Source organism: Candidatus Kaelpia imicola (genome assembly GCA_030765505.1).
GTDB classification, from domain to species: domain Bacteria; phylum Omnitrophota; class Gorgyraeia; order Kaelpiales; family Kaelpiaceae; genus Kaelpia; species Kaelpia imicola.
Genome location: JAVCCL010000008.1, coordinates 1 through 57428 on the forward strand (window position 1 = coordinate 1; position 57428 = coordinate 57428).

Genomic DNA, 57428 nt, shown 5'->3' on the forward strand with positions numbered 1-57428 from the left:
ACCGAAACGACATATCTTTCTCCGGGAAATCTTTCGTCTTGGGTTGTTTTCTCAAGTTTTAAAGTAAAAACAACTCCATCATCAGCTTCAATAGTAGCTTCACCATTTTGAATTAATTGTCGAGATATTAAATCAGTTTTTACTCTTCTTGCCAAAGCGGAAGAAGATAGTAAAAACACTCCAATAAATACAGATAAAACAACACCTTTAAAATATTTCATATCTATATTAATTTAAGCCCCTATGACTATAAATATACCAGATAATAAGGCGAGATACAAATTAAGCGTTATACGCCTATAAACTGCAGCTCAACTGTCCTTTGACGAGACTTGTTATCGCATTCTACAAATACAATCTGCTGCCAGGTTCCAAGAGTCAATTTTCCGCCTCTAAACGGCACAGAGAGTGATGGACCTATTAATGAAGCCCTGAGGTGGGAAAATCCGTTTCCATCCCCCCAAGTGGCATTATGGGAGTATTTTCCCTCTTTTGGAACCAATTTCTGGAGTAATTGAGGCAGATCATGGACCAAGCCGGATTCATACTCTATAACGGTCAAAAGAGCGGTAGAGCCCGGTATAAAACATGTCACTACACCCTTTTTCATCTTTAATTTAGATAGAGCCGCTTGAACATCTCCTGTTATATCAATTATGTCTCCATCTCCAGTTGTAGAGAGATTCAACTGCTCTTCTTCAATTCTAATACTATTATCTGCCATGGCGATCTAACCTCCCCTCTTTTTTAGCTATTTTCTTGGAAATAGCCCTCTTTTTGCCTTTAAAGTTTAACTGTGCCGTCTTATTCTGCCTGTTTTTCATCTCTCTCATAAAAGATTATCCCGGAGGCCAGGAAAACTTCCTGCCGCCCAAGAGGTGTAAATGGATATGAAATACGTCTTGGCCGGCATCTTTATTGTTATTAAAAACAAGCCTAAAACCTGATTCAGTTACACCCTCATCCTGAGCAAGTTTTTTAGCAACAAGAACCATCTTCCCAGCTAGATTTGAGTCTTCTTCATTAAGATCAGATATTCTCTCAATATGCTTTCTATGAATAATCAATATATGCGTTGGAGCTTGAGGGTTAATATCACGGAATGCTACTAAATCATCATCTTGATAGATAAGCTCAGTTGGAATCTCACCATTTAATATTTTGCAAAATATGCACTCCATATCTCCTCCTAAATATCTTTTATATCTACTTTGAGAGTATCTGTATCTAAAATTGCAACAGTAGAATCACCTGTCAACCAACCTGCCGCCTCACCAGGATTAACAAATAGCGCTGCCTCCCCCCTTCTTACCTCTACATTATGAGTATGGCCGAAGAGCACTATATCTGTTTTTTCATTCTTATATTGCCCGATATCATGAACTACAACTATCTTCTTATTACCAAGAGTAAGTATAAAGGGCACTTCTTTTATCTTGCCTTCTGACCTTTTCTTAAGACCATCTCTTTCTCCGTCACAGTTCCCAAATACCCCCGCCCAGTCACAGTTAAGTTCAGAAAACGGAATTAAACTAAAAGGTGCAACATAATCGCCGCAATGGATAACAAAACCAACTTCTTTTTTATTGAATAGATCAACCGCAGCCTTTACCTTGACTACATTATCATGAGTATCTGATATTACACCTATCTTCATAGCATATTAAATTCTAACAGAATTAATCCTGTTTGCAATTTATAATTATTTATGATAAAAAATGAGGGCAATGGATAAGATAAATGAGCTCTGGAATATAGTCAAGCAGCTAAGGGGTGAGAAAGGCTGCCCCTGGGATAAAGAACAGGATGAAAAGACTCTTCTCCCCTATCTTATTGAGGAAGTATATGAAGTAGCCCAGGCAATTGAAGAGGATGATAAAAAAGGGTTGCTTGAGGAGTTGGGGGATCTGCTGTTTACAGTCTTATCCTACCTACATATCGCAGAAGAAAAAAAATACTTCTTAAAAGATGAGGTCATAGATAGAATCTCGAAAAAGATGATTGAACGTCACCCTCATGTATTTTCAGACAAAGACCTTAAAACATCCGATGAAGCCTTAACTCACTGGTACGACCTAAAGAGCAAGGAAGACAAAAAGAAAGATAAATCAATTCTTGATAATGTTCCCAAAAATATATCCTCTCTTATAAGATCAAAACTAATTCAAGAGCGAGCGTCACGGGTAGGGTTTGACTGGAAGAAATCAAAAGAGGCATTTAAAAAAGTAAAAGAAGAGATACTTGAAGTCGAAGAACACCTTGATAAAGAAAATGAAAAAGATAGATTATCTGAAGAGTTCGGAGACCTCTTCTTTGCCCTTGTAAATGTCTGCAGGCTCTTAAAGATAGATCCTGAAGTAAAACTACGCGATGCAATAGATAAATTCACCAAGCGCTTTAACTATATTGAAGAGAAGATAAAAGAGAAAGATAAATCTCTTTATGATACTACCTTAACTGAGATGGAAAAACTTTGGCAAGAGAGTAAAGATATTTGATTTTGTAATTAAAACTTCCACTCATCCCCTTTTAAGAAATCATTACCTTGATTAAAGAGCTTGTTTAACATGTCGAGCATATTACGCTTCATCTTCCTTTTAAACTTAGTCATCTCTTCAGGATGATTGGACTGAATATGCCCAAGGATATTATTTTGAATATTACTTAATAAATCTATTAAATCATTTGCTTCAACAATAATCTTCTGACCACAGTGACACTCAATTGCAATTCTATAACTTTTTAATCCCTCTCGCATCTCACCCTCCTAAGGTTGTCTTAAGTATACCCGATTAAAATCTAAATCACAAATTCCAAATCAAAAATAAAATAAGAATAAATATCAATATCCCGGCAACTATCTTTATCCAACCTGACCTCTTTCCTATTGATACGCTCTCTCCGCAATAAAGACATAACAGGGAGTCCTTAGGTATCATATTCTTACAATGGGGGCACTCTATCGGATCATCAAAATCTAAATCTTCAGCTACTTCTTCATGTTCAACAAAATCTAAATATTCATCATCATCCATCTTTAACTCCTGCTCTAACAGCCTTTTTAACAGCCTCCTCAACCGTTTCGCAATGAACTAACTCACCTCTCTTGCTCTCACCTTCACCTTGAGTTATATGCCAGCTCTTTACTGCAAAGAGAGGCTTCTTTGATATCAAGGCATAACTTATCTCATTCAATGTTCCATATGAGCCATCTATTGCAATGATACTATCAGCATTCATAATAATTAGAGCATTCCTTATCTCACCCAATCCTGTAACCATCGCCAAGTCTACATACTTATTAGCCCTATCTTTATCTCTTCCAGGTAATATCCCTATTGTGAAACCACCAGCTTCTTTAGCTCCTCTTGAGGCTGCCTCCATAACACCACCTAAGCCACCTGTAATCAAAATCGCATTGTTTTCGGCAATCAAGCGCCCGCACTTCTTGGCCATTTTCAAAATCTCTTCAGTCGCTCTAGAGCCACCGATAACAGCTATTCTCTGTCTATTCTTTATATCACTATTTACCATAACCAACCCTCTTAAGGAAAAGACTATCTTTTCTCCATTTATCATTAATCTTAACCTTTAAATCAAGATAGACTCTTTTGCTTAAAAAAACTTCAATCTCTTCTCTGGCATCAATCCCTACCTCTTTAAGCATACTTCCCTTCTTACCTATTAATATAGCCTTCTGCCCACTCTTCTCAACATATATAGTTACCTCTATAACAACTAAGTCTTTTTTCTTCTCTAAGAACTCATCAACGGATACCGCAATAGAGAAAGGCAGCTCCTGATAAGTACGAGAGAGTATCTTCTCTCTTATAACCTCTGCAACATGAAACCTAGTTGATTTATCGCTAAGCTGGTCCTTAGGATAATAGAATGGTCCTTGGGGTATATTCTTAGTTATTAGCTCTAGAAGCCTATCTGTATTAATACCCTTCGTTGCGCTAAGAGGTACATACTCATCAAACTTATTCCACTTTGATATCTCTTCCAATATAAAGAGTATATCCGGCTTCCTAACTAAATCAACCTTATTTAAAATGACAAACTTTGGCTTCTTTATAGGTTTGATCATGTCAAATATACGCTCATCTTCTTTCTCTATACCTTTCCGGGCATCTATCATAACAACTATGATATCTGCATCATCTAATGATGATTCGGCTTCCTTAAGCATGTACTTATCCAATAAAAACTTCGACTTATGCATTCCAGGAGTATCCAAAAATATTATTTGAAAATTATCCTTTGTTAAAATAGCAGCTATCTTATCTCTTGTGGTTTTGGGGGTTGATGAGACAATTGACACCTTCTCCCCCATAAACATATTTATCAAAGTAGACTTACCGACATTAGGTCTGCCTATAACAGCAACAAAACCTGAATGTGCAATCTTATTATCAGCTGATTTTTGCTCCATCTTCAACTTCCCTCTCTGTAGTTAATATAGTTATACCTCCGGAGTCCTTAGCTGCAAGAAGCATACCGCAAGATTCAACACCTCTAATCACCGCCGGCTCAATATTCAAAACAACAACTGCCTGCTTACCCACTAAAGTATCTTTTTCATAATAAGGTTTGATTCCCGCTACAAGCTGTCTCTCCTCATCTCCCAAAGAGACCTTTATAACGTAAAGCTTATCTGCATCGGGATGATCCTGAACCTCTTTAATGGTTCCAACACCTAATTCCATATTTTTAAACTCATCAAGACTTATCATCTCGACCTCCTTATTCTAACTTTTAATTTAAATCTCTATCTGAGATAACTCTAATCCCTTCTCTCTTTAAAAGAGCTGTTGTTACCCCGTCTCCCCTTTTTAAGATATGCGAAAAACTGCCATCATAGATTAAGCCTACCCCGCAAGAGGGACTACTATATTTCATTATTGCATACTTAACATTATTATTCTTTGCTATTTTTAAAGCCTCTCCGGCACCTTTAATAAATAGGCTTGTTAAATCATAACCTTATAGGTTTATAACCCTTGATACTCCATTCAAAACAGCCTCTCCGTCTCCATCGGATATTTCTGAGACAACCCTTGGGGTACCTAGGCCAGCTAAAACCTCAGGGCAAATATCTACTATTTTATGCCCCTGACAAAACTCTTCTACAATACAGTTTGATCTGCTCTCTCCATCATAACAACATTTTTTACCAACAAGACAGGAGCTTACTAATATAATATCAGTTCCAGGAGGGATCGGACTTCTTCTTCTTTTTGACATATGTTGCTATCTTAGAACGGTCTGATTTTTTAAGGTCACTAAAAAATATAGCTATACTATAGTTGTCAATATCGTCAGCTGGTAATTCCGGCTCTGTTCTCACCACTATACCATCACAGGCAATCTTATGAGACTTTTTTTTGCCCATTAGAGGAACAAACATAACGATCTTAAGTTTTGTCATAACAGGAATAAACTTATCAATCCGGCAGTATGCTCCACCGCAGCTGATATTTATTGTCTCTGTTATAAAATCAGCATCGGTATGAAAAAGCTTAAGCGGTAATACTGCATCCAAGCGATAATGTTTCCGTCTATCTTGCATGTTTATATAGTATCAAATTTTGGATTTAAAAACAATATTACTCTATCTTAATAAATCTGCCCCCTGGAAGAGTCGAACTCCCATTCCAGGCTCCGGAGGCCTGTACTTTATCCTCTTAAGCTAAGGGGGCATAAGATACTAATTTAAAACCCTAAGCTCTATATCCGTACTAAGGTTATTTTTAAAAACCTCCAAGTCTTGCCCTGAACCAACTATACTCCCATAATGCATTGGAATAGCTATCTTAGCCCCTACCCTCTCCGCAGCTTGAGCTGCTTCTCTTCCGTCCATAGTATATGTACCGCCTATAGGAAGAAGAGCAATATCTACATCCAGATCATCCATCTCAAATATTAAGTCGGTATCTCCTGCATGATATATTGACACGCCATCTATCTCTATCACATAGCCTATCCAGGAGTTTGACTTAGGATGATTATCTTTATTTATATTATATGCAGGGAATGCCCTGATCTTAAAACCAGCAACCTCTTTATGATCATAAGGAACCATTGTAACAATATTAGTATCCTTTAAAAAAGAGATCTTAACATTTTCAGGTAACACTAAACAAGTCTCGTCCTTGCTTAACTTTAAGATATCTTCTTCTGAAAAATGATCAAAGTGAGGGTGAGTTATAAGTATCAGATCCGCAAGTTTTAAATCCTTGATTTTCCAAGGATCTACATAGATAACCTTACCTCTATGCTCTATTCTAAAACTTGCATGAGAAAGCCACTCAATAGCATCTAAAACTTCGCTCATTCCTCTTTCTTATCTTGAGCCTCTGAATCAGATACCACCTTTCCTTCTTCTTTAGTCTCTTCTGTTTCAGCTGCAACTTCAGGGGCTTTCTCTTTTGTCTCAACAGTTTCAGCATCTAGAGACTCTTCTTCCTTAGATTCCTCTACTATTTGATCTGATTCAACTTTATTCTCTACATCTTCTTCTATCTCAACCTTCGAAACTTTTTGAACCTCTTCAGAGATAGACTCCTCTTCAACTTCTTCTTTTGCTTTTACTACCTCTCCCTCTTCTTTAGTCTCTTCTATTCCAGTTGCAACTTCAGGAGTCTCTTCTTTTACTTCTACTTCTACTTCTTGAGTCTCATCAACTACCTCAGAAACCTCTTCAATCTCAGAAACTACATCCTCAGCGGCCTTTTGAGCCTCTTCCTGCTTTGCTTTTTCACGCTCTTCTCTTGCTTTCTCTACCTCTTCTCTTACCTTATCTTTAGATTTAGACCAGCAACGCTTGGAACAGAAATAAAAACCATCCCTATAGTACCATTTTTTAATACTCAACCTCTTTTTACAACCTTTACAATTAGTAGGTCTACCTTCTCCTTCTTTTACTCTTCCCATGCTATTCTCCCCATTCCGCTTGAATTTTAGCTGTTTTATTTCTTACTTTATTAAGCATCTTCTGCACCTCAGAGAGATACCTGCCGCTCTTTATAACTTTGACCTTTGAAATATCAGATCTACTATAGGCAATATACTTAAGGCCGATATTAACTCTGGATGTCTTTGGACCTATTTTTTGAACAAAGACATCATAGACAATCTTTCTCTCTTTAGACCCGATAAAATCAGCAAACAATCCCTTCAATAAACTCATCTCTATAGTCTTAAAACCGGTAAGAGTACCTTGCAATCTATTAGAATGAGTAACTATCACCTTGTGATCTTCAAGAACATCCCTCAAAACATAGAAAGTGAGATCGCTATCTGCAAGAATATCAGCTGTTATAACCTCACCCTCTAAATTCTTAACCCACATAACCTCCTGTATGCTTCTGCCTTGGACTTCAGAGGGAACATCAAATAAAGATTCCCTATAAGAATCCTTAGTTATAGGCTGATCTTCAAGAGGCTTCTCTCTTTCATCTTCTGTTTCTAGAACCTCTTGAGGCGACATGGTCGCACCATATGGATATATCGTGATAATATCGCCACTTTTAAGGTAGGCTTCGCTCATCATCTCCTTTACATCGCAGGCTGACACATTCTCTTTCACTTTGACAACCTGTATCTTACCTATCTCAGCTCCATCCTTTACAACAACAAACTCCATTCCGGACTCCATGCCATTTATTACACCCTTATCTATCACTATAAAGCTATAATGGCTATCATACTTAATAATCTTTACTGCTATCAAATCCTCTCCAGAAGATGAAAGATTTAAAAGCAAGATTAAAAAGATAGTGCTAATTACAATTACTCTCTTCATATTAACGGATATTATATCATTCCCATACCCATTTTCAAGCACCGAGTTTCATCCCTAATTCTATTCTATGTCCCAAAAGAAAATCTCTGACAACCATCCTCTTCTTGCCCTCAAGCTGTAGATCGAAGATATTAATGTTGCCTATACCGCATTTAATACTGAAATAATCATCTTCAATTCTGACTATTTCAGCCAGAGAAGCACCTGGATACTCTTTAAAATCCACTCCAGCCTTATATATCTTAAGTAACTTGAAATCTAAATAACTAAAACTACCCGGCCAAGGTAGTAAACCCCGAACCTTATTACGAATACCAACCGCTATAGTACTCCAATCTATTAAACCATCTTCTCTCCTTAGTTTCGGAGCATAGCTTGACTCTCCTTTCTGAGGATAGAGCTTGATATCCCCCTTATTTAAGCAGCTTAAAGCCTCTTCCAGGAGTTTAACAGAATCATTGGCCAATCTCTCCTCAAGAGAGACCGTATCCATATCCTCAGTAATAGCTGCTCTTTTCTTAGCAACTATATCTCCGGCATCAAATCTCTCGTTCATCTTAAACAGAGTAACACCTGTCTCTCTCTCCCCATTTACGATTGCCCAATTAACAGGAGCAGCACCTCTATATTTGGGTAAGAGTGACCCATGAATATTTAAAGGTATAATAGAGGCTAGCCCCAAAAGCTCTTTTGAGATAATACTTCCGTAGGATGCAACCACAAATACCTCCGGAGAGAGGCTCTCTATCTTCAAAACAGACTCTTTTGAGTTTACGTCGGATAATTTGAGAACCTCACCTTTAAAACCAGACGAAGCAATAAAATTTCCCACTTTTGTAGGTTGATAATGCATACCTCTCTTTGCTTTTCTATCTGGTTGAGTAATAACAGCCTTTAAACAAAAATCTCCCCTGCTTAAAAGAAACTTTAAGGCCGGAACTGCAAATTCACCTGATCCAAAAAAAACAATATTCATTTTTCTCTCTTTAAAACAGATTTTAAATACTTCTTACGTTCTTTACAGGGAAGTCTTTGAATAAATATTTTCCCATTTAAGTGGTCTATCTCATGTTGGATAATCCTGGCCATAAAGCCGTCTGCCTTCATCTCAAACTTTTTACCCTCAATATTCAAAGCCTCTACCGTAACCTCATCATATCTCCTGATGAAAGCACTAAATCCGGGAACAGAGAGGCAGCCCTCCTGGTCTACCTGAGTTCCTCTTTTGCTTATAATCTTGGGATTTATAAAGATACGGACATCCTCTCTTTTTAATTGGGGGGAGGCAACAAATATCCTTAAATCCCGGCCAATCTGATTTGCCGATAAACCCACCCCTTGAGTTTCAAACATAACATCCACCATAAGCCTTATAAGTTCAAGAACCTCTCTGTCTATAACTTTGACAGACCTGGTCTTCCTTTTTAAGACAACCTCAGGATATTCGACAACCTCTTTTTCAAAATCTTTAGAGTTCATAAGGATTCACATCAACTATTATATTAACACCTTCCAGACGCCTATTGTAACCAATAATGCTATACAGGAGCCTGGATATTTGTTCAGCGTTTTTAGTTTTAGATATCAGGTTCCAGCGGTAAACATCTTTCCTCTTTTTAACAGGGCTAGGCGCAGGTCCCAAAACATCAACCATGCCGCCTGAAGACTCTATCAGCTTAGCCTTGATCTTCTCTGCAACTTCTTTGACTTTTCTCTCATCTTTATGACGAAACTCTATCTTAATCAATTCAGAGAAAGGTGGAAAACCGATCTCCTCTCTTCTCCTTATCTCCTCAGCATAAAAACTCTCGTAGTCATGGTCTACGCTTGTCTTAATAGTAAAATGCTCCGGATTATAGGTCTGGATTATAACTGAACCTCTGTTATCCCCTCGTCCGGACCGCCCGGCAACCTGCGTAATAAGAGAGAACGTTCTCTCTCCGGCTCTAAAATCAAGTATGTTTAACGATAGGTCGGCCAAGATAACACCAACAAGCTCAACATGAGGAAAGTCATGTCCTTTGGCCACTATCTGAGTACCTACTAAGATATCGATCTTCTTAGCTCTAAACTGACTGATAATATCATCTAACTTACCTCTCTTGGCCAGAGAATCCGAATCAAGCCGCTCTGCCCTAACAGAAGGAAAGAGCTTGTATAGCTCAGAGAGAACCCTCTGAGTACCTATACCTCGCAAACTCAAATATCTATTATGACACTGAGGACATACTTCAGGAAGATTATCTCTATAGTTACAATAATGACATATCAGGTCTTTTGTTTTCATATGGTAGGTCAAAGTCAGATCACATCTTTTACACTTTGCAACATAACCGCAATTCTGACAGTAGATAAACGTAGAGAAACCCCGTCTATTCAGAAAGAGTATTGCCTGCATATCTCTGCTTAAAACTTCCTCCAGTTTGCTTCTTAAAGGGGGTGTAAATATCATATTGCCTATGCTTTTCTTTTTCACTGTCTTTAAATCTACGACACCGACCACAGGAAGACTCTGATTCTTAACTCGTTCGGGAAGCTTAAGCAGAACATGTTCTCCACTCTGAGCCTTATGGTAAGATTCCAGTGCCGGTGTTGCTGAGCCTAAGATAAGAGGACAGTTATTTATCTGGGCCCTCTTTAATGCCACCTCTCTGGCATGATAGCGCGGAGTCTCATTCTGCTTATAGCTTGAGTCATGCTCTTCATCTATGACTATAAGCCCAAGATTTTCAAGCGGAGCAAAGACAGCTGATCTGGTACCAATAGAAATTCTATTTGTTTCGTCTTTTAATTTTTTCCACTCTTTAAAACGCTGAGCTTCGGTTAAACGACTATGGAGCACGGATATCTTATCTCCCAGACACTTTTTGAACCTGGATATAGTCTGAGGGGTTAAGGCAATCTCCGGAACAAGAACTATAGCAGATTGACCTCTATCCAAAACCTCTTCGATTACTCTGATATAAACTTCGGTCTTCCCTGAACCAGTAACACCATGGAGGAGAAAACTATTAAAAGAACCAAGACTTCTATTTATCGTCTTTAAAACTTCTTTCTGATCTTTTGTTAAAACAGTAGGTCTTATGAAACTATCGTCAGCCAAAGAGAGATAATCCTTTCTCGGCCCATAACTCTCCCTGCCTTTTCTCAAAACAGAAGGTACTATCGCTTCAATGGCCTCTCCCCAGCTGCTGTAATAATAGGATGAGATCCACTCACTTAGCTGAAGCATCTCTCTATTAAGAAACGGTTTATCATCAAGCAGTTCAACAATATCTTTTAACCCCGGAAAACTCTTACCGCTTTCATCGATACCTACAATATAACCTACTCTAATACTATTTCTAAAAGGGGCTTTTACGCGGGAGCCTATCTCCACCTTGGATATATCAGGAGGCAAAGAATAAGAGAACACCCTATCTACAGCTAACCCGAAAACTACATTTATAAGCATCTTATCTATTATTTTAAGTTAAGAATATCTCTTCGACAAAAAACTTCTCTTCCCTATTTTCCGGCTTTAGTATCCGGAACCAGTAAATCAAGCTCAGCCAAGACCTTCTTCATATCATCCCAAGTCAGCTTCTTTGCCTTGGGATTCATAAGAAGATATGCCGGATGGAATGTTGGAATAACAGGTATACCTCTAAACTCCAAGAGCTTACCCCGCTCTTTTGTGATAGAGAAACTCTTCCCAAAAAAAGTAATCCCTGCAACCCGCCCTAAAACAACTATCATCTCCGGCGCTATAATATCCAGCTGCATAAAAAGATAGTGAATACACTCCTCAACTTCATGAGGATGAGGATCTCTATTTTCAGGAGGCCTGCATTTAAGTATGTTTGTTATATATACCTCCTCTCTCTTAAGACCCATCGCGCTTATGATCTTCGTCAGTAATTGACCGGATCTACCCACAAATGGACGAGACTGCATGTCCTCATCAGCTCCAGGAGCCTCTCCAATAAAGAGCAGACGTGCATCAGGATTACCCTCGCCAAAGACAACGTTATTCCTGCTTAAATGGAGCGCACACTTCTTACACTTCTCTACCTTCCCGCAGAGACCATCTAAATAATAACTCTTACTTTCAGGTATAATAAAATCTTTTTTCATTTTAAAATTATACTCTTAACAGCATCATATAGATCTTTAGCCACAAAATCTGCTCCAGCATTAACGTTAAAGATACTATCTATTTTAATCTTACCGCTTAAAACAAGAATCGAACTCATTCCGAAATTCCTGGCGCTCTCTACATCTCTCCTGGTATCACCTATGTAAAAAAGACCTCCTCTCTCTATACCGCTATAGTTATCCATAACCTCTTCAAACATCTTTGTCTTAGGCTTCCTGCATTCACAACCGTCGGAATCCTGATGCAAACAATACTTTATACCTTTCAGCTTTACTCCGTATTTATACAGCTCATCTTCCATGGCAAAGGTAATACTGTTAAGTATCTCTTCTGAATAAAATCCTTTGCTGACCCCGGCCTGATTCGATATTAAATAGATATCATAACCATTTTCTATTAAAAGCTTTAAAGCTCTGGCTACACAAGGAAGAATCTCAAACTGTTCAACACTTCTTACATAATCAGAGCCAAAAGCTGACGGCTCCCTATTTATAACCCCATCACGGTCAAGAAATATAGGTCTCATACTTTAAAAAAGCTCTCTATTTTTATTTACCCATTCAGCAAGACAACTTAAACCCTTATCCAGCTTTATAGACGGGGCCCAGTTAAGTTCATCTTTCAACTTGGTAATATCAGATATATACACCTTCTGATCGGAAGGCCGCCAATCTGAAAAAGCTCTATCCATCTTAAGAGAGAGAGAACCCTCAAGAAGAGTGAGATACTCAAGAAGCGATATAGTATTCTCAGGACCGCCGCCGATATTATAAAGCCCGGATTTTTTGCCTGAAAGATGGAAAGCATTAAAAGCTCTTACCAGGTCATCCACAAAGAGAACATCTCTGACCTGCTTCCCATCTCCGTAGATAGTTATCTTCTTACCCGTAACAGCAGCTATAAGAAACCAGGCCAGCCAACCTTGGTCTTCAAAGCCAAACTGGCGTCTTCCGTAGATACAACTCATTCTAAAGATACAGCCTTTAATATTGTAACTATCTATATATTCCTGCAGATAGATATCTCCTACGTATTTACTTACGCCATATGGAGTATGCGGAACGAGGTCTATACCTGTAGTTTCAGAGATCCCCTCTATATCTTTAAAAGAGTATCTCTTTTCGGTTTCGACTAATTCGTAATTAGATACATTCTCGCCGTAGACCTTATTTGTAGAGCAGAATATAAAAGAGGCTCCAGGAGCATGCTTCCTTGTCGCCTCCAGCATATTAAAAGTCCCTACTGCGTTAATACTGAAATCTTCAGCCGGATTCTGTATTGAATATCCAACACCCGGTTGAGCTGCAGCATGTACTATGAGCTCAAAATCGTTTTTCTTAAAAACCTCTTCTAAGCCATCCCTATCTCTGATATCAAGATAGATTCTCTCAATATTTTTAAAACCAGAAAGATATTCCCAGTTATATTCAACTGATTTTTTGTCGCTTCCAAAAAGTTTTGAACGCATGAGATTATCTACCCCCACAATTTCATTGCCTTCTTCAGCATAAAACTCAGCACAATGAGAACCAACCATCCCGGCAGCACCTGAAATCAACACCTTCATACTTTTTAAGCACTCCTCCCTTTAAGAAGTTTAATCAGTTCAACCAAGACTTCGTTCTCTTTTTTAAAGACTTTAATATCCGAAATAGCCTTCTTGGTATACTCATTTATCTTATTCTTGGCTTCTCTCTCTCCTATTACAGATATGTAATTTGGACTTACATCGGTCCTAAAGGAGGTTTTTCCGGTCTTTGACACTACACCTTTAAGAGCCAGGAAGTCATCACTTATTTGAAAGATCATACCGAAAGATTCAGCATAACTTATTAATGCATCCACTTGATCTTTTTTGAGGCCGCAAAGCAATGCGGCTACCTTAGAAGAGAGGATGAAAAGAGAGGAAGTCTTCCTTTTGTGAATCTCCTCTATCTCTTTTTTATTTATATTTTTAGAGGAGAGTGTCAAATCTAAAAACTGCCCCAACATTACACCCTCTTTACCTATCTCTTCAAAAACATCTCGATTTATCTCTATAAGCTGCTCTCTATCTTCCAGCAATTTTATAAGATCCTCTGTTATCAGCTTAAGTCCGTCCAGCATAAGAATATTGGCTGCCAAAATAGCAGTCGACTCTCCGTAGACTTTATGCAAAGCAGGCTTACCGCGCCTGAGCAAAGCATCGTCCATGGAAGGCAGATCATCGAATATAAGAGTGCTGGAGTGAATCATTTCGATTCCAGCTGCTGCATTGAGTACTCTTTCAAGTCCTACTCCGGCTAAATCGGCTATAGCAAGCATAATGATAGGCCTTATCCTCTTACCGCCCTTAAACATAGAGAACCATAATGCCTCATGAATTTTCTCAGGCTGATCATGAATTGGAAAAACACATTTGATATATTCATCAATAAGTTCTTTTCTCTGCCTTAAATACACCTTGATATTCATATAATCACCTCACACTTTTTCTAAATATTCAACAAGAGCTTTAGCCTCTTAATATCAACCCCCCTCTATCATATATCTCTCTTGCCCCCAACAGGCTTACCCAGTGCGGAACTGCCGAAAGGAAGATATAAGAACCCGTAGCTTTCAACCTCTGAATGCTTATAGAAATTTCTTCCGTCAACGATAAAAGCAAGATTCATAATCTCTTTTAATTTTTTGAAATCAATATCTCTAAAGTCATCCCATTCTGTTGTAAGCAAAATACAGTCTGCGTCTTTAGCCGCTTCATATTTATCGACGACATAGCTTATCCTATCTTTAAATACCCCTCTTAGTTTCTCCAGCGCTTGAGGGTCAACCGCTACAACTATAGCACCCTCTTTAAGTAAAGCCTCTATAATATCTATCGCCGGAGCACCTCTTATATCATCTGTCTGGGGTTTAAAAGATACACCCCAGAGAACTATTCTTTTATCTTTTAGTATCCAGAGCCCTTCCTTTATCTTTTTTAAGACAAGTTGACGTTGTTCTTCATTTATCTTTCTCACTTCTTTAAGTAAGCTGAAATCATAACCCAGCACCTCAGAGATATGGATAAACGCATCAACATCTTTAGGGAAACAACTGCCGCCATAACCAATGCCGGCCTTTAAGAACCTCTCTCCTATTCTCTTATCCATACCCATGCCTTCTGCAACTTTATCAACATCTGCTCCGACCATCTCAGATATTCTGGATACCGCATTTATAAAAGAGATCTTGAGGGCCAAAAATGAATTAGAAGCATGCTTTATAAGCTCAGCACTCTTAATATCGGTAACAATGATAGGGGCTGCCAACGGATTATAGAGAGAGAATAATAGATCTCTGGCCTTAGAGCTATCGACTCCTATAACTATTCTATCAGGATGCAGAAAATCAGCTACTGCTGAACCCTCTCTTAAAAATTCCGGGTTCGACGCAACATCGAAATCAACCTCACCTTTGATATAGAGCTGCATAGCCTGCCTTACTTTTTCACCTGTCTCAACAGGCACAGTCGACTTCTCGACTATTAAACGGTAAGAGTCCATATTAACGGCAATCTCTCTGGCAACGTTTTCAACATAACTTAAATCAGCTTCACCGTTAGGTTTAGGCGGGGTTCCTACGGCTATAAATATTATCAGACCATAATCAACCGCCTCTTTAAGCGAACTACTAAATCTAAGACGGCCTTCCTGTTGATTCTTTAAAAGCAGCTCTTTTAACCCCGGCTCATATATCGGAATCTTACCTTTTTCAATCTCGGCTATCTTGGGCTTATCTACATCCATGCAGAGAACATTATGACCCAGTTCAGCTAAAGCTACGCCTGTAACCAATCCTACATAACCAGAACCTATAACTGATACATTGAGTCTATCTTTTAGTTTCACAGTTTAACCCTGTTTCTGAAATTAGACTAATATTATACCAGAAAATTAAAGAATAACAATATCTTCGGGTTTCTCCCAGAATCTCTGAAAGAAGAACCACTGCTCGGGGTAATCTCTAAGATATCCCTCCACAACCCTGTTGACATCAGCTATAATTCTATGCATCTCATTAAGAGTAAAGCTCTTGTAGATAAAAGGTCCTTTGATTATAGTCTTATAACCCAAGCCATCTCTAACTGTAGTTACAACAAAGAGAGGGACTTGAGCACGTAAAGAGATTAAAAAAGGGGCTTTCGGGAAATAGCAATCTCTACCAAAAAGTCTGCCTTTTATAGAGTTGCCCGTAAAATCACGGTCGCTTAAAAGACCAAGAATCTTACCCTCCTTAAGCTTCTTGAGGCAGATATTTAAGGAGTCCTTAAAGGGGAGCTCTTCAATTCCAAGCATCCTCCTCTGCCGTTTAAAGAATCTGTCTACATATTTTATAGAGTGGTCCAATGCAACAGCCGAGACAGGATAGCCCAGATAAGATAAGTAGCCTCCGGAAAATTCCCAGTTACCAAGATGCATGCCTAGGCCTATAACACCGCTATGGGAAATCTTAAAAGATTCCCGAATCACCTCTTCTCCCTCAACCCTAAAATAGTTCTTAAAAAACTTTTCGTCCCTAGATCTATCTCTCATAAAATCAACCAAGTAGAATGCAAAATTCTTGAAAAGTTTTCTAACGGAGGACTCCTTGAAATCGGATCCCATAACGGCTTTGAGGTTATCACGTATTGCAGCCGTACTTTCCCCGGCAAAAAAATAGTATACGAAAGAGAGTACCTGAGCAAGCTCTATAGCAAGCGAACGCGGTAAAAGTTTAAGCAGGTTTATAAAAAAAGGGTAGAAAATCTTTACAGCAATCCTATACATATCCTATCAGATTGAGTATCTCCCTTGAGATCTTCAAAGAAGAGTCTGGAGATCCTGCCTGTCGAGCTGAATCCGACATAACAGAGAGCTTATTGCCTTCCTGAAGCAGCTCTTCAACAAGAATACCTATATCTGTTATCCGATCACATCTTATCGCTGCGCCGCTTTTTAGCAAAAACTCTGTATTACTTATCTCCTGACCAGGTATTGGGTTGAATATGATCATAGGTAATCCTTCGGCTAAAGCTTCGGCAGTGGTTATTCCGCCAGGTTTCGATATCAATATATCGGCAACAGACATAATCCGATGCATATTCTCAATGTAACCAAAAACCTTAAACGGCTTAATTTTATTTAACCACCTTGATTTTACCCTAAGATAAAAATGCAGTTTCTTATTTACACCACAGATAGCAACTATCTGAAATCTCTTTGGTGCTTTAGAGAGAGAGTAAACAACCTGTTTTATTCTTCCCAGACCTCTGCCGCCGCCCATGACAACCACAACCGGCAAACCTGGCTCTAAGTCCAGATCTTTAAAAACCTCATCTCTATCCACTGGTTTTATAAATTGAGGCGAAATCGGTATCCCATAGACCCTGACACGCTCTTCTTTTATGCCGTTTTTAACCATCTGAACTTTCGTGGATTCATCAGAGACAATATAAGAATCAACACTCTCGTAATACCAGAAAGAGTGGGTTACATAATCTGTAGTCACACCTACGATGGGTATATCTATCTTTTTATATTTTTTCAAATCTGCAACCATACCGCAAGGGAATGCCTGAGTGCAGACAACAATGTCCGGATTTAATTCCGAGAAAAGATTAACCAGTTTTCTGGAGCTATACTTGTGGATCATCTTTTTAAGATTCTGAGAACGCCTAACTATATCAGGATTATCATAGAGATATCCCCAGACCTCAGGCCTCCTCCTTATGATCTGCATATAGGTAGTATGAGTGATTTTATTGAGCACGGGATTGGTGTAACTAAAGGCATCCACGCAGTTGACCTCTATATTACTATCTAATTCAGCAATAGCTTCCTGTAATGCCAACGCAGCATGATGGTGGCCTGATTTATTAGTTGTATAGAGAATAAGAATGCGACGAGGGCTCAACTCTCTCTACTCCTCAAGAAACTGTTCAATCCTGTCTAAAGCCTCTTTAAGTTTATCGAATTCAGCGGTATAGCATATTCTTATGTAATGCCCGTTATTCTCCGGTCTTCCAAAAGCAACCCCGGGAACAACCGCAACATTCTTCTCTTTAAGAAGTCTGTAAGAAAGCTTTTTGCCGTCAAACTTTTCGTTTCCAAGAGAAGCGAATATATAGAAAGCGCCATCCGGATGAGGAAAGCTGAATCCAAGCTCAATCAACCTCTCCATGACATAATTTCTTCTTCTTAAGTACTCTCTCTTCATATCTCTTAAGGCATTATCTCCTTTTAAGAGAGCCTCAGAAGCCGCCATCTGAGAGATTATAGGAGCACAGAGCATGGTATATTGATGTATTTTGGCCATGGCTGCGATTACCTCAGGAGGGCCGCAAGCATAACCTATACGCCAACCTGTCATAGCATAGGCTTTGGAGAAACCGTTTATATATACGGTTCTACCTTTCATTCCAGGAAGAGTAGAGAAAGGGGTATGCTTAAAATCATATGTTAGATCTCCGTAGATCTCATCAGATAAGACTACCAAATCATGCTTTTTAACTATCAGGGCAAGCTCTTTTAGTTCTGACCTCCTGTAGCTCACCCCAGTAGGATTAGAAGGATAATTTAAGACCAACAATTTTGTCTTTTTGGTAATAGAGTCCTCTAATAGCTGAGGTGTTATCTTAAAACCATTATCGGTTGTATTTATATACTTAGGTTTTGCTCCGACAAGTTTTGCAACCTGCAAATAAGAGACATAGCAGGGCTCAGGAATAAGAACCTCATCCCCCGGATTGATCAGAGCTCTTAAGGCCAGATCATACCCTTCGGATGTTCCCACAGTTATCAAAATCTCATCTTTATGGTTATAGATAAGCTTATATCTCTTTTTAAGATGATTTGAGATATCAAACCTTAAAGATTCTATTCCCTGATTTGAAGTATAGGAGGTATATCCTTTCTCAAGAGCGTAGATACCTGCCTCCGATATGTTCCACGGCGTTACGAAATCAGGCTCGCCTATTCCTAAAGATATTATATCCTCCATTCCAAGAACAAGGTCAAAAAACTCCCTTATCCCCGAAGGTGGAATAGACTTTGCCTTTTTAGATATATCTATATTCATAAAGTAATATTCTTTCTGTGGTTACCGCTCTTAGACTCAAATATTACCCCTTCTTCTTTATACTTCTTAAGGAAAAAATGGGTAACGGTCCCCCTCACCCCTTCCAGTGGAGCAAGTTTCTCGGCAATAAACTGAGATACCTTATGGATATCCTCACCCTCAAGTATCAAAAGAAGCTCATAAGTGCCGGAGACAAGATAACAGGTCTTGACTTCAGGAAACCTGTAGACCCTCTCTGCGATATAATCAAAACCCAGATTTCTCTTGGGAGTCACTTTAACCTCAACAATAGCCCTTACAGGTTTAGCACCCTTTACTCTATCCTCATTTACTATAGCCTTATAGCCAAGTATCACCTTATCTCTTTCCAGTTTTTTAATATCACTCTTAACCGAAGAGGGTTTACGCTTAAGCAGCTTTGCAATATCCTCCGAGGACAACTTGGCATTCTTCTTAAGTAAGTTTAAAATTTCATTCATCTTTCACCTCACTTTTTTCTAAAACGGCTATCAGATCGCCCGGCTTAACCACGCTGCCTTCAGGATATTTTAACGTAATAAGCCTGCCTGAGGAAGGTGCTGTAATATTAAAAGTGGTCTTCTCTGTCGCAAGTTCAAGGATATCTTCTCCTCTAGCCACCATATCTCCTTCCTGATAATGCCAGAATATAACTGTAAAACTATCTACATCTTCAGTTTTAGGAACCTTAATCTCAATATTTTCCATCCAGAACTCCTTTGATTTTAAAATTCCCGTTCATTATATCAATAGACTCAAGATTAATACAAGACAATTAGGTCCAAGGTAAAGAATATAGTTATATTTAGATTTATACAGTTGTTAACAATATTTATTCCTGATAAAATGAAGAAGCTGGGCCTATAATAATCGGCTATCTATTAATGCAAGCTTTATTAATCTCGCTACAAAAAGACCTTGATACAATCGGACTAAAATATCTCCACTACCATCTTCTGAATAATGGCTACGATTCCACTCTCCTCTATCTATCCTCATTTTACATTAAAAACGATGGGGGATTAAAAGAGATTAAAAGATTCGTCTTACAAACTAACCCGGATTTTATTGCTATTAGCTTGATGAGTCTCGAATATTTCAAGGCTTGCAATCTGACAGAATTTTTAAAAGGTTTTATTAGCTCGACACCGATTATATGGGGAGGAATACACCCTACTATATCTCCGGAAGATTGTTTAAATTACGCTGATTTTGTCTGTATAGGTGAAGGAGAGAGAACTATTCTCAATGTAGCAGAGAGTATAATTGAAAATAGAAATATAAAAGAGATTAATAATCTATGTTATAGGAATGCCGGCATCATAAGGAGAAATCCTCTCTACCCGCCAATCGCCGATTTAGATTCACTGCCCTTTTATCAACACCTACCCAAGAATGCTTTCATCTTAAGCGCTAAGAACATTATCCCGCTTGATAAAAAGTCATTTAAAAAACGTTCCAGGTATACAGGGAGAACTTACAGTATAATATCCAGCCGAGGATGTCCGCTCTGCTGCACCTACTGCTGTAATAGCTTCATCTCCAAGCTCTATGAAAGCAATGCTATAAGAAGGCGCGGTGTTGATAATATTGTCAAAGATATCTGCCAAACTGTGAATGAGAATCCGGAAATTGAGTATATAAATTTTCAGGACGATTGTTTTTTAGCGGCCCCAGAAGATTATTTCAGAGAATTCTGCATCCTTTATAAAAGAAGGGTAGATAAACCGTTTATTATCAGGTCTATTCCAATATATGTTAATAGAGAAAAAATCAGACTATTGAAAGAGGCTGGATTGAGCTGGGTAAGCCTGGGACTGCAAAGCGGCAGTGATCATACATGCAAAGAGATATACGGGCGAAAGTCTTTAAAGTCCGATTTTCTTAAAGCGGCTAAAATTATAAAAGATTTTAATATTGCTGCATTCTATGATGTTATAACAGATAATCCTTTCGAGAACATAACCGACAAACTAAAAACTATCGAGGTTTTAAGTGAAACCCCAAAACCTTTCTACCTCCAGCTCTTCTCTCTGGTTCTCTATCCTGGAACTGAATTATATTTAAAAGCAAAATCAGAACACTCTGATCTTACTGAAGATTATCTCAGAAAAGACTTTCTTATTCCTGATAAAAACATAATAAACAATTTTATCAAACTCACTCCTTGCATTAAAGGTAGCTGCATAATAAGACTTATCAGTATTTACAAATTAAAACCCGGCAGCATAAGATTTAAGATTCTTTTTTACCTAATATATATCTTCACCGCTCTTATATTAGAACCTATAAGTTATTTTAAGGTTATTAAGCTTTCCCAGAGGGGTTCTTATTTTAAGACAATCAAACTATTCCCGATATACTCTAAAGAAGGATTTATGAGATATTTAAATCGTTTTAAGACTAATGAAAATTAACTTCTGCAGCTCTATAGCAACCCTTATTTTGATAAAATCTTCTTCACAACTCTTACTGCTTCAACCGCATCTTTCGCATAGAAAGCTTTGAGGCTCCTTGCATAACCTTCTGTTACAACAGCACCTCCAAGCATAAACTTAACATTAAGCCTCTCTTTGCGAACCAATGTTACAACCCTCTCCATATTGACCATGGTGGTTGTCATCAAAGCAGATAGACCTACAATATCGGGTTTATATCTTCTTATCTCTCTCGCTATGCTTTCGGCAGAAATATCCTTACCCAGATCAATCACACCGAAACCGTGATTACTCATTATGAGCGCTACTATGTTCTTACCGATATCGTGAATATCCCCTTCAACGGTTGCAACCATAACCAAAGCTCTTCTCTCACTATTCTTCTTCTTAAGATAAGGCTCTAAGATAGAGAAAGCTTTTTTAACAACCTCAGCGCTGGATATCAACTGAGGCAGGAAACATTCTTTCCTGTTGAATCTTTCACCTACAATACCGATTGAAGGAATCATAATCTTATTCACAATATTTATAGCCGTTATATCTTTGGCCAAAGCAGATTTTATCAACTCGAGAATTATATCTCTATCTCCTTCAATAATAGCTCTGGATATTTTATCTTTGATAAGGTCGGCAGAATCTACTCTGACATTCATCGATTTAACAGGATGCTTTACGGTATTAGAACCGAAGAAACGCTTTATGAAATCTTTACCGCCTCTATCTTCAGCCAAGAGAAGCTTTTCGGCATATTTACTCTTACGACTACTCTTAATCTTATGAGAATCTAAAATAGCAAGGTTTAAACCTCTCTCTTCTGCTAAAGAGAGAAAGGTTTTGTTTATGATATCCCGCCTGGGAAGCCCAAACGATATATTGGATAGCCCTATGATAGTATTCATCTCTAACTTTTTACTTAGATATCCAATAGTCTTAAGCAGTTCAACCCCTGCCTCAGGTTCAGCTGAGACCGCTAAAGTAATGCCATCGACCACAACACTCTCTTTTTTAATTCCAAACTCTTTTACTTTTTTGACTAATCTGTCTATCGCCTCTCTTCTTTTCTGAAAAGACCTGGGGATACCGGCTGAGGTTAAAGGCAAGAGTATAAACATGGCTCCATACTTTTTAACAACGGGCAAGAGCTTCTTCAGCTTCTCACTCTCTCCGGATATAGAGTTAACCATAGCACGCCCCGGATAGAACCGCAAAGCTGCCTCAATTACATCCGGATCTGAAGAGTCGATTACAAGAGGAAGCTTTGAGCTAACCGCCAAAACTGATACCGCACTAAGCATAGCCTCTTTTTCATCAACACCTAAAACAGAGACATTTAAATCCAAGAGCTTTGCCCCTTTAAGTTCCTGTTCTCTGGCAAGCTCTCTTATGAGAGAATGGTTTCTATTTAAGATTGATTTCTGTAACTTCTTCTTACCGCTGGGATTTATCTTCTCTCCAACGGCTATCAAGGGGGAATCTTTATCAAAGACCAAACTGGAAGCTGCAGAACTTAAAGCGCTATATCGCCGCAACTTCTTAGAAGCCGGCTTTAAGCCCTTCATCTCTCTCTTTAAAGCCGCTATATGCTGAGGTGTCGTCCCGCAACACCCTCCTATGATGCTGACTCCGGATAAGATGAGATTCTTTCCAGCCTCTGCAAACCGGTCTTCCGGCATATTGAAGAGAGTCTTTCCGGCTATAACCTCAGGCATCCCGGCGTTGGGCTTTGCAATAAGAGGAACCCTGGCATAATCCTTCATCTTCAAGATAATACTCTTCATATCCTCAGGACCGCTGGAACAGTTGGCGCCTACAGCAGAAGCTCCTAAACTCTCTAAAGTAATAAGAGCACTTAGCGGGTCGGTCCCGTTTAATGTCCGGCCGGACTTCTCATAACTCATCGTAACAATGGTAAACTTATCACTGATCTCACGTACCGCTATCAATGCCGCCCGTGCCTCCTGAATATCCATCATCGTCTCTATTGCGAAGAGGTCAACCCCGGCTTCAATCAACCCTCTGACCTGTTCTTTAAAGATATCGACAGCTTGGTTAAAATCAAGTTCTCCAAACGGTTTAACAAATTTACCTGTAGAACTAATATCACCCGCAACAAGAGTTTCACCAGAACCGGCAGCATCTTTTGCGATAAGAGCAAGTTTCTTATTTAACTCTGAAATATTAATCTTTTTATCTCCAAGCTTTACTCGATTGGCTCCGAAAGTGGCACTATATATGACATCAGATCCTGCCTCTATATAGCTCCTGTGGAGCTTGCACAGAACATCTCTATTCTCCAGACACCAGAGTTCAGGCAAGACCCCTGATGGCATGCCCATCTCGTGCAAAGAGGTACCGCAGGCACCATCAAGGATAAGCACTCTTCTTTTTAATATATTCTCTATTTTCATATCAATCTAACCGATATCTTCTATAGCAGTAACCGCAGTGACCGACTTCTCCGGTATTAACTGGAAATAGTCATTGATCTCTATCTTGAGCCTACCGAGCTTCATCAAACGGTAAATCTCGTTCTGATATTCTATTTTAAAATCACCGTAGCCGCAAGAGATGCGTCTCAAAATAAGACGTCTCCTATCTCTTAAAAGCTCCCTGTCTAAGAATCTCTGTATCCATCTTAAAGATAGCTCTACCGATTCCGATGCCAAGGCATCTAAAACAACAGCCTTAGTCATATTCTCATCCTGAGCAATTTTAATCTCATCTATTATGCTCTCTCCGGTAGTTGCAGCCATAAAGAGAGCCTCCCGATAATTGTTTAAAAGAGAAGAGAGAAGCTCGCTCTTTATCCGAAGACCATTTTCAAATTCAACTACTGAGTTACTGTTTTTCTTAACCGGAAGCCTCAGATATGCCCCTTTAAGCTCCATCTTGAGTAGACCTTCCTGAATATAACCATCAAACTCTTCAATCTGACTAGAGACTATATCCATACCAGGCTTAAAGCCCAGTCTCTTATAAATAATCTCTCGCGGAAAATCTACGCTTATAGGGTCAAAATATTGTAACTTCTGCATAGTATCGTACCTATTATAAACAGTTTAGGTTAAAAATAATAGCCCCTCTTAAATACCAATACCTCTGGTGTAGACTTTTCCGCAATGGTGTTTTCCATCTAAAGAGACCATGCCTCTCTTAATCTCTTTAAAAGTAACCGTCCAGTCTGCTTTAACTGCTATAGTTCCTGCAGTTCCAGAGTCGGCATCCAGCCCTGAAGGAATATCTACAGAGAGAACCTCTATCTTAGACCTATTGATTAATTCAATCACACTCTTCTGAGGTTCCCTAATCTCTCCCTCAACACCTATTCCTATTAATGCATCTATTAAAATGTCGGATTTTGTAATCTCAGAACTTAAGCGTTTAATATCAGAGACTCTCTCTATGCCTCTCACTTTTAGCCCTAATCCCTCAAGAACTCTTAACTGCACCAATGTCTCATCTTTTATTCTGCTTATACTATCTACTAAAAACAGTTTCACTCTTACACCGTTAATATACAAATGCCTGGCTGCAACCAGACCATCTCCACCGTTATAACCTGCCCCGGAGACCACGACAACAGAACCTGGCCTCTTTAATTTTTTCAACAGAATCTCTGCAACACCCCTACCGGCATTCTCCATAAGAGCGATTCTCGGCACTCCCAGCTCATATATTGCGCGACTGTCAATCCGCTGCGCCTCTTTAAGTGATATTGCCTTCATAGAACCTCCACCTTATCGATTAACCCCGAAGATATCCAGATATCGTAACCCTCCTCTCCCTGCGATATGAATATAGCCTCAATATTATCCTGGCTCTCAACAGACTTCCTGCCTTTATCAAAACCCATCACAACTAGAGCTGTTGCCCAGCCATCTGCATCAATAGCTCTAGAGGCTACAACAGTAACGCTTAAAACATCTCCTTTTACGGGAAACCCGCTTCTAGGGTCTATTATGTGAGAAAACCGTTCACCTTTATAATCGAGAAACCTTTCGTAGTTTCCGGAGGTCGCAACAGCAAAATCCTTAATATCTATTCTCGCAATCACGCTCTCAGGTTTTTTGGGGTCCTGAACGCCTATCCTCCAGCCGTCTCCATCTAATCCAGTACCCAAGCAGTAAATGTCACCCCCTATCTCAACTATAGCATTTTTAACCCCGCCGGATCTAAGCAGATCCACAACGGAGTCTATCGCATAACCCTTGGCTATCCCCCCAAGATCGATGCTTACCTTATTATTCTTAAACCTTATTGCATTATTGACTGAGATATCAATATTCTCCCAGCCTAAACAGGATAAAACCTCCTGGACCTCCCTCTCTTTAGGCAAAAAGAGCTTACTCTCTTTAAAACCCCAAAGCTCCATTAAGGGTCCAACCGTAGGATCAAAACAACCCCCGGATTCACGGGCTATATTAATAGCATCCCTGACAACAGAGAACATCTCATCCGATACTTTTAAAAAACTCTCTCCCCCGTAATTATTCAGATAAGAGAGCTCGCTATCTTCACTATAGTCGCTGAACTTACCTTCTAACCTCTTGAGCTCCCGGGCAATATCATCAAAAAGATAGCTATATCTATTATCCTCGATCTTAATCATATAATAAGTAGACATAACAGAACCGCGCTGGAATAAGAGTTCGGCCCTAGCCGTTAAAGAGACAGCCAAGAAAGCTATATTGATGAACAATAATCTTCTGATAGAATATTTTAATAGTAAGCTTCTCAATTGAATTTATATGGAATTAAGGATCTTCTCTAGATTTACATACCGGCCGATAATCTCTTTAACCAACTTAATTTTATCATAGTCGGTTGGCCTCAACTTCACATTTAAATCGTATATAGCAGATGCAACAGTATAGGTATCGTCTTCTGAGGTAAGAAGCGGTATTCCCACCTTCTCTATCTTGTTCAAGATCTTCTTGCTCGGCAGAATGCCTCCGGTCAATAAGATTCCTGCGATGCTGTAGTTATTTGTATCTGGAATAGAACAATACCTAATCGCAGCGATAATTATATCCTCCCTGTCCCCCGGCGTTATTATCAGAGTATTTCTCTCTACATACCTAAATGCATCCTGAGACTCCATAGCTGCTATTATGACCTTCTCTACGGTATTTCCTTTTCTCTCTATAGAGGAGATAAAGTTGAGCTCCATCTCATCGGATATCTGTTCAATCGTAGGCGCAGAGAGTATTGGGTTATAAGGGATGGTACCTAACTCATCAACCCCCAATCTGTTCAAACCCTTACTTACCAGAGAGGAGATCTTCTCATACTTCTTCTTTAAAACTTTATTCACAACAGCACCGATAACATCTGCTCCCTCTTTGTCAAAGAGAGCTTTATTGAGGACGATCTCATCTATAGGCCTGCCTACTCCCCCAGACGATACTATCAAAACCTTTGCATCTAAGATTTTGGCAACCCGGGCATTGGAATGGTCAAAGACAGAACCCACCCCTGCATGGCCGGTACCCTCAATAATTACAAGATCAGAAGAATCTGCAATCCTTTCGTAAGACTCAACTATCTTAGATGTAATCTCAGCAGGGTAAGGATTTTCGATATATCTTTCGGTAAATCCTCTCTCAACCGCAATTGGATTAAGCAGCTTTAAAGGAAACGTAAACTTAAATACCTTCTCTATCAAAACAGAGTCTTCATCCACCTGATAACCTTCTTCAAAAAGGTATCTCTGCCCTATCGGCTTTATAAATCCTATTCTTTTAAAGTGGTTCCTGAGGTTAAGAAGCAGCCCTAAGGCAATTGTAGTCTTACCCCCATTTTGATTTGTAGCAGCAATAAATATCTTCTTCATTGAGATCGAATATTAGAAAGAGAGAGCTCTATCAATCTTTTGAGTCTTTCTTTTTATAGCCTGCCGATGCTTTTGTCTCTATTCCGCCTCTAAGATTAAAGATAGCCTCTATTTTTAATTCAACAGGATCCAAAATTTTAACCAGATCCTCCATAATTTTGTTAACCGCATGCTCATGAAATATCTTGACCTGTCTGAACGACAAAAGATAGTACTTAAAAGACTTGAGCTCTATGCATAGTCTATCCGGTATATATTTCAAGCTTATTTTTGCAAAGTCCGGAAGGCCAGAAAAAGGACAGAGGCAGCTAAACTCATTCGTTGAATGCTCCATCTCTATTATGTTTTGAGGATACTCATAAGGAAAAGTCACCAGAATCAAAGGCTCTACTACAGAGATATCGAAAGTCTCACCTATCGCTTTGAGCGTTCTCTGCTCTATGCTGGAGGAGTCTCTGTTTTCATAAACCATATCGGTTAGACCTGAATCAGTTTTGAGGCTTAAAAGTGCGGTATTTACGGATTATGTTCTTATCTATCTTCATCTTACCTTCAGCCCCGCCCATAGGAATAAGGAGTGTAATAGTCTCAGTATCTCTCTCTACCAAGATCCCCTTTAAAGTATAGCCATTTTTAAAAATTACTTCGCAGGGATAGTCAGATACCACCTCACCCTGTTCTATATTTTTTGAAGCAATAAATCTCTTTATTCCCATCTTTAAAGGTTTGAAGATAATAATGCTGGTCAGAGCAAGCAATATTCCCCAAAAGAGAATTCTCTTCCCCCAGATAAGTATTCGATAGAGGCCTATCTTTGCAACATCCGTTATAACGCCTCTGGCCAGCTTTTTAGAACAATACATGGCCATATCGGCTTTATGGACAAGCGACTCTATATCCACAGCATCCTGAGGATAAGATGCAATCCCATAGCTGACACTGATTCTTAACAATTTTGTTCTGTATAGAAAAGGGCGCCTCTTTAAATTTCTATTACAGAGTCTGAATAGGATTGAAGCATACTTCTTATCCTGTTCAGGAAAGACCACAATAAACTCATCTCCTCCGTAACGGAAGAGCACACCTCTATCTTCAAATGTAAGTTTTATAGTCGAAGAGATATATCTTAGAACGCTATCTCCGAACATATGACCATATTTATCGTTTATAACCTTGAAATGGTTCAAATCTATAAGGCCTATCGTAAAACTCTTCTCTGATTCAGTAAGAGAATCAATATAGGGTTGAAACTCATCTCTGGTATAAAAACCTGTCAAAAGATCTTCTTTCATAATTAAAACCTCATAAAAAAGTTCATAAAGGGTGAGTTGCTCTCCCAGCTCTGAGAGATCTTCTTAACATGGTACCTCAAAAAGAGAACGCTTAAACCTATAAGAATAAGAAGAAAAGATACTATTAAAGATAGCAACTCAGGGTAGAGAGCTATAAGTATTCCAGCAAATATTAACAGTATCGCCAGCGTCATAAAAATCACCTTATCTCTTTGAACTATTATATACAGAAAATGAGGAAATTAAAATACTTAATTCAAAAAGCAATATCAAAGGCAGGGCAAGAATTACTTGAGTAAAAACATCCGGAGGCGTTAAGAGCGCAGCCAGAATAAAGCTGGCTAGATATATATATTTCCTGCCCCTCTTTAAGACCCCAGCTTCTACCAATCCGGATCTAACAGAGAAAAGAACGGCCAGCGGAATTATAGAAATAATACCGAAAGATAAGAGCAGCATAAAAAGAAAAGAGATGTAATTACTGACGGTTATCATTGCGCTTATATTGCCTGCTTCAAAATTAAGCAAGAAGTTAAGAAAACAGGGCAAAAATAACAGGTAACCAAGCACTATTCCCGAATAGAAAAAAAGAACTATAGAAAATATATAGAGAAAGGATGTTTTCAAACTACTCTCTCTAAGAGCCGGCTTTATATACAGGTAGAGTTGCGAGATAAAACAGGTGAAAGTCGCAAATGCCCCCAGAGAGAGAGCTATCTTTATTCTAACAATAAAAAGCTCTGCCGGATGAATATATATTAGCTTAGTTACCGGTTTTTGAATAAAGAGCAAAAGATCATCTACAAAAAGATAGCAGATAACTACAGAGAGAAAATAAAAGACGAGGATATATATCAACCTTCTTCTGAACTCTTCGAGATGATCAAAGACAGTCAAGCTTAACCTCTCAACTTATAGTATCATCCGAATCTTCTTCACTCTTATCGGAATCAATATGCTCAGACTCTTTTCTGAACTCCCTGAGAGTCTTGGCAAGAGCTCTTCCTATCTCAGGCAGCCTCTTGGCTCCAAAGAGAAGCAGCACGATCAAAAGGATTATAAGTATCTCGGTCATACCCATTCGAAACATCCCTCACCTCCTAAGATTTAGATAACTCTCTCTTCTCTTTGATTATATCACGAAAGGCTAAAATAGACAGAACAAAGATAAGATAGATAAAGATAACTCCTATTATGCTTATCCGAGGCATATCTAAAGATGCAAAAGGAAGAGCGGCCAGATTATCCAAAACCTTAAAGAGATAATAGAATATTGGAAAACCGCTCTGGGCCACAACCTGCGAGAGAGAAGGAATCAGAGGGTACAACATAAGCACAAAAAAAGCTGAGCTTATAAGGTAAGAGAATATAGTAATGAAAGCAGTATTTACAAAGAGTGCAATTAAGGAGATTCTGCTGAAGTAATACCAGATAAGAGGAAGGACAAATATATAGGCCCCGAAAGTAACCTTCAGATAACCAAGCAGCTTTCCTTTAAACCCCGGCCTCAATTGATCATTAAAAGCATGGAGTAGAGTAAAAATACCTGACATGGCAGCAAATGAGAGCTGAAAGCTAAGACCGAATAACGCCTGAGGCTGAAAGAGAAGCATTATAAAGGCAGCTGACATCAGGAGATTGAAAGGGTTTACCCTATAACCTCGAAACCAGAAATAGAGATATATTAAAGCCATAAGAGTAGCCCGCGTAACAGGAGGTCTGCATCCGCTTAAGAACATATAAGAGATAAGTATTACCGCCAAGAGAAGAATCTTAAGCCTTCCATAGATACCCAATAATCTAGTCAGAAAAGCAGAGAAGCATAACAATAATCCAACATGGAGGCCGCTTATTGCAAGGATATGCACAACGCCAATCTCTTGAAATATTTCACGCAACCCTTTGATGCTACTGCCTACTTCACCCGCTACTGTTGCTTTTACAAAAGGTGCATACTCTTTAGGATAAAGCTCATCTATTGCCGTTAACGTATACTTTTTAATCTTATAGATATACCTCTTGAATGAAAAATACTCTTTTAGCTTAACCACCTCATCCGTAAGAAGATAGCTATTGCCTCTGATACTTCTAAAGGCTCCGCTTAAGGATAGTAAGTCTCCAGGCTCTATTAAAGAACTGTAACTATAATAGACCGTTATAGGGATAGCAGCACTAACTTCCCTGCCGTCGATACTCTCTATAGATAGAGTAAATCTCAACCTCTCGTCTCTCTTTAGAGGGATGGACTTAACAACTCCCTCCACTCTAACCTCTTCCAAGTATTTTAAACCAGATAGAGAGTCTCTCTTTAACTCTTCTATCTCAATGCTGAGAGCTCCTAAGAGAATAAAGGCCGAAGATATAAGTAAGACAGAGACTCTTCTCCTGATAAAGAGAGACGAAACCAACAATGATAGAGCAGAAAGAATAAAGAGAGAATAAATATTTAAATTAAAAAATCGGGCAGCTGTAAGACCTGTGATATAACTTATTAAAACAAAAAACAGATTTAACGAAAAGGGAGGCATCTTACAGTTTAAGATATGGTTTCATCTTCTTTAACTTCTTATCTCCTATCCCTTTGACATTTTTCAACTCTTCAATGCTTCCGAATCCTCCATTATTATAGCGGTACTCTATTATTCTCTGAGCATAGCTCGGCCCTATGCCGGGAATATTAATAAGCTCGGCATATGAAGCAGCATTTAGATCCAGAGGAAAGATTATCTCTGATTTAGCTCTCTCTGAGATTAGATTATATTTAAACTCTTCAATACCTACAAAAGAGACAAAAAGATAGATTAGAAAAGAGAATGCTAAAAAAAATAAAAGATATTTTCCCTCTTTACTTAAGTTGATTTTCACACAATAATATTGATTATCTTTTTACCGACTACAATAAACTTTTTTATCTCTTTATTCGCCAAACGCTCTTTTAACTTATCATCTTTAAGTGTGGCCTCTTTAATCTCATCTTCTCCGGCATCATTTGAAATAGATATCTTAGCTCGCAGTTTACCGTTTACCTGAACAGGTATCTCTATGGTCTCCTGAACAAGTGCTGCCTCTTTATATTCAGGCCAGACAGCCTCTCTAATCAGCGGAGATTTCTCTCCCATCTCTTTCCATAACTCCTCGGTTATATGAGGCGCGAAAGGCGATAGCAAGATAATAAGTTTTTCAAGAACCTCAGCCAGAAGTTCTTTACTTATAGACCTGGCCGTGACATTCGACTGAGCCCGGTTTACCAGTTCCATAATAGAGCTTATTGCGGTATTAAATTTAAAACCGCCCTCCATATCCTCTGTTATCTTTTTGATTGTCAAATTCAATATTCTGTTAAGCTCTTTCTCTCTCTCTTTATTTAGATCAGAAGGACTATACTCGCCCAATCTCTGATATAGGCGCCAGAATCTGTTTAAGAATCTATACGCTCCCTCAACCCCCTTATCCGACCACTCAGCATCTTTCTCGGGCGGCCCAATAAAAAGAATATAAAGACGCATAGTATCCGCACCGTATTTTTCAATCAATCCGTCCGGAGCTACAACATTACCTTTGGACTTAGACATCTTGGCACCGTCTTTTACGATCATACCCTGAGTAAAGAGCCTCTTAAAAGGCTCCTTGAAACCAATAAAACTTAGATCAAACAATACCTTAGTAATAAACCTGGCATATATAAGATGCATTGTAGCATGCTCTATACCGCCTATATACTGATCGACCGGAAGCCAGTAGTTAACCAACTCAGTATCAAAAGCTTTCTTTTTATCCCGGGGGCTTATATAACGCAAAAAATACCAGGATGAGTCAACGAAAGTATCCATCGTATCAACCTCACGCCTCCCCTCTCTTCCGCACTTAGGACACTCTGTCTTAACAAAATCAGAACAGAGTTTTAAGGGCGACTCACCTGTAGGTTTAAACTCTACATCTTCAGGTAAGAGTACGGGCAAATCTTCCTCAGGTAGAGGCACTATCCCACATGAGTCACAATATACTATTGGAATAGCAGCTCCCCAGTAACGCTGCCGTGATATCAGCCAATCTCTTAACTTATATTGCACCTGCTGCCTTCCAACCCCTTTCTCCTCCATATATTCGGCAATCCTAACCTTTGCCTCATCTGAGGAAAGTCTGTTAAAATCAGAAGAGTTGACTAAAATCCCCTCATCTTCGTAAGCCTCATCCATCTCGTCTAATTTAAGACTACTTTGAGGGTTATCAACGACTATACGCATAGGAAGATCATATTTTTTTGCAAACTCAAAATCTCTCTGGTCGTGAGCCGGAACCGCCATAACAGAACCTGTGCCATATTCCATCAAAACATAATTAGCGCAGAATATAGGAATCTTCTCATTAGTCATAGGGTTTATTGCATATTTACCAATAGCTATTCCTTCCTTCTCTAAATCTCCAATATCTTTCGATCTCCTTGCAGTCTTTTTTACCCTCTCTATAAAATCAACAACGTCATCACCAGCTTCACCCCTTTTAATCCACTCCCCTATAAAGGGGTGTTCAGGAGCAAGCACTGCATAGGTCGCACCGAAGATGGTATCTACACGCGTCGTAAAACAGTTGAGCTTCTTATCTTCTCCGACTATAGGAAAATCTATCTCAACACCATCTGATTTACCGATCCAGTTTCTCTGCATTGTCTTAACTCTCTGCGGCCACTCCTCCAGTCCACCAAGATCGTCTAAGAGTCTCTCAACATAATCTGTGATCTTAAAAAACCATTGTTCCATCTCCCGCTTCTGAACCGGGGAATTACATCTTTCGCAGTTACCATCTAAGACCTGTTCATTTGCAAGCACAGTCTTACAAGAAGGGCAATAGTTAACAGCCGCTCTCTTTTTATAAGCCAGCCCTTTCTCGTAAAGCTTTAAGAATATCCATTGAGTCCACTTATAGTAATCAGGTTCGCAAGATGTAATCTCTCTCTCCCAATCATAACCTATGCCCCAGATTTTAAGCTGAGAGGTAATCCTCTCTATATTAGAGAGGGTCCACTCTTTAGGATGGATTTTATGTTTTATGGCCTGATTTTCAGCTGGAAGCCCGAACGCATCCCAGCCTATAGGTGCTAATACAGATAGACCCTGCATAGCCTTATATCGCCCAACAACATCACCTATTACATAGTTCCTGGCATGTCCTACGTGAAGTTCATTTGACGGGTAAGGAAACATAACCAGGCAATAATATTTTTCCTTACTCTTGCCTGCTGTATCTACATTGAATACTCTTTGATCCTGCCAATACTGCTGCCATCTCTCTTCAAACTTCTGAGGCTGATAATCCTCCATTAAATTCTCCCTTCTCTTGATGCCAGCGTATAGATTTCAGAGAAATCTGCAGGCATTACCTTCCTTTCTTTTTCAGATATTTTACCCTATTTAAGTTTTTGATGTCATCTTTTTCTTTATCCTTAGGTGTCTCAAGTATAATCGGCAGCTCCCTAAACTTAGGGTGATTGATAAAATTACTAATGCCTTTACTCTTAATAAAACCTTCGCCTATATGCGCGTGACGGTCTCTCTTAGAACAACAGGGAGCATTAGAATCATTTAGATGCAATAGCTTAACACTATCTATTCCGACCTTTCTATCAAACTCTTTTAAGAAATTATTCAGTTCTCTGCTATTACTTAAATTTACTCCTGAGGCAAAAAGATGGGCGCTATCAAGGCATATTCCAAGCTTCTTCTTATTTCCCCTTAAGATAGACTTAAAATCATCTATCTCCCAGCCCAGTTTACTGCCTTCCCCGGCTGTATTTTCAAGCAATATCAAAGGCTTAAAATCAAGCCTTTTAAAAATAGCAGCCAAAGATTTCCGCATAATATTTAAACCTTTCACCCTATCCGGATTTGAACCAAAATGTAAAACATAATATTCGGCAACTATCTGAGATGAAAGCCTGAGATCCTCTATTATTGCAGAGATTGATCTATCTCTTACTCTTCTATCTGAAGATGCAATATTTAAAAGGTAGCTTCCGTGTATAACTATCGGGACTATGCCGTACTCTTTACGCTTTTCGATGAACTCCTTAACCTCATTCGGATCCAATATCTTTTTAGCATAACCTCTGGGATTACGGATAAATATCTGCATCGCACCGGAGTCGAGACTTCTGGCTTGATCTAAAGCCTTAAGAAGACCTTTTGATATTGAGAGATGAACTCCTATGGTTAGCATTGGAAAGGGTTACTGATTTCTAGAGTAGGTTGCCTTTAAAACTTCCTGAGTTAAAATCATATCCAAAATCTTTCTTAAATCTCTTACATTCTGATACTTCTGTTCTAAGCCTAAAAAGATATTCTTCATCTTCGGAGGCCTTTTAGATAGATCCTTATATGCTATGGAAGATATCTTTATTCTTAAATCTTTAACTATATACCTATTCTGGTTCTTCTTTTTCGGAAATGTTCTCTTCTTCCTAATTTTAACTAAGTTTACACCCTCTTTTTTCTGTTTAACTATATATATCTTATCGATATCGATAAAAAACTTATTTATCTTAAAATCTCCTCTAATAAAAGATAGGGGTTCAAATTCAAATTCAGCCAGATCTATCTTTATAAATCTCTTCTCTCTGAAATCTTTAGGATTTAACAGCATCACCCCGCCTAAACGGATATAGCCTTTATGAATTTTGGAGTCGACATGCTCTATACTTATTCTGGCATTACTCTTAATGCGAACCGCTGCATTCAAAGCAGCCTTAACAAAAGTATTCTGAAAAAAGAATATTAAGATCCCAAGAATCAGAACAGCCAAAACCAACTTTTTGATGACCCAGGTTATCAGCCCCATAATTTAAAGAGGTAATCAAACATCCTGATATTGGTATTTATAATATTTACAATATAACCCGCCCTTCTGAATCAGCTCATCATGTTTTCCCTCTTCCGCTATCCGGCCATCCTCTATAACTATTATCCTATCAGCCCTTCTTGCAGTTGAGATACGGTGAGCTATCAAAAATACAGTCCTACCCTCTATCAGTCTCTGTATAGCCTCCTGAACCTTAAGCTCTGACGCTGCATCAAGCTGGGCTGTTGCTTCATCCATTATAAGAATAGGAGGGTCCCTCAGAATAGCCCTGGCTATTGCAAGCCGCTGCTTCTCACCGCCTGACAGCTTAGCACCGCGCTCACCTGCCGCTGCATCATACTTCCGGGGAATCTTTTGAATAAAACCATCTGCGTTTGCCACAACCGCAGCTTTTTTTATTTCGTCCAAACTTTTATTTTTAACACCGTAGGAGATATTGTTTGCGATTGTATCGTTAAATATAACAGGCTCTTGGGTAACCAGCCCGATATGCTTTCTAAGCGAATCTATTCCTACACCCTTTATGTCAACACCGTCTATTAAAACAGCTCCTTCACTTGGATCGTAGAACCTGAGCAGCAGGTTTACAAGGGTTGACTTACCGACACCGCTTGGTCCAACAAGACATACAACCTCGCCCATCTTAACCTTAAGATCTATACCCTTTAAAACCTCTCCTCCCCCTTCATAACTAAAGCGCACAGCTTTATATTCAACCCCTTCTTTTGGCATATCAAGAATTGAGGCATTTGGAACTTCGCAAATAGACGACTCCTGATTTAATAATTCAAATATTCTCTCTCCAGCTGCAAGCGCAACTTGGTTGAAATTATATACCTTGATAAGACGCTTTACCGGTTTCATCAGCGCTGCCATCCCTGCCAAAAACAACATGAATATACCAAAAGACATCTCCCCCGCTATAACCTCTCTTCCACCTACGATAAGAACCACAACACCTGCAAAAGCAGCTACAATCTCTGATGCCGGATTTATCACAAGGGTTCTACGCATCGTCTTAAGCATGAGCTTGTAGAAATCCTGGTTCAGCAGTTTAAACCTCAATATCTCTTTACCTTCCATGGAGAATGCTTTGACTATATTCATCGCGGTAAAAGTCTCCTGCATCCTGGAGTTTAGATCACCCATCTTAGCCTGAGCCTGCTTGGATATCTTACGCAATCTCTTACCAATCTTTATAAGCGGAAAGCCAACTATCGGCATAACAACAAGAACTATCAAAGCTAGTTTGAAATGTATAACCAGAACGATGCTTAAAAATAACAACAACTGAAAAGTATAATATATGCCTTCGGCCAAACCTTCGGTAAGAACGTGACGCATCACATAGACATCATATGTCATCCTGGATATTAAATCACCAACTCTACTTTTAGAGAAGAAATCCATAGACATATACTGAATCTTCTCAAATATCTTTGCCCTGATATCTCTTATAACCCTCTGTCCTGCAATCTCCATCAAAACAGACTGAAAATAAAAAGTGATACCTTTAAAGCATATAAGAACCAACAACGTCATAGCTAATACAGTAAGTAGTCTCATCTGCGGCATACTATTAGCTTTGGCTATCAACTGATTTATAAAATCGGGAATATTGTCCTGCGGTAAAACTATCGGTTTATCTGTTAAAACTTTATCAGCTAAAGGAGCAAGCATACTTAAAGATGCTCCGTCTGTTAAGGTAGAGATAATCATAAATATAACAGCGCATGCAATCACCCCTAAGTAAGGTTTGGCCATCTTTAAGATACTAAAATAGAGTTTCATAGTTTATGATTATAGCATATTATTTAGAGATTTCCCGATAAATCCTCTCTCTGACTGAGAGATTAACCCGGGCTCTTATATAGACTCCGCCTCTCTTTTTCTTTATACCGATTATACTATCCTTAGCGATAAGATCTAGTACCTTAAGCTTGTCATCAGGCACAAAGAGGTTTAAAAAAGATTCGTATAGTGAAAGCTCGCTCTCTATATTTTTAAGAAGCAGTCCTACTCCTTCACCGTTTAAAGCAGATATCGGAATAGAGCCGGGATACCTCAAACTTAGGCTTGCATTATCTATACTGGGCAGTTTATCTATTTTATTCAAAACTGTTAAAATATTCTTATCCTTAATACCGAGCTGATCTAAAACCTTATAAACAGATGCTCTTCTTTTAACAGCAAGCGGATTTGACAGATCGATTAGATGGAGAATCAAATCAGCCTCGGCTATCTCTTCAAACGTTGCTCTAAACGCATCAATCAGGTGATGCGGCAGATCGTTTAAGAAACCTACGGTATCTGAAAACACTACCCTGCTCTTACCTGAAAGAGTAGCAGCACGTGAGACAGGATCAAGCGTCGTAAACATACTATCGGATGAGATCTGCTTTGATTTCGTCAAAAGATTGAGAAGCGTAGTCTTACCTGCATTTGTATAGCCAATCAATACTATCGAAGAAACTTCATTTCTAGCTCTCCTTTTACGTAAAGAGAGGCGCCTCTTCTTTACCTCTTTTAACTCTCTGTTTAGATGTTCTATTCTTCTTCTTATCCTGCGCCTATCAACCTCAAGCTTCTTCTCACCCGGACCTCTGGTCCCAATACCAGCCCCTAAACGGGAGAGCATAATACCTTTACCGCGAAGGCGCGGCAAGAGATAACCAAGTTGAGCCAGTTCAACCTGAAGCTTACCTTCAGAGCTTCTGGCATGGCGTGAGAAGACATCCAATATAAGCTGGGTTCTGTCTATCGTCTTAACACCTGTCTCATCTTCTATATTTTGCTGTTGAGCTGCTGATAGATCCTGAGAAAAGATTATAACGTCAGAGCCCAGCTCTCTGGCACTGTAAGCTATGTTTCCAACCTTGCCCTGACCTATAAAATAATGCGGGCCTACTCTCTTTATGCTGCAAAAATCCTCACCCCCGATGCTGCAGCCTGTAGATAGAATAAGCTCTTTCATCTCTGCTGCTCTCTCTTTTGGAGTCCAGGAGCCTCTATCTCTCCGGTCAACATTTACTATATACGCACTCTCTTTCATCTCTTCCCTAAATTATTGAAAATAGATTCAGCAATGCCGGCTTTTGATTCAAAATTATAACCATAGAACCACTCTATACGATGATCTCTCTTTAACCAGGATAGCTGCCTCTTTGCAAGACGGCGGGTATTACGCTTGATAAGCCTTATAGCTTCTTCTAAACCATACTCTCCCTTAAGATATCTAATTATCTCCTTATAACCTACTCCCTGATAAGCTGTTAGGCTCATACTACCCATCAAAGACTCAGCCTCAGAGACCAAGCCTCCAGAGACCATATTATCGACTCTTTTGTCGATATTGGCATATATCTTTGACCTCTTATCAGATAATGCATAGATCTTTAAATCGTACTTTGATGAGATCCCCTCTCTCTCTGTTTTTAACTCTGATATCCTCTCTCCGGTTAAATAATATACCTCAAGAGCACGGACTATCCTTCTTAAATCATTCCGGTGAATCCTATCCGCTGCCTCAGGGTCAAGCTCTTTAAGTTCAGCATAGAGCTTCTCCAACCCCTCATCTTCCGACCTCTTCACGAGCCTGCCTCTCATCTCATTGCTACGGGAGGGCCCTTTAAAGATACCGTCTAAAAGCGCGTATAGATACATAATAGAACCGCCGACAAGGAGAGGGATATTACCTCTGGATACGATATGAGCTATAACCTCCGATGCTCTACTTACATACTCTGCAACGTCAAAATTCTGGCCATAATCAACTATATCTATCATATGGTGGGGAATTTTAGCCCGAATATCTCTACCGGGTTTCGATGTTCCAATATCCATACCTTTATAGATTGCCATAGAGTCAATAGAGACCAGCTCTGTTCTGCCAATCAACTTAAAAAGTTCTATTGAGACCTCTGTCTTTCCTACGCCGGTAGGACCTGTCAATACAATAACTAAATTTCTATCCATAGGTTTTAATGCTTTTTAAAGTAACGAAAGACTCATTAGGGGTAGATTATACCGCTATATCCTAAGGAGATAAGCTTCTTAAACTGAGATTCGACCTGGCTTCTGCTATCGAACTTACCCACGCGAACTCTATAGTAAAGCCTACCTTTATGGACTATCTTTTTAACATAGGTATTAAACTTTTTAAGAGCTGCTCTTTTTGAGAGATTATAAGCATTGTCGTAGTTCAAAAAAGAGCCTATCTGAATCGTAAAATAGAACTCATCCTCATTTAATATTCTACGGGCATAACTGCAAGAGAGAGAGCTGGGGTAACGCTTGATCAAAAGATTAAAGCTCTCTCTGGCCTCCTCCCAACGCCCCTGCTTTCTGAGGCACAAGCCATACTTATACATCGCATCGGATATTATCTCACTTCTGGGGAACCTCTCCATGAAGGTGTTGTAGAGAATATCAGCATCATCAAACTTACCGCTTAAAAAGAATGTGTCGGCCTGCCCCAAAAATGCATATTCGCTCCATTTTCCGCCAAACTTCGAAAGCTTACCACAATAAATCCTGGCATCTTCAAAACGGGAACGCTTAATTAAAAGCAGGGATTTAAGATAGAGATATTCAGGAGAGGACTCTCCGCTCTTAAGATACCTATCGACTATGCGCTCTGATATATTGTATCTCTCTTTAAGAAAATAGGCCCAGGCATCGTTAAAATCTTCGGCAGAAGAGAGAACGGTTAATAGATTAGACAATATGACAGCTGCAGAAAGAATACCGATTATTTTAAATCTCTTATTCAACTATCTCTCCAATTAAACTATTATCAACTATTTCGGCTATTTTAACATCTTTTATACTTCCAACCAAACCCTTTCCTTTTACTTTAATAGAATGGTTTTCAGAAGACTTGCCTATAGTATAGCCTCTTTTATCATCAGCCTCAAAAAGAACTTCACAAAATCTGCCTACTAAACCTCTTTTCTTTTTTAAAGCTATCTCTCCCTGGACCTGAAGCAAAATATTATTCCTATCTCTCTTATCCTGATCCGAAACAGTATCGACAAAACCAGAGGCCTTGGTTTCAGGCCGCGAAGAATACTTAAATATGAATGCAAAATCAAAGCCTATTCTCTTTAAAGCAGAGAGTGTCTTCTTGAAGTCTCTTCTCTCTTCACCCGGAAAACCAACAATGATATCCGTCGTAATTGCTCCTTGAGGATTAAATTTTCTATAGCATTTAACCAGATTGAGATAGTCGGAAAGAGTATAATTTCTATTCATAAGTTTTAAAATCTTATCGCTTCCAGATTGAAGAGGAAGATGTAAATGATTACATACGCTTTTTAAATCTCTCATCGCCTTGAAAAGATCGAAACCTGCATCTTTTGGATGCGAAGTCATAAAGCAGACTCTCTCGATTCCAGTCTTATCTATTTTCTCTAATAACCTTACAAAACCGCCATTCTTATAGGAGTTGACATTCTGCCCCAAAAGAGTTATCTCTTTATAACCTCTATCTTTTAAAGAACTGACTTCATTTACTATCTCCTCTGCAGGTATAGAGCGCTCTCTACCCCTTGTGTGGGGCACAATACAGTAACTACAGAAATTATCACAACCCTCCATAATAGAGACAAAAGCACTTAGAGATCTTTTCCTGTAGTCTCTCTCCTTGTAAAAGCACTTTAAGCCAACCTGCTTACCTACTGCTTTAATTCTCTCACCCTTTAAAACCCTATCTATATTTTCAATCAACTCATCCTCCTGAGAAGGCCCGAAGACCCCGTCAAGATGGCTATATCTCTTGAGAAGCTCTTCGCCGCAAACCTCTGCAGTACATCCGGTCAGAACAATCTTAAAATCCTTCTCTTTTTTAAGTTTTCTTAAGCTTCCTAAAAAAGATATCGCACGGTGCTCAGCATGATAGCGTACAGAGCAGGTATTTATGACAATAAGATTAGCATCCTCTGCTCTCTCTGTTAAAGACCATCCAGATGCAATAAGCTGGCCTAGCATCCATTCGGAATCCCGCTCATTCATCTGGCAGCCGAAAGTCCGCAAGTAGAGACGCTTTCCGGAATTATCGCAACCCTTTTGTTTTCCGTTAGTTGGCACTTTATATCCTCTCCTTTGTATAGCCCTTTAAAAGGCTGATAAAGCTCGAATTTCTTTATTCTCCTGTTCTCAACTGTTATGGATTTAAAGACCAGTCTTAACAGGCCTTTCTTTCCTGCAATATCCAATCCTGACTTTATTGCATCAAAATGGTCTATTACTGTCTGTAACAGCTTTCTGTATTCTTTGGATTTTTCCCGTTCAATAAGGCTGAATTCCAGTTTCTTTATCTTTAATTTCAGCTCCTTTTCTTCTTCCCTGAGCGGAAGAATCTGATTTTTAAAAGCTTCCATAGCCAGCAGGTTTTCTGAAAAAACTTTTCCAAGCCGCTCCTGCTTTGATAAATTTATGCTGAGTTTTGCTTTTATATCAGCTATTTTCTCTTTAACGTCTTCATCACAGGAAGACTCACTATCATTAATAATACCTCTTAACCTTGCCTCGTCAATATCTTCTGCAAAAATAGTTTCTATAATGGCGCAGACTACATTTTCAATATCATCTGCCCTGACATAGCCATTACTGCATTCGGTGTAATGCACAGACCTGCCGCAACATCTGTAATATCTTCTTTTTGTTTTTACTTTTCTGCCCTCTCTTGAAGCAACGCTTAAACAGCCCCGAAACTTATGACCGCATTCTGCACAGACAAGAATTCCGCTAAGAGGATACTCTTTGCTTCCTTTTCTGGAAGCTATCCCTTTTCTGTTTTGTTCAAGCTTTTTCTGGACAGCGTCAAAATCTTCCTGACAAATTATCGCTTCATGCTTGCCTTTTGATACTACTATTTTTGAAGCATCATTCTTCATATACCTGTTGCCTCTCAGCGTTTTCTTTGTTTTGTCATAATGATGCACGTTCCACACAAGCTTACCAAGATAAATCTGATTTTTAAGAATGTTGCCTACAAGTTTTGTCTGGAATCTGCCACCGCTTCTTGTTTTATACCTCTTATTATATAAATAACCTGCTATCTGCGGAGTGCTCTGGCCTGAAAGATACATAAGATACATCATTTTAACAATGTCAGCCTCTTCTGGCACGACTTCAAGAAGTTTCTTTTCCTTATTATAATGGTATCCATAAGGGGAGTATCTTGCACCCTGCCAGTTTCCACGCTCAACACCTTTTATCATTCCGGGAAAAACTCTCTCAATAATCCTGTCTCTTTCAAACTGGGCTACTGTGCCTAACATACTAAGAGCCATCTTTCCGGCAGCGCTGACAGTATCAAACGACTCTGTAGCTGACTTAAACCCTATGCCTTTATTATCAAGGTCTTCAACCAGATTAAGCATAAGGCGGTTATTTCTCGCAAACCTGTCAATCTTATAAACAAGCACCATATCAAACTTTTTAAGATTTACATCTCTTAGCAGTTTTTTTAAGGCAGGTCTTTCAAGAGTGTAGCCAGAATAGCCATCATCCACATAAACATTATAGACATCATAGCTCTCACGCTTGGCATAATTGACAAGAAACTCTCTCTGAACTTCAAGAGAAGTTCCTTCTCTTGCCTGATCTTCTGTTGAAACTCTTGTATAAACTGCTATTTTCATAATCACCTGAATGTATTGCGCCACTTTATTATTTTTTTAATATCAGAATCGGTAAAAACAGGGTAATTCCTGTAATCTCTTTTAGGCTCAACCCAGCCCTTTTTAATCCAGTAACGCACTGTCTGCTCATGGACACCGAGCTTTTGTGCGGCTTTGGGTACATTGTAGATTTGCTTATCCATGATAAGCTATTATAGGGTTTTGTTAGGTTTTGTCAAGCTGTTTCTTCCCTTTCACTTTCCTCTCAAGAAGTTCATTAAGATACATCATGTCTGCTTGCAAAACAATTTCAAGAACTGTCGAAAGCCTCAAAAATTCTTCACTATTTTCTTTTATAATAAAGGTGTTTTTCTTATTTGGCTTTCTTGCAATTCTCCATATCTTTTCTTTATCTATCCCATAGATATCCTTACTCTCAGCCCACTCATCAAAAACAGACAGCAGATCCCTGTCGGAAAACTTGTTAAAGTAATCCTTAAATGCCTTTGCCTGTATTTTGTAGAATTCTTTTTTCTTCATTTTCAATATTCGTATTAATCGTTTTGTAAATTAAAATTGCTTTTTCGCACTCATGGCGCAACCCTTGTCCTTATAGTCTGTAACGCCTTCATGTGAAGCTTAATAATGTCTTCATATCCAGCCGCAACAAGCTGTTCAGCACTTTTAATTCTAGCTCCCTCTGGCATGCTACTATGAAACTTGGCTAAATATTGCTGCATCAATAAAACTTTGTCATCCCAAGACATCACGTCCACATGCTCAACTAAAATCCAAGAAATATATTTTTCTTCTTGTTCTTTTTTCATATGTTCATAAATTGCATCAAGAACTGCTTTCATTCCACCGCCAACACCGGTTGAAGCTACCATGTAAGCGCCTTCTAATCCGCCAATCTGAGAAAATGACCTCTCTATTATTCCCCTCACGTTACTTAAAGCCAGCCACTCTGGCATAAGAATATCTCCCCCGACAGTAATCTGAAACTGTTGCTGGTAAAACCGTGTAGCTTCTGCCATCATTTCATCAAAAGTAGAAGGTATGCGATTTTGCATATTATACTCGTCTCTTCCTATATCGTGATACATACTAACTTCTTTCGCGATATTTCTTTCATCCAATAATCGCAAAATCATATTTAAATTTGCTTTACCCATAATTGACCTCCCTCAAATTTCATCATACAAGTTTTCATTATCTGATGGTCTTTCTATTGCCCTTCGCACTGTTGCAATATTTTTCTTAAGCGACACGCAATATTTTTCTCTTGTTAAACTATCAATTTCTTCGCTAAAACCATTGCCAGTTATCTTGTTTGGCTCAGGGGTGGATATGTTTATTATTTCATTTCCTTTTTTTACAAAAGCCTTCCCAACACCTTTTCTCATAAAATCATTGATTTCAACCTCTCCAAAAAATTCTTTAAACAAATTCTGGCTATCATCCCAGTCCAAGTCTAACGCCACTACTGTCTGTACATTTCCAAATGCGGTTTTAATTGATTCAGCCATCATCTCTTTTTGCTGAAAACCAAATATAAGCCTTAAGTTAAACTTCCTACACTCCCTCAAAGAGTCTTCAAATGCTTTCTTGTTGACCGAGAGACGCTGCGCTTCGTCAATATAAAGGTTAAACCCGACTCTTTGGGAAGGAACAATATCCTGCCTTGAAAGGGCTGCATGAAAAAAAGAGCAGTATATAATCGAACCAAGGATGTTAGAACAGTTTGATCCAAGCAGACCTGCCGGAAAATAGGCAAGAAAGATTTTTTTATTGTCGATTATGTTTCTGAAATTTAGCCTATTATCTCGCTGGGAAAAAATCCTATATATTCTCTCCTGCAAAAGAAACTTTGAGAGCTTGCTAACTACCCTCTGTAATGTTGAATTAGGTATTTTTTCAAAATCATGCCAAAACATCTGTATTTCTTTATTCTCTATAATAGGAGCAACTGACTGTCTCAACTTGTACCCCTCTTTTGATTTAGATAAAAGACCCCTCACATCAGTTAATGTGAGATTTCCTTTTAATAAGGTGTATAGGACAGGCATAAGCGTTGCCTCAATCTGCGAACCCCAGTCTTTAGCAGAATACAGCCCCTTAATTGCATCCAGTAAATCATTGACTTTTTTGCCAGCATCTTCATTTTTACCCAATGAAAAGAAATTATGAGATATTATGAAATCCTTGTCGCATGGATTGTAATAGCAAACGTCTCTAACCCTCTCTTTAGGAATTTGTTTTTTAATGCGTTCAATTGCATCTCCATGATAATCAATGTACCCTGCGCCTTCGCCATTATTAATATCAGCCAAAAACATATTTTCCATAAGTATTGATTTTCCTGAGCCAGTAATGCCGCCAATAATTGTCCCTTTGTTTCTCAAATGAGTAGGTTGAAAAACAGGAACTTTTTTTCCTGCAAAGTCGTTATAGCCGAGTAAAACTCCATCTCTTGAGGTTTGTTCTATAGCCTTAAAACCAACAGCCTTATCAAGAGAAAAATCTTTTCTTTCCATAATTTCCTTAGAGCCGGAATTGCATAAAGCAGATAACTCTGTTGAGCTAAGCAACATTCCATTCCTGTAAATCAAAGAAGTTACTATCATTTCTATTATTTTTTTATTTTCCATCGTTCTTAAATAATCGGCTTTTGCCAAATAATTAAATTCTCTTTTCCCGTATTGAAAACCCGCGATTGGAAGGCTCAGACTATCTAAAACTCCTCTTATATTTTCATTTCTGCAACAAGCTCCTATGCGGATGCTTACGCAAAACAAAGGACTGTCTAGTTTCTTTCTGGCCTCTTTATAGTAATCAGAGCCAAACCCTGCATGGCTGATTAAATTCTGCTGTAAACTACCGAATTGGCCTGCCTGCAATTCTGCCTCAGTAAGATTAATTATGTTTTCCCGCCAATCATGCGTTACTCTTTTAAAAGTAACTTGGTAAAACCCAAACTCTTGTTTTAGCTCACTCAAGGCAGAATAAATCGGCATTAAAGGAGAAATTTTTATCCCTTCATAACCAGATAAACTTTTCCAATATGGCGCTATGGGATAGAAATCCCGAATATCAAAGGTATGATTTATAGTGTTAGTTTGCTGAAGAATTTGTAAAAAATAATTTTCTTCATTAACGTCAATTTCAATATTGGAAAATTTAGATTTGATCGCGCTCTTCACAGGTTTTTCATCAGCTCTATTTATGCTTATTTGACAGCTTATCCTTTCCTTATTTCCAATCAGCAAAAATTCAATTGGATTTTTTATAATGCTTAATTCTCTCAATAATGTTTCAAATTCTATCCATTGAATTTCATCTTTTGGCGAAAACCACAACCGCAAGTAAGCTTTCTGGGAATTTTCTGTAAATCTTTCAGGCGTGATACAGACATTAGTAGTGCCTTCTCTTAAAAAGCTTTTAAGTTCGTAAGGCTGAAAAGGGGCTTCCAAGCATACGGGCTCTGGATAGATTGTTACATCCCTGCCTTTTAAGGATTCAAGCTCAAAAGAAGAGCGCAACTCACCCTGCAAGGCGCTTATGACCATAGACTGTTCTATCGGGCCTAGATTTTCTCTCATGGTTTATATCCTTCCGCATATTACGCAATCTGGATTTTTCTCAATTTTTGCCACTAACTTCTGCGCAAAATCTTCAAAAACCCACGTATCGGGTTTTGTTGAAAACCACAGGGCATCACCCTTATTGTCAAACTGCTTAAAATACTGGCTTATATCTTCGCCTGCCAGAATTACCATAGCGAGTTTTGTTGCAATGTCGCTGATAATGTTTACATCTATTGATAAGGCAGGGACACTTCGCTGTTCGTTCTCATCAACACCATATTGCTTGTTTGTAGAACGAAGATTGATTGGGCCACCCTCGTTACCACTATTCCCTTTAAAACACATATAGCAAGGGTCCTGTTTTTTGCCGGAAATATAGATGATTTGTCCAGATTCTGCTTTATCCGCCAATCCTATGTAAAGAGCCGGAATGCCTTTATTATAGGAGAGCCAATTAACATCTCGCCTGCTGTCTTCTGTGTCAGTTGCTATAACCATAAGGGCTGGTTTCCATTCATCTGTGAATTTGTCGAAAAAAGTGATGTCTTTGCAAAAATCATAAGCAAAAGCTTTGACTTCTGCATTTGGAATATTACTCATAACTGCATCTTTAAAGGCTATTGTTTTTAACCGGCCTGCCAATAACTCCGGCATTTGCTGAATACCCCACCTGTAAGGGTTAGCAATATCCAAATAATCAGGATCGGTTATGGCTATTTCAATACCATGCTTGGCTAATTCATACCCAACCCTTGAATTAACAGAACCGCAGGAAACAAGAAAAGCTTTTTTAGCTTTTACTTTTTGAGATAGTATCTCAGAACGGTTACGGGCATTGTAGTCCTGCATATTAAAAACTTCTACTTGGCTGATCTCCTTTCCATCAATAAAACACTTTAATCCATTGCCATTAACAAGCAATTCAACTCCTTTATTTGTAACAGCTTCTTTATACCACCTGCCTACTTCATGCCAGAAATTGTGCTTTAGGGTAGTCTTAAAGCTAACTATTTGGATAAGATTTTCTTCCTGTATTTCCCTGCCAAACAGCAGACCTGTAATACAGTCACTCCCTTTTATTTCTTGTACTGCCTTTTCATCAATTACAATCTTCATCTTCTTTACCTCCTGTTTTCTGTAGCATTAATTCCTCAATAGTTTCTTCCTTTAATACAGGCAAGTCAGCCTGATAAACATATTTTCTTCCAAGCAAAGCTCTGATGATGCTGTCTTTTCCATTAATTACAATTAATTCTGGCTTGGTAAAAGAGAAGTCATCCGTAGCTTTTCTATGTATAAAAAAAGGACAATACTCAAGAGTGCTTTCATTGAATGTAGCTATAATAATGCTGAGTTTTTCCAAATAGCTATGTATAGGGTCGAGCAAAATTTTCTTGCACGTATTCTCATCCAATGGCGACATAGCAGGCAAATAAGAAGGATGGAGATGATGATCGCCAAGATACTGTAGGGGGAATTTTGTATTAGGATATTTCTTGCATATAGCCTGAAACACCTCGCATTGATATGTATCATCAGTTGCAAGATAACTCGGGTTTTGAACAGCATTTGACCCTGTCCGCAAAGCGTATAGGATTATACCTACACCACCCCCCATTGAAAAACCAATAAGCGAACCTCCGCATTCGATTTCTCTGCTTTTGTTTTTAATAGCTTCTTCTTTTATTACCTCTAAAGCTGTCTTTGTGATAAACATGATATTTTTCATGGCTACTCCTTTGCTTTATTTTCTAAAATTTACTCCTTACCATGTTTCTCCAGTTTGTAGAAAATTCTCGTATAAAATGAGCCATTGAATAACCCAGCCAATTACTGTACAAATCGTATCATCATGATTGAAATCATTATGCTCAAGGCATAGCTCCTGGTCTTCCCCATAAAGATGAGGCACATCTGAGCAAAAATCAATATGCGGTACGTATACTTTTATTCTGTTTCCATTAGGATAGCCATAGGGATAAGCCGCAACAACATAATAAGATTTTCTTAATTTGTCGCTTGGGCCAATATATCCAGCCACAAATGCAGTATCATCCTCAAGTAAACCAAACTTCATTTGCGGAAAATCAATAGCCAGAAGCTCCATCTCAGATTGAAGCCTTTGCCTGCCTCTATTTGTGTCATACCATTGCATCCTTATCTCTCCTTTAATTTATAATGATAAAAGTAAGGCAGGGGCTGTCCTTACTTTTATTTTTTATAATTTACCTACATCCCCACTCATGTTGCTTGATAGGAGCGCCGGAATTTTTGTTGTCTTCTGTCTTCGGCTTAACCGTGCTACCAGCCGCTACCATAGGAACCCCTTTCTTAATCGCCTCTTTTATCTGTTCTCTTCTGTCCAATGTTATCACCTCCTCATTATAGATTTGCACCCTTCACTATGGCTTGCAATTCTGCTCTCTGGGGTACATGCCAGATGTTTGAGAGAATATTCTCAGGTATTATTTTTTCTGAGGTAAGCCATAGCATAGCCCCTGCATTTTTATTCAAATCTAATATATTTTTCAATCTGGTTGCAGATGGTAAAATAAAAAGAACTCTAAAGCCCTTAAATGGAAAGTTAAAAACTTCTCTAAAATGGATAAATTTCTGATTAACTAAATATTCGCTATAAGCTGAAATCTTTGTAATAATATCTTTATTCCCAGAACTCCTCTGAATAACCTGCGTGCCCATATCCTGCTCGCCAAAGAGCAAACTCTTGCCTTTTTTATTTCTAAGCACAATCATAAAATCAGGGATTATGTCTGAGGATATTGCCGGCAAATTTTCTTTTAAATCAGTTGCTTTATGCGCAACAGAGAAACTTTCTACAGAGTAATCTTTGGTTTTGTCGCAGGCAGAACTGAAACATAAAATACAGGTGTTTACTTGTAAGTCATGCTCAACAATAAGATTCGTAGATAGCTTGAAAAAGCTAGGCTTAAAGCCTAAAAAGCGTCTGATTGCGTTTTCCCTCTGCTTATTTAAATAAAAAACTTGCTCTAATCTTCCTTGTGCATAGGGACTTGGCTTATCAAAAGACAAGAGATAATTATTCTTCTTTAGAATATTCAATCTCCTTCTGGCTACCTTTATGCTGTCGTTAAATATAAAGAAAGAAACCATGCTTGTTGATAAAAAGCTTAGCTTTTCAAGCCAGTAAAATAACTGAATATCGCGTGGAGTAATCCTCATCGCTACTCTCCTTTAATGGTTTTTCTTGTAATAGATTATTAGCCCCAGAGCAACCAATGTTGCCAGAGGGTTTGCCCTGAAGAAATTTACGGCGTCCCCGACATAATTCCAGAGCTTGTAATTAAAATTTGAAAAATGAGGTAACATTGTTTTGCCCAAAAACAATACTATTGCCAATATAATCAACTGTTTCATCTTCTCCTTTTGCATAATTGCCTCCTCTTTTAAAAATTGCTTTTAATTAGACAAACAATAAAATGGGTCAACAATGCACTGGTGAAAGGAACGAAAAATAAAGCATTCCCCTTCTTGTAGTAAATATCTCCGAGGAGCTGACCGATGTATGGCACATTGCCTCTCAACAAATAGATAGCTACATAAATCACGAAAGCGTAAAGTAAATGGCTCATGGTATCCTCCTTTAACTATTTCACTACCCTCATTGGTAGTGGACTTTTTTGGCGTGTTTTACAACTCCCCTTTTCCATATTTTTCTAATTTCTTGAAAATCCTTTTCAGCAGGAAATCGACTCTCTGCTGAGATACTCCTAATTTTGTAGCTATCTCTCTCTGTTTGCATTTTGCCCTATAAAGCTGAACAACCTCTTTTTCTCTGTCGTTTAAGGTACTTATTGCCTCTTTCAATGCAATCATAGAAGCCAGTTCGTCTTTTATCCCTGCGCTGAAACCCTTAATAGTATTGAGAATGCCTATCTGGAATGAATTAAGAGGCTCGCTGGAATCACATATCTTGTCATAGTCTACCGTGTAGGTCTTTTTCTTTACCCCTGCGGTCTTGTGACGACCCGTGATTTCTTTCTTAACATCTTGGCAGATTGTTCTACAGATACTTTTTTTCGGACATATTGAACAGGTCATCTTAGCCCCCTTTTCGAGGACTAAAAAAAGCCATTACTTTTAGTCCTCAAGTAATGGCCTCTGACCTGCCTGGTCCTATGCCTTATTGGTTAATCTTTATCGTTCATTGATTTTAAAATAAGTAGCATCACCTCCTTTGGAAGTGCATGAAAATTCTTGCACCGCTTGCAAAAAAGATAAAGGGTATCTCCTTGGATTTTAGCAAGGAAATGACCGTGCCGGTCTTTAATCCGGATACAGTCTTTTTCCTTGTCATCTTTTTTGTATTTGCAGTAGTTGTTCATGGTTTTCCTCTAAAAACGCCTAGAATTCGCAATTGCTATCCAGAAAAGCCAATCAGGATATAGTATCGGCGCTTCACATTTGCCTTGATGGAGGTTATCCTTTCCACGCTTCCCTTTAAACAAATCTCTTATTTTTTTAATCACGTTTTTCATGACACATCTCCCTGTTCTACTAAAAGTATACCCTACTATATTTTGTTTGTAAAACCTTGCAAGTAAAGTAGTTACGCATACTTTCTTGTATAGTTTTTTGTATACTTTTATGCATAGCAAAATTAGTGGTAATTAGTGCGTTTCAAGGGGAAAATGAGCTAAAAGGGTTAAAAAGAAGTGTTTTTTGCAAGAATTTCTGTATTTTTACTAAATGTGAGTTGCATTACATCATTTACCACTTTTTTAAAACTAGAGTAATCTTTCCACATGTCAGATTTATAGGGCAATTTTCCTTTTGTTTTTCTGTTCAAATGATATTCCACAGAACGTTGCTGCTCGCCAGACCCCACTGTTTTCACGATAGGCTGTAGGAAATTCCAAATGTGTTCTCCGATTGCTTTTGTCTCAGCCCTGACTATGATATTGGGGTCCCTGCAAAGATTGCGACAGAGTATCTCTTCATACGATATTGACCAGCCTTTCCTTTTTATATGAATTTCTTCTTCGCTATAAGAATCAAAGCTCTCTATTATACTTCTCAACCCTATTACGTTCTCCTCCCTCATTTTTGGGTTATTAGGGTCTTTTGGGCAAAGATGATCAAGACTGGCAAGTTTATTGATATATTTGATATAAAGAAAGTCATCATCTGTGTTTTGATTAGGATGATTTCCATGCTCGCGGTAATAATTGAATCCAAGATCGAACACCAAAGAATTTTTGCGAGGAAATTTTACAGTAGCTCTGGAAAGGTTAATTCCTTTCTTTTTTAATTCTGCTTCTAGTGTCCTCTCAAGTGGTGGCAGGTCATATTTGACAGCAAATATAGAGTCCTTGAAATATGCAAATGATTCGGCCATATTATTCAGTATTGTTATAAGCGAGTATATAAGTTTTACTATTTTTAAGTTACAAAAACTACCTATCGCGATATACTATTGAAATATGCAACAGTAAACAGGCATGATGTAGGTTCTCCTAATTGGATGATACTATGGCAAATACTGGAAAATTTAGACCTAAAATAATAAATAAGTGCATGACTAGGCAGGAATATGAACAATTGCAAAAAATAGGAAAGCGCATCCGTTCGCATCCAACAGCTCCGCTTACTCAACAAAATCTCTATTTTACTATGTTAGATACTGAATATAAAGACGCAAGAAAAGAAGGAAAAGGACAAAGGCAAATTCCCCATAAAACAAATTGGGTTTTTGACAAAATGAATAAACAGGCAAAAAAAGAAGGAAAAGAAGCTTACAAAGGCGGGCATGAAGCTCTGGGCATACTCAGACATCGAACAAACCATGAACTGCTGTATTTAGATAGAGAATATCCAAAAAATATTTATATAGGTAATACGTGCGGAGATTTCGTTTTCCTCACAGACCCAGAAGATATACAAAAGGCATGGGAAATAGATAGCTTCCCTAATGATAAATATGTTAAAGGAAAAAGAGGGAAAGCTAGAATTGAAGTTAACCCACTGTTAGAAACAGAGATTGAAAAACCAACCATCCTTACACAAAACAATAGTGAATATATACGGTTTTTCAAAAAAACAGAAGACCTTGATTATAAATGCTTAACAGATTTCCCTGAGGGGTTTGGAATACAAGAACCCTCTAATGGTTTCTTTAAAGACCTATATTCTGTTCCTATTAAGGAACAGGATGACCTTAAAAATTTTATCAAAAAAAATAAGAATGTTTTAATAACAGGCAAGTCAAAAGTCGGCAAAACAAGATTAGTCTTTGACGTATTAAGAAAACTAAAAAATTGTTACGTTCTCGCATTAAAGTCTTCGACATTTAGGAATGTTGATACCCTTAAAATCTCTGATTATTTCAACCAAAAAAGGAAAAAGTTGATTTGGTTTATTGATAATATAGATTATTACCCATGCATTCCGCTGCAAGACCCAATATGGGATATTTATGAAAAGCTATACAATATAAATAAAAATACAATAATCATTGCCACGCTTCGGTCTGATGAAACAAAGCCCAAATCTCGACTTTTGGAACATAGCCGTATCGAACCTTTAGAATTCAGAAATGAAATAGAAAATACTGAAGCAGATGATTTTATGAATCACTATTACAACGGTAAGCAACTTCCACTTCATTATGATAAGACATTTTGGTCTATCATGTTTGACATAGAATATATGAAAGATATTTACAACAACAGTAGCAAGGTTGATGAGAACAGTAGAAGTATTATGAAAAGCTTAAAGCTTTTACAAATAATTTTACCAATTGTTAAATACACACTTCTAAAATTAACATTTGAAAATATATATTATGCATTTCAAGGAACAACTGTTTTTGACGATGGTATAAGAAAATTAGAAAAACTAAATTTTCTGAAGATAGATAAAACAAAAAATGCTGTTTCCTCTCAAGAACCTTATCTTAAAGAAATTGTCTACTATCCAGACATGGATTTGGATATGAAAAATTTGATTAAAATTTTGACAAAGCATAAAAAGTTTGTCGAATTATTGTGTTTAGGCACTTATTATTATTCTAACAAGAATTTCAATGAGTGTAGTAAGTGCAATCAACTTGTTGCTAATAGTTCTTCTTCAAATGAATCAAAATCTGTTGCATATTGCAACTGGGGTGTTATTCTTTCCGAAATAGCTGAGTTACAGGACAGTAAGGAAGAGCAAAAAAAATATTACGATAAGGCATGCAAGAAATACGAAAAAGCTATTGATTATAAAAAGGATAACGCAAAAGCATATTCCAGCTGGGGTAATGCTCTTTCTCAAATAGCTGAATTACAGGACAGTAAGGAAGAGCAAATGAAGTACTATAATGACGCATCTAATAAATACGAAAAATCTATTGAGTATAAAAAAGATTGTGCAGAAACATATTGCAACTGGGGTGCTATATTTTTCAAAATAGCTAAACTACAGGACAGTAAGAAAGAACAAAAGGAATATTACGATAAGGCATGCAAGAAATACGAAAAAGCTATTGACTGCGAAAAAGATAACGCAAGAGCATATTACAACTGGGGTTTTACTCTTTCCGAAATAGCTGAATTACAGGACAGCAAGGAAGAGCAAATGAAGTACTATAATGACGCATCTAATAAATACGAAAAATCTATTGAGCATAAAAAAGATTGTGCAGAAACATATTGCAACTGGGGTGTTACTCTTTCCGAAATAGCTGAATTACAGGACAGCAAGGAAAAGCAAATGGAGTACTACAATAACGCATGTAAGAAATATAAAAAAGCTATTAAGTATAAAAAGGATTATGCAGAAGCATATTCCAACTGGGGTGCTACAGTTTTCAAAATAGCTGAATTACAGAACAGCAAGGAAGAACAAGAAAAACGGTATAGAACAATATGTGCTTTATTATCTGAAGCCTATATATTGTTCGTGCTACAAAACAAAAGAAATTTAACTTATACTCCTATTTACATAATTAAAAATATTAGCAAAAAAATCAAAAATCCAATTCATATAGCAATAATATCAATTTTCGAGCTAGGTCTAAAAGTAAGTTCAAAAAATAAAAAAAGTTTCTCAAACAAAGAGTTAGATTTTTTGCAAGAAATCAAAGGAATATCAAGTGCGAGTGACATCGTTATTGATGCCATCTTAGAAAATAAAAAACCTGATGTTGCTGAAATTCCTAATGATAGCCGTCTTTTGAGAACCGCTGTTTATATAGCAAATAAAATTATTGCTATAAAAAATAATAAATAATAACCTACTCAAAACTCACCCTCGTTCACCTCAAGCCAATTCTGATAACTTTCTTTGCAAAACTCCTCAAAGTCGCCCTCTTCAAACTCCTGCTCTAAATCTTCCCTATTCTGCTTAACAAATTTCTTATAAGAAAGCTTTTCAATAACTTCCTCATACTCTATCTTGCTTTCAGGAAATTCCAAAAACGGATTTTTCTTAGTTATCTCTTTCAGCTCTTTCTCAATCTCTTTAAGCTGGTTATTATATTCCTTTTTGCTGATATAAAGCTTTAAAGTTTTGTCCTCATCACAAGAGTAATAATAATTTTTCTCTTTGCCTATCCTGTCTTTTAAACTCTTTATCTCTTCCAGCAGATAAATATACCTGTCCACAGCTTTTATCTGCAACTTCGTAGTTTCCTTCTGCAAACTGCAAAGTTTTTTCACAACCTTTGGGAAATAACAAATTCCCTTTTCAGCCAAAAACTTCTTAGCCATAGGATAAACCACAATATCTATATCTTCAAAATTCACACTAACTTTCTTAAGATTTAAGTTTTCCATTTCCCACATACTCATCTTGTTTTCTTTTCTGTTGAAATTTCGTGGGATATACTGGGGTATTTTTACCCATCTTGTAAATTCTGCAACAAAACTATCCAAGCCATGCGTTTCATAATAGCCAACAAATGGCAAATCCGTGCTTATGCTAATTTCTGCCTTAGTCTCAGCAAGATTCAAGCTGACTTCAAGCTTAACAATTATTCCATATCTTTTATATTCAGGAATTATATTAAAAAGATTAACCCCTTTATTTCTTCTGTCCAGCCTCTGCTGTAGTTTAATATCCTCTTTTATTTTCTCGTGTATTTCATCTATTTCCATCATATCCGCCTCATATCAGTTTTACTTGCTCATCTGCTATTGAAATTTCTTCTTCGCTTGTATTATCAACAAGCCAAGTTTTACCCTCATGCATTACTTTGCCTATGTCGTCTTCCTGCCATTCCATCGGCAATATCGCAAACAACGCATTACCTTTTTTATCCCAAGCTACAAATCCTTTCATTTTTCTACCTCACCTTTGTCGTCTTTAGCCAGAGGGCAAACAACAATTACAGTATCATTTATCTGAATAAACATTTCGTTGTTGTTTTCAGAACTTACTATCAACTCGCCCTCATCACCCAACAGCTTTACAACCTCGCCAAGCTGTTTCATGTTAAATCTAACAAACTCTTTGCCATTAAATCTGCTGTTAGTCACTATAAGCTTTGTTATAGTGTCATCAGATACAGTTATTGTATCTTCATTAACAGCTATACCGTACTTCTCTGCCAATTCGTTGTCTTTAAGCAGATTGTCTGCCGAATACTTCCTAACCCATTTAAGCAGGGGTATGTTGTTTAATAAACTTTTAACCCATGCCATGTCTTTTTTTGTTTTTAGTTCTGTTTTTTGCTCCATTTTTTTTATTCCTCCATTAGTGTCATAGTTTTTCAATGTCACTTTGACACTTCTTTTTTTATTCTAAAAAATGTCCTTCTGCTCTTGCCTGTTCTCTGCCAAAAATGAACAGCCTGTTCAGAAACAGATAAATCTGATTTCATTAATTTCAAAACTATTTCCTTATCTTCGTCTTTTTCAACAGTTGCCTTAAAAAGTTCTTTTGCGTTTGCCTTATCTTCTTTTACAAACGCTATGGCTTTTTTCAGCAATCTAAAATTAAAGTTTCTGGTTGCCTCGCTTGTCTCTTCCTTAATAAGCTTTAAGCACTCCTGCTTTTGCTTCATGCTTAAATCTTTCCTGCTGTCAATTAACTTCCCAATAATCTCTATTTTTTGCTCAAAGCTCAATTTAAACTCATACGAAACTGTCCTGCTAATCATGGCACTTACGCCTATATCCTGCTGGTTTGGTATCTTGTTGCATAGAATTATCAGCTTTGCCTTAAACTCAAAAATATCAGGCAAACCCTCTGCCTTTTCGCTTTTTGTATTGTATTGGATAAGCCTCTTGCCCCCGCTTTCCCACAAAGCCCCTTTAAGTATTGAAGTGGCAACAGGATTGCCAAAAATGCCCTCTATATCGTCAAGTATCAAAAGCTTTTTGTTTCTTGCCCTATACAATATCTCATAAATAGACAGAGGCGTTGAATATCCGTTATAATATTCGTAATCATCAGGCTCTAAAATTTCCCTCACTCTATTTATCGCAAGAACTGTCTTGCCTAATCCGCCCTCACCATAAAAAATAAGTGCGTTATATTCCTTTGTATTCAATGTCACTTTGATTAAATTCTTTGGGATATTAAATTCTGGAATATCCACATAGTTAGCAAATTTCAGCTTTTTCCATTCATCAATTATATGCCTTTGCTTTGAGTCGGGCTTTTCAGGCTTTACGCTGATAAATTTACTTGCCTCTGTAAGTGTCTTTTTCAGGTTTTGCAATTCGTGGGGTTTCATTTTCTAAAATGCTGTTGCATAACTGTATTTGTTTTTGTCATATATCGGCTTGTTGC

The 57428-nt window shown here is 38.1% G+C and carries 67 protein-coding genes, 1 tRNA gene and 1 pseudogene; 3 read left to right on the forward strand and 66 right to left on the reverse strand.

Going from position 1 to position 57428, the window contains the following annotated elements:
• The 4 genes from P9L98_01305 to P9L98_01320 all read right to left on the reverse strand — a co-directional run.
• A partial coding sequence (locus P9L98_01305) for a hypothetical protein (GenBank protein ID MDP8215944.1) occupies positions 1 to 221 on the reverse strand: 221 nt, incomplete at its 3' end.
• A gap of 68 nt (positions 222 to 289) precedes the next feature.
• Positions 290 to 724, reverse strand: a complete 435-nt coding sequence (locus tag P9L98_01310) for a secondary thiamine-phosphate synthase enzyme YjbQ (protein MDP8215945.1) — start codon at positions 722 to 724, stop codon at positions 290 to 292.
• Between the two features lie 115 nt (positions 725 to 839).
• Positions 840 to 1181 carry a histidine triad nucleotide-binding protein gene (locus tag P9L98_01315; protein MDP8215946.1) on the reverse strand — a complete coding sequence of 114 codons (342 nt, stop codon included), beginning with the start codon at positions 1179 to 1181 and terminating at the stop codon, positions 840 to 842.
• A gap of 8 nt (positions 1182 to 1189) precedes the next feature.
• Positions 1190 to 1657: a metallophosphoesterase gene (locus P9L98_01320; protein ID MDP8215947.1), complete on the reverse strand. Its 468-nt coding sequence runs from the start codon at positions 1655 to 1657 to the stop codon at positions 1190 to 1192.
• A 70-nt stretch (positions 1658 to 1727) separates the two neighbouring features.
• On the opposite strand from P9L98_01320, the gene mazG reads away from it, so the two are divergent.
• Entirely contained in the window at positions 1728 to 2498 is a 771-nt protein-coding gene (mazG, locus tag P9L98_01325) for a nucleoside triphosphate pyrophosphohydrolase (GenBank protein MDP8215948.1), read from the forward strand.
• Between the two features lie 8 nt (positions 2499 to 2506).
• Here the strand turns inward: mazG and P9L98_01330 are convergent, their stop codons facing one another.
• From P9L98_01330 to P9L98_01445, 24 genes and pseudogenes are all read right to left on the reverse strand, one after another.
• Positions 2507 to 2758, reverse strand: coding sequence for a hypothetical protein (locus P9L98_01330; protein MDP8215949.1), 252 nt, complete (start codon positions 2756 to 2758; stop codon positions 2507 to 2509).
• Positions 2759 to 2804: 46 nt separating this feature from the next.
• The gene (locus tag P9L98_01335) at positions 2805 to 3035 is read right to left on the reverse strand and encodes a hypothetical protein (protein MDP8215950.1); all 231 of its coding nucleotides are present in this window, start codon (positions 3033 to 3035) and stop codon (positions 2805 to 2807) included.
• Positions 3028 to 3534, reverse strand: coding sequence for a TIGR00725 family protein (locus P9L98_01340; protein ID MDP8215951.1), 507 nt, complete (start codon positions 3532 to 3534; stop codon positions 3028 to 3030). Before P9L98_01340 ends, P9L98_01335 begins: the two co-directional genes overlap by 8 nt.
• Complete coding sequence (era, locus tag P9L98_01345) at positions 3524 to 4435, reverse strand: GTPase Era (protein ID MDP8215952.1); 912 nt, start codon at positions 4433 to 4435, stop codon at positions 3524 to 3526. The genes P9L98_01340 and era overlap by 11 nt, the downstream gene beginning before the upstream one ends.
• On the reverse strand, positions 4416 to 4736 hold the full coding sequence (locus P9L98_01350) for a hypothetical protein (GenBank protein MDP8215953.1): 321 nt from the start codon (positions 4734 to 4736) through the stop codon (positions 4416 to 4418). Before P9L98_01350 ends, era begins: the two co-directional genes overlap by 20 nt.
• Positions 4737 to 4758: 22 nt before the next feature.
• Positions 4759 to 5205, reverse strand: a pseudogene (locus tag P9L98_01355) (DUF523 domain-containing protein).
• Position 5206: 1 nt separating this feature from the next.
• Positions 5207 to 5572: a PilZ domain-containing protein gene (locus P9L98_01360; protein MDP8215954.1), complete on the reverse strand. Its 366-nt coding sequence runs from the start codon at positions 5570 to 5572 to the stop codon at positions 5207 to 5209.
• Between the two features lie 57 nt (positions 5573 to 5629).
• Positions 5630 to 5702: transfer RNA gene (locus P9L98_01365), tRNA-Arg, on the reverse strand.
• Positions 5703 to 5710: 8 nt separating this feature from the next.
• Complete coding sequence (locus tag P9L98_01370) at positions 5711 to 6337, reverse strand: MBL fold metallo-hydrolase (GenBank protein MDP8215955.1); 627 nt, start codon at positions 6335 to 6337, stop codon at positions 5711 to 5713.
• Positions 6334 to 6936, reverse strand: coding sequence for a hypothetical protein (locus tag P9L98_01375; GenBank protein ID MDP8215956.1), 603 nt, complete (start codon positions 6934 to 6936; stop codon positions 6334 to 6336). Before P9L98_01375 ends, P9L98_01370 begins: the two co-directional genes overlap by 4 nt.
• A 1-nt stretch (position 6937) precedes the next feature.
• Positions 6938 to 7807, reverse strand: a complete 870-nt coding sequence (locus P9L98_01380; protein ID MDP8215957.1) for a hypothetical protein — start codon at positions 7805 to 7807, stop codon at positions 6938 to 6940.
• A 34-nt stretch (positions 7808 to 7841) separates the two neighbouring features.
• Positions 7842 to 8783, reverse strand: a complete 942-nt coding sequence (gene fmt / locus P9L98_01385) for a methionyl-tRNA formyltransferase (GenBank protein MDP8215958.1) — start codon at positions 8781 to 8783, stop codon at positions 7842 to 7844.
• On the reverse strand, positions 8780 to 9286 hold the full coding sequence (gene def, locus P9L98_01390) for a peptide deformylase (protein MDP8215959.1): 507 nt from the start codon (positions 9284 to 9286) through the stop codon (positions 8780 to 8782). The genes fmt and def overlap by 4 nt, the downstream gene beginning before the upstream one ends.
• Positions 9276 to 11261, reverse strand: coding sequence for a primosomal protein N' (priA, locus tag P9L98_01395; GenBank protein ID MDP8215960.1), 1986 nt, complete (start codon positions 11259 to 11261; stop codon positions 9276 to 9278). The genes def and priA overlap by 11 nt, the downstream gene beginning before the upstream one ends.
• 53 nt (positions 11262 to 11314) lie before the next feature.
• Positions 11315 to 11923, reverse strand: coding sequence for a uracil-DNA glycosylase (locus tag P9L98_01400; GenBank protein ID MDP8215961.1), 609 nt, complete (start codon positions 11921 to 11923; stop codon positions 11315 to 11317).
• A complete protein-coding gene (locus P9L98_01405) occupies positions 11920 to 12471 on the reverse strand; it encodes an HAD-IIIA family hydrolase (protein MDP8215962.1) in 552 nt (183 codons plus the stop codon). Before P9L98_01405 ends, P9L98_01400 begins: the two co-directional genes overlap by 4 nt.
• A 3-nt stretch (positions 12472 to 12474) precedes the next feature.
• Entirely contained in the window at positions 12475 to 13512 is a 1038-nt protein-coding gene (locus tag P9L98_01410; GenBank protein MDP8215963.1) for an NAD-dependent epimerase/dehydratase family protein, read from the reverse strand.
• A gap of 5 nt (positions 13513 to 13517) precedes the next feature.
• Positions 13518 to 14399: a polyprenyl synthetase family protein gene (locus P9L98_01415; protein ID MDP8215964.1), complete on the reverse strand. Its 882-nt coding sequence runs from the start codon at positions 14397 to 14399 to the stop codon at positions 13518 to 13520.
• 68 nt (positions 14400 to 14467) lie between these two features.
• Complete coding sequence (locus P9L98_01420) at positions 14468 to 15817, reverse strand: UDP-glucose/GDP-mannose dehydrogenase family protein (GenBank protein ID MDP8215965.1); 1350 nt, start codon at positions 15815 to 15817, stop codon at positions 14468 to 14470.
• A 45-nt stretch (positions 15818 to 15862) separates the two neighbouring features.
• Positions 15863 to 16735, reverse strand: a complete 873-nt coding sequence (locus P9L98_01425) for a lysophospholipid acyltransferase family protein (protein MDP8215966.1) — start codon at positions 16733 to 16735, stop codon at positions 15863 to 15865.
• Complete coding sequence (locus tag P9L98_01430) at positions 16728 to 17861, reverse strand: glycosyltransferase (GenBank protein ID MDP8215967.1); 1134 nt, start codon at positions 17859 to 17861, stop codon at positions 16728 to 16730. The genes P9L98_01425 and P9L98_01430 overlap by 8 nt, the downstream gene beginning before the upstream one ends.
• Positions 17862 to 17867: 6 nt before the next feature.
• Positions 17868 to 19025, reverse strand: a complete 1158-nt coding sequence (locus P9L98_01435) for an aminotransferase class I/II-fold pyridoxal phosphate-dependent enzyme (GenBank protein MDP8215968.1) — start codon at positions 19023 to 19025, stop codon at positions 17868 to 17870.
• On the reverse strand, positions 19022 to 19504 hold the full coding sequence (locus P9L98_01440; protein ID MDP8215969.1) for an Lrp/AsnC family transcriptional regulator: 483 nt from the start codon (positions 19502 to 19504) through the stop codon (positions 19022 to 19024). Before P9L98_01440 ends, P9L98_01435 begins: the two co-directional genes overlap by 4 nt.
• Positions 19497 to 19751, reverse strand: coding sequence for a lipoyl domain-containing protein (locus P9L98_01445; GenBank protein ID MDP8215970.1), 255 nt, complete (start codon positions 19749 to 19751; stop codon positions 19497 to 19499). The genes P9L98_01440 and P9L98_01445 overlap by 8 nt, the downstream gene beginning before the upstream one ends.
• Before the next feature lie 176 nt (positions 19752 to 19927).
• Here P9L98_01445 and P9L98_01450 point away from each other — a divergent pair, with 176 nt between their 5' ends.
• Positions 19928 to 21460, forward strand: coding sequence for a radical SAM protein (locus P9L98_01450; GenBank protein ID MDP8215971.1), 1533 nt, complete (start codon positions 19928 to 19930; stop codon positions 21458 to 21460).
• Positions 21461 to 21483: 23 nt separating this feature from the next.
• On the opposite strand, the gene P9L98_01455 is transcribed toward P9L98_01450, so the two are convergent.
• From P9L98_01455 to P9L98_01620, 34 genes are all read right to left on the reverse strand, one after another.
• Positions 21484 to 23889 (reverse strand): homocysteine S-methyltransferase family protein, encoded by a 2406-nt coding sequence (locus P9L98_01455; GenBank protein ID MDP8215972.1) that lies wholly within the window; start codon positions 23887 to 23889, stop codon positions 21484 to 21486.
• Positions 23890 to 23895: 6 nt separating this feature from the next.
• Positions 23896 to 24516, reverse strand: coding sequence for a hypothetical protein (locus P9L98_01460; GenBank protein MDP8215973.1), 621 nt, complete (start codon positions 24514 to 24516; stop codon positions 23896 to 23898).
• Positions 24517 to 24564: 48 nt separating this feature from the next.
• Entirely contained in the window at positions 24565 to 25206 is a 642-nt protein-coding gene (locus P9L98_01465) for an NAD(P)H-hydrate epimerase (protein MDP8215974.1), read from the reverse strand.
• Positions 25203 to 26180, reverse strand: a complete 978-nt coding sequence (locus P9L98_01470) for an FAD:protein FMN transferase (GenBank protein MDP8215975.1) — start codon at positions 26178 to 26180, stop codon at positions 25203 to 25205. Before P9L98_01470 ends, P9L98_01465 begins: the two co-directional genes overlap by 4 nt.
• A gap of 45 nt (positions 26181 to 26225) precedes the next feature.
• Entirely contained in the window at positions 26226 to 27314 is a 1089-nt protein-coding gene (locus P9L98_01475) for an AAA family ATPase (GenBank protein MDP8215976.1), read from the reverse strand.
• A 31-nt stretch (positions 27315 to 27345) separates the two neighbouring features.
• A complete protein-coding gene (gene queF, locus P9L98_01480; GenBank protein ID MDP8215977.1) occupies positions 27346 to 27786 on the reverse strand; it encodes a preQ(1) synthase in 441 nt (146 codons plus the stop codon).
• A gap of 16 nt (positions 27787 to 27802) precedes the next feature.
• The gene (locus P9L98_01485; protein MDP8215978.1) at positions 27803 to 28606 is read right to left on the reverse strand and encodes a GGDEF domain-containing protein; all 804 of its coding nucleotides are present in this window, start codon (positions 28604 to 28606) and stop codon (positions 27803 to 27805) included.
• A 2-nt stretch (positions 28607 to 28608) separates the two neighbouring features.
• Complete coding sequence (locus P9L98_01490; protein MDP8215979.1) at positions 28609 to 28809, reverse strand: hypothetical protein; 201 nt, start codon at positions 28807 to 28809, stop codon at positions 28609 to 28611.
• Position 28810: 1 nt separating this feature from the next.
• Complete coding sequence (tatC, locus tag P9L98_01495) at positions 28811 to 29503, reverse strand: twin-arginine translocase subunit TatC (GenBank protein MDP8215980.1); 693 nt, start codon at positions 29501 to 29503, stop codon at positions 28811 to 28813.
• Between the two features lie 10 nt (positions 29504 to 29513).
• Positions 29514 to 29696, reverse strand: coding sequence for a twin-arginine translocase TatA/TatE family subunit (tatA, locus tag P9L98_01500; protein MDP8215981.1), 183 nt, complete (start codon positions 29694 to 29696; stop codon positions 29514 to 29516).
• 10 nt (positions 29697 to 29706) lie between these two features.
• A complete protein-coding gene (locus P9L98_01505; protein ID MDP8215982.1) occupies positions 29707 to 31134 on the reverse strand; it encodes a ComEC/Rec2 family competence protein in 1428 nt (475 codons plus the stop codon).
• A gap of 1 nt (position 31135) precedes the next feature.
• Complete coding sequence (locus P9L98_01510; GenBank protein MDP8215983.1) at positions 31136 to 31471, reverse strand: helix-hairpin-helix domain-containing protein; 336 nt, start codon at positions 31469 to 31471, stop codon at positions 31136 to 31138.
• The gene (gene leuS, locus P9L98_01515) at positions 31468 to 33924 is read right to left on the reverse strand and encodes a leucine--tRNA ligase (protein MDP8215984.1); all 2457 of its coding nucleotides are present in this window, start codon (positions 33922 to 33924) and stop codon (positions 31468 to 31470) included. Before leuS ends, P9L98_01510 begins: the two co-directional genes overlap by 4 nt.
• 55 nt (positions 33925 to 33979) lie before the next feature.
• Positions 33980 to 34819: a deoxyribonuclease IV gene (locus tag P9L98_01520; GenBank protein MDP8215985.1), complete on the reverse strand. Its 840-nt coding sequence runs from the start codon at positions 34817 to 34819 to the stop codon at positions 33980 to 33982.
• Between the two features lie 9 nt (positions 34820 to 34828).
• On the reverse strand, positions 34829 to 35401 hold the full coding sequence (locus P9L98_01525) for a hypothetical protein (GenBank protein MDP8215986.1): 573 nt from the start codon (positions 35399 to 35401) through the stop codon (positions 34829 to 34831).
• A gap of 51 nt (positions 35402 to 35452) precedes the next feature.
• Complete coding sequence (locus P9L98_01530; GenBank protein ID MDP8215987.1) at positions 35453 to 37249, reverse strand: ABC transporter ATP-binding protein; 1797 nt, start codon at positions 37247 to 37249, stop codon at positions 35453 to 35455.
• Between the two features lie 19 nt (positions 37250 to 37268).
• Positions 37269 to 38510 (reverse strand): GTPase HflX, encoded by a 1242-nt coding sequence (hflX, locus tag P9L98_01535; protein MDP8215988.1) that lies wholly within the window; start codon positions 38508 to 38510, stop codon positions 37269 to 37271.
• Complete coding sequence (gene miaA / locus P9L98_01540; GenBank protein ID MDP8215989.1) at positions 38507 to 39433, reverse strand: tRNA (adenosine(37)-N6)-dimethylallyltransferase MiaA; 927 nt, start codon at positions 39431 to 39433, stop codon at positions 38507 to 38509. Before miaA ends, hflX begins: the two co-directional genes overlap by 4 nt.
• Positions 39434 to 39468: 35 nt before the next feature.
• Positions 39469 to 40230 (reverse strand): tetratricopeptide repeat protein, encoded by a 762-nt coding sequence (locus P9L98_01545; protein MDP8215990.1) that lies wholly within the window; start codon positions 40228 to 40230, stop codon positions 39469 to 39471.
• On the reverse strand, positions 40223 to 41470 hold the full coding sequence (gene miaB, locus P9L98_01550) for a tRNA (N6-isopentenyl adenosine(37)-C2)-methylthiotransferase MiaB (GenBank protein MDP8215991.1): 1248 nt from the start codon (positions 41468 to 41470) through the stop codon (positions 40223 to 40225). Before miaB ends, P9L98_01545 begins: the two co-directional genes overlap by 8 nt.
• Entirely contained in the window at positions 41467 to 43104 is a 1638-nt protein-coding gene (locus P9L98_01555) for a recombinase family protein (GenBank protein MDP8215992.1), read from the reverse strand. Before P9L98_01555 ends, miaB begins: the two co-directional genes overlap by 4 nt.
• Before the next feature lie 2 nt (positions 43105 to 43106).
• A complete protein-coding gene (locus tag P9L98_01560; protein MDP8215993.1) occupies positions 43107 to 43286 on the reverse strand; it encodes a MerR family transcriptional regulator in 180 nt (59 codons plus the stop codon).
• Positions 43287 to 43308: 22 nt separating this feature from the next.
• Positions 43309 to 43623, reverse strand: a complete 315-nt coding sequence (locus tag P9L98_01565) for a hypothetical protein (GenBank protein ID MDP8215994.1) — start codon at positions 43621 to 43623, stop codon at positions 43309 to 43311.
• 50 nt (positions 43624 to 43673) lie between these two features.
• A complete protein-coding gene (locus P9L98_01570; protein MDP8215995.1) occupies positions 43674 to 44258 on the reverse strand; it encodes a hypothetical protein in 585 nt (194 codons plus the stop codon).
• A gap of 12 nt (positions 44259 to 44270) precedes the next feature.
• Positions 44271 to 46685 (reverse strand): hypothetical protein, encoded by a 2415-nt coding sequence (locus P9L98_01575; GenBank protein MDP8215996.1) that lies wholly within the window; start codon positions 46683 to 46685, stop codon positions 44271 to 44273.
• A 3-nt stretch (positions 46686 to 46688) separates the two neighbouring features.
• Complete coding sequence (locus P9L98_01580) at positions 46689 to 47786, reverse strand: ThiF family adenylyltransferase (GenBank protein MDP8215997.1); 1098 nt, start codon at positions 47784 to 47786, stop codon at positions 46689 to 46691.
• Entirely contained in the window at positions 47770 to 48399 is a 630-nt protein-coding gene (locus tag P9L98_01585; protein ID MDP8215998.1) for a hypothetical protein, read from the reverse strand. The genes P9L98_01580 and P9L98_01585 overlap by 17 nt, the downstream gene beginning before the upstream one ends.
• Before the next feature lie 36 nt (positions 48400 to 48435).
• Positions 48436 to 48825, reverse strand: coding sequence for a hypothetical protein (locus P9L98_01590; protein ID MDP8215999.1), 390 nt, complete (start codon positions 48823 to 48825; stop codon positions 48436 to 48438).
• A 70-nt stretch (positions 48826 to 48895) separates the two neighbouring features.
• Positions 48896 to 49036 carry a hypothetical protein gene (locus P9L98_01595; GenBank protein MDP8216000.1) on the reverse strand — a complete coding sequence of 47 codons (141 nt, stop codon included), beginning with the start codon at positions 49034 to 49036 and terminating at the stop codon, positions 48896 to 48898.
• Positions 49037 to 49052: 16 nt separating this feature from the next.
• Positions 49053 to 49871: a replication-relaxation family protein gene (locus P9L98_01600; protein MDP8216001.1), complete on the reverse strand. Its 819-nt coding sequence runs from the start codon at positions 49869 to 49871 to the stop codon at positions 49053 to 49055.
• 12 nt (positions 49872 to 49883) lie between these two features.
• The gene (locus P9L98_01605; GenBank protein MDP8216002.1) at positions 49884 to 50081 is read right to left on the reverse strand and encodes a hypothetical protein; all 198 of its coding nucleotides are present in this window, start codon (positions 50079 to 50081) and stop codon (positions 49884 to 49886) included.
• Positions 50082 to 50339: 258 nt separating this feature from the next.
• Positions 50340 to 50750: a sigma-70 family RNA polymerase sigma factor gene (locus P9L98_01610; protein MDP8216003.1), complete on the reverse strand. Its 411-nt coding sequence runs from the start codon at positions 50748 to 50750 to the stop codon at positions 50340 to 50342.
• A 293-nt stretch (positions 50751 to 51043) separates the two neighbouring features.
• Positions 51044 to 51187, reverse strand: coding sequence for a hypothetical protein (locus tag P9L98_01615; GenBank protein ID MDP8216004.1), 144 nt, complete (start codon positions 51185 to 51187; stop codon positions 51044 to 51046).
• Positions 51188 to 51354: 167 nt separating this feature from the next.
• Positions 51355 to 52047 carry a hypothetical protein gene (locus P9L98_01620; protein ID MDP8216005.1) on the reverse strand — a complete coding sequence of 231 codons (693 nt, stop codon included), beginning with the start codon at positions 52045 to 52047 and terminating at the stop codon, positions 51355 to 51357.
• A gap of 134 nt (positions 52048 to 52181) precedes the next feature.
• On the opposite strand from P9L98_01620, the gene P9L98_01625 reads away from it, so the two are divergent.
• The gene (locus P9L98_01625; protein MDP8216006.1) at positions 52182 to 54923 is read left to right on the forward strand and encodes a hypothetical protein; all 2742 of its coding nucleotides are present in this window, start codon (positions 52182 to 52184) and stop codon (positions 54921 to 54923) included.
• An 8-nt stretch (positions 54924 to 54931) separates the two neighbouring features.
• On the opposite strand, the gene P9L98_01630 is transcribed toward P9L98_01625, so the two are convergent.
• The 4 genes from P9L98_01630 to P9L98_01645 are packed head-to-tail and all read right to left on the reverse strand — an operon-like array spanning position 54932 to position 57372.
• Entirely contained in the window at positions 54932 to 55792 is an 861-nt protein-coding gene (locus P9L98_01630) for a hypothetical protein (protein ID MDP8216007.1), read from the reverse strand.
• Positions 55793 to 55799: 7 nt separating this feature from the next.
• Positions 55800 to 55973 carry a hypothetical protein gene (locus P9L98_01635; GenBank protein MDP8216008.1) on the reverse strand — a complete coding sequence of 58 codons (174 nt, stop codon included), beginning with the start codon at positions 55971 to 55973 and terminating at the stop codon, positions 55800 to 55802.
• Positions 55970 to 56407, reverse strand: a complete 438-nt coding sequence (locus tag P9L98_01640; GenBank protein MDP8216009.1) for a hypothetical protein — start codon at positions 56405 to 56407, stop codon at positions 55970 to 55972. The genes P9L98_01635 and P9L98_01640 overlap by 4 nt, the downstream gene beginning before the upstream one ends.
• 2 nt (positions 56408 to 56409) lie before the next feature.
• A complete protein-coding gene (locus P9L98_01645) occupies positions 56410 to 57372 on the reverse strand; it encodes a hypothetical protein (protein ID MDP8216010.1) in 963 nt (320 codons plus the stop codon).
• Between the last annotated feature and the right edge of the window lie 56 nt (positions 57373 to 57428).

What these genes read in the sequence shown, in the direction of transcription:
- P9L98_01310 (MDP8215945.1), bottom strand. Translation starts at nt 724, where the DNA reads ATGGCAGATAATAGTATTAGAATTGAAGAAGAGCAGTTGAATCTCTCT.
- P9L98_01315 (MDP8215946.1), bottom strand. Translation starts at nt 1,181, where the DNA reads ATGGAGTGCATATTTTGCAAAATATTAAATGGTGAGATTCCAACTGAG.
- P9L98_01320 (MDP8215947.1), bottom strand. Translation starts at nt 1,657, where the DNA reads ATGAAGATAGGTGTAATATCAGATACTCATGATAATGTAGTCAAGGTA.
- mazG (MDP8215948.1), top strand. Translation starts at nt 1,728, where the DNA reads ATGGATAAGATAAATGAGCTCTGGAATATAGTCAAGCAGCTAAGGGGT.
- P9L98_01330 (MDP8215949.1), bottom strand. Translation starts at nt 2,758, where the DNA reads ATGCGAGAGGGATTAAAAAGTTATAGAATTGCAATTGAGTGTCACTGT.
- P9L98_01335 (MDP8215950.1), bottom strand. Translation starts at nt 3,035, where the DNA reads ATGGATGATGATGAATATTTAGATTTTGTTGAACATGAAGAAGTAGCT.
- P9L98_01340 (MDP8215951.1), bottom strand. Translation starts at nt 3,534, where the DNA reads ATGGTAAATAGTGATATAAAGAATAGACAGAGAATAGCTGTTATCGGT.
- era (MDP8215952.1), bottom strand. Translation starts at nt 4,435, where the DNA reads ATGGAGCAAAAATCAGCTGATAATAAGATTGCACATTCAGGTTTTGTT.
- P9L98_01350 (MDP8215953.1), bottom strand. Translation starts at nt 4,736, where the DNA reads ATGATAAGTCTTGATGAGTTTAAAAATATGGAATTAGGTGTTGGAACC.
- P9L98_01360 (MDP8215954.1), bottom strand. Translation starts at nt 5,572, where the DNA reads ATGCAAGATAGACGGAAACATTATCGCTTGGATGCAGTATTACCGCTT.
- P9L98_01370 (MDP8215955.1), bottom strand. Translation starts at nt 6,337, where the DNA reads ATGAGCGAAGTTTTAGATGCTATTGAGTGGCTTTCTCATGCAAGTTTT.
- P9L98_01375 (MDP8215956.1), bottom strand. Translation starts at nt 6,936, where the DNA reads ATGGGAAGAGTAAAAGAAGGAGAAGGTAGACCTACTAATTGTAAAGGT.
- P9L98_01380 (MDP8215957.1), bottom strand. Translation starts at nt 7,807, where the DNA reads ATGAAGAGAGTAATTGTAATTAGCACTATCTTTTTAATCTTGCTTTTA.
- fmt (MDP8215958.1), bottom strand. Translation starts at nt 8,783, where the DNA reads ATGAATATTGTTTTTTTTGGATCAGGTGAATTTGCAGTTCCGGCCTTA.
- def (MDP8215959.1), bottom strand. Translation starts at nt 9,286, where the DNA reads ATGAACTCTAAAGATTTTGAAAAAGAGGTTGTCGAATATCCTGAGGTT.
- priA (MDP8215960.1), bottom strand. Translation starts at nt 11,261, where the DNA reads ATGCTTATAAATGTAGTTTTCGGGTTAGCTGTAGATAGGGTGTTCTCT.
- P9L98_01400 (MDP8215961.1), bottom strand. Translation starts at nt 11,923, where the DNA reads ATGAAAAAAGATTTTATTATACCTGAAAGTAAGAGTTATTATTTAGAT.
- P9L98_01405 (MDP8215962.1), bottom strand. Translation starts at nt 12,471, where the DNA reads ATGAGACCTATATTTCTTGACCGTGATGGGGTTATAAATAGGGAGCCG.
- P9L98_01410 (MDP8215963.1), bottom strand. Translation starts at nt 13,512, where the DNA reads ATGAAGGTGTTGATTTCAGGTGCTGCCGGGATGGTTGGTTCTCATTGT.
- P9L98_01415 (MDP8215964.1), bottom strand. Translation starts at nt 14,399, where the DNA reads ATGAATATCAAGGTGTATTTAAGGCAGAGAAAAGAACTTATTGATGAA.
- P9L98_01425 (MDP8215966.1), bottom strand. Translation starts at nt 16,735, where the DNA reads ATGTATAGGATTGCTGTAAAGATTTTCTACCCTTTTTTTATAAACCTG.
- P9L98_01435 (MDP8215968.1), bottom strand. Translation starts at nt 19,025, where the DNA reads ATGAATATAGATATATCTAAAAAGGCAAAGTCTATTCCACCTTCGGGG.
- P9L98_01440 (MDP8215969.1), bottom strand. Translation starts at nt 19,504, where the DNA reads ATGAATGAAATTTTAAACTTACTTAAGAAGAATGCCAAGTTGTCCTCG.
- P9L98_01445 (MDP8215970.1), bottom strand. Translation starts at nt 19,751, where the DNA reads ATGGAAAATATTGAGATTAAGGTTCCTAAAACTGAAGATGTAGATAGT.
- P9L98_01450 (MDP8215971.1), top strand. Translation starts at nt 19,928, where the DNA reads ATGCAAGCTTTATTAATCTCGCTACAAAAAGACCTTGATACAATCGGA.
- P9L98_01455 (MDP8215972.1), bottom strand. Translation starts at nt 23,889, where the DNA reads ATGAAAATAGAGAATATATTAAAAAGAAGAGTGCTTATCCTTGATGGT.
- P9L98_01460 (MDP8215973.1), bottom strand. Translation starts at nt 24,516, where the DNA reads ATGCAGAAGTTACAATATTTTGACCCTATAAGCGTAGATTTTCCGCGA.
- P9L98_01465 (MDP8215974.1), bottom strand. Translation starts at nt 25,206, where the DNA reads ATGAAGGCAATATCACTTAAAGAGGCGCAGCGGATTGACAGTCGCGCA.
- P9L98_01475 (MDP8215976.1), bottom strand. Translation starts at nt 27,314, where the DNA reads ATGAAGAAGATATTTATTGCTGCTACAAATCAAAATGGGGGTAAGACT.
- queF (MDP8215977.1), bottom strand. Translation starts at nt 27,786, where the DNA reads ATGGTTTATGAAAACAGAGACTCCTCCAGCATAGAGCAGAGAACGCTC.
- P9L98_01485 (MDP8215978.1), bottom strand. Translation starts at nt 28,606, where the DNA reads ATGAAAGAAGATCTTTTGACAGGTTTTTATACCAGAGATGAGTTTCAA.
- tatA (MDP8215981.1), bottom strand. Translation starts at nt 29,696, where the DNA reads ATGTTTCGAATGGGTATGACCGAGATACTTATAATCCTTTTGATCGTG.
- P9L98_01505 (MDP8215982.1), bottom strand. Translation starts at nt 31,134, where the DNA reads ATGCCTCCCTTTTCGTTAAATCTGTTTTTTGTTTTAATAAGTTATATC.
- leuS (MDP8215984.1), bottom strand. Translation starts at nt 33,924, where the DNA reads ATGGAGGATTATCAGCCTCAGAAGTTTGAAGAGAGATGGCAGCAGTAT.
- P9L98_01520 (MDP8215985.1), bottom strand. Translation starts at nt 34,819, where the DNA reads ATGCTAACCATAGGAGTTCATCTCTCAATATCAAAAGGTCTTCTTAAG.
- P9L98_01530 (MDP8215987.1), bottom strand. Translation starts at nt 37,249, where the DNA reads ATGAAACTCTATTTTAGTATCTTAAAGATGGCCAAACCTTACTTAGGG.
- hflX (MDP8215988.1), bottom strand. Translation starts at nt 38,510, where the DNA reads ATGAAAGAGAGTGCGTATATAGTAAATGTTGACCGGAGAGATAGAGGC.
- miaA (MDP8215989.1), bottom strand. Translation starts at nt 39,433, where the DNA reads ATGGATAGAAATTTAGTTATTGTATTGACAGGTCCTACCGGCGTAGGA.
- miaB (MDP8215991.1), bottom strand. Translation starts at nt 41,470, where the DNA reads ATGAATGAGCGGGATTCCGAATGGATGCTAGGCCAGCTTATTGCATCT.
- P9L98_01555 (MDP8215992.1), bottom strand. Translation starts at nt 43,104, where the DNA reads ATGAAAATAGCAGTTTATACAAGAGTTTCAACAGAAGATCAGGCAAGA.
- P9L98_01560 (MDP8215993.1), bottom strand. Translation starts at nt 43,286, where the DNA reads ATGGATAAGCAAATCTACAATGTACCCAAAGCCGCACAAAAGCTCGGT.
- P9L98_01565 (MDP8215994.1), bottom strand. Translation starts at nt 43,623, where the DNA reads ATGAAGAAAAAAGAATTCTACAAAATACAGGCAAAGGCATTTAAGGAT.
- P9L98_01570 (MDP8215995.1), bottom strand. Translation starts at nt 44,258, where the DNA reads ATGGGTAAAGCAAATTTAAATATGATTTTGCGATTATTGGATGAAAGA.
- P9L98_01575 (MDP8215996.1), bottom strand. Translation starts at nt 46,685, where the DNA reads ATGAGAGAAAATCTAGGCCCGATAGAACAGTCTATGGTCATAAGCGCC.
- P9L98_01580 (MDP8215997.1), bottom strand. Translation starts at nt 47,786, where the DNA reads ATGAAGATTGTAATTGATGAAAAGGCAGTACAAGAAATAAAAGGGAGT.
- P9L98_01585 (MDP8215998.1), bottom strand. Translation starts at nt 48,399, where the DNA reads ATGAAAAATATCATGTTTATCACAAAGACAGCTTTAGAGGTAATAAAA.
- P9L98_01590 (MDP8215999.1), bottom strand. Translation starts at nt 48,825, where the DNA reads ATGCAATGGTATGACACAAATAGAGGCAGGCAAAGGCTTCAATCTGAG.
- P9L98_01600 (MDP8216001.1), bottom strand. Translation starts at nt 49,871, where the DNA reads ATGAGGATTACTCCACGCGATATTCAGTTATTTTACTGGCTTGAAAAG.
- P9L98_01605 (MDP8216002.1), bottom strand. Translation starts at nt 50,081, where the DNA reads ATGCAAAAGGAGAAGATGAAACAGTTGATTATATTGGCAATAGTATTG.
- P9L98_01610 (MDP8216003.1), bottom strand. Translation starts at nt 50,750, where the DNA reads ATGACCTGTTCAATATGTCCGAAAAAAAGTATCTGTAGAACAATCTGC.
- P9L98_01615 (MDP8216004.1), bottom strand. Translation starts at nt 51,187, where the DNA reads ATGAAAAACGTGATTAAAAAAATAAGAGATTTGTTTAAAGGGAAGCGT.
- P9L98_01620 (MDP8216005.1), bottom strand. Translation starts at nt 52,047, where the DNA reads ATGGCCGAATCATTTGCATATTTCAAGGACTCTATATTTGCTGTCAAA.
- P9L98_01625 (MDP8216006.1), top strand. Translation starts at nt 52,182, where the DNA reads ATGGCAAATACTGGAAAATTTAGACCTAAAATAATAAATAAGTGCATG.
- P9L98_01630 (MDP8216007.1), bottom strand. Translation starts at nt 55,792, where the DNA reads ATGATGGAAATAGATGAAATACACGAGAAAATAAAAGAGGATATTAAA.
- P9L98_01635 (MDP8216008.1), bottom strand. Translation starts at nt 55,973, where the DNA reads ATGAAAGGATTTGTAGCTTGGGATAAAAAAGGTAATGCGTTGTTTGCG.
- P9L98_01645 (MDP8216010.1), bottom strand. Translation starts at nt 57,372, where the DNA reads ATGAAACCCCACGAATTGCAAAACCTGAAAAAGACACTTACAGAGGCA.